The sequence below is a fragment of the Streptomyces sp. NPDC057280 genome, from assembly GCF_042668605.1.
Taxonomy (GTDB): domain Bacteria; phylum Actinomycetota; class Actinomycetes; order Streptomycetales; family Streptomycetaceae; genus Streptomyces.
The window spans coordinates 1-52,054 of sequence record NZ_JBHUYR010000010.1 but is presented as its reverse complement, the minus strand read 5'-3'; the positions used below and the strand labels follow the sequence as shown (position 1 = coordinate 52,054).

At 67.0% G+C, this 52,054-nt stretch carries 31 protein-coding genes and 2 pseudogenes; 20 read left to right on the top strand and 13 right to left on the bottom strand.

Going from position 1 to position 52,054, the window contains the following annotated elements; all coding sequences use genetic code 11:
* Positions 1-166 precede the first annotated feature (166 nt).
* Together ACFUO4_RS37780 and ACFUO4_RS37775 are read right to left on the bottom strand one after the other, a co-directional pair.
* Complete coding sequence (locus tag ACFUO4_RS37780) at positions 167-358, bottom strand: hypothetical protein (RefSeq protein ID WP_383493520.1); 192 nt, start codon at positions 356-358, stop codon at positions 167-169.
* 337 nt (positions 359-695) lie between these two features.
* Positions 696-3,233 (bottom strand): S8 family serine peptidase, encoded by a 2,538-nt coding sequence (locus ACFUO4_RS37775; protein WP_383493517.1) that lies wholly within the window; start codon positions 3,231-3,233, stop codon positions 696-698.
* 267 nt (positions 3,234-3,500) lie between these two features.
* Here ACFUO4_RS37775 and ACFUO4_RS37770 point away from each other — a divergent pair, with 267 nt between their 5' ends.
* Together ACFUO4_RS37770 and ACFUO4_RS37765 are read left to right on the top strand one after the other, a co-directional pair.
* Positions 3,501-4,211 carry a BTAD domain-containing putative transcriptional regulator gene (locus tag ACFUO4_RS37770; RefSeq protein WP_383493515.1) on the top strand — a complete coding sequence of 237 codons (711 nt, stop codon included), beginning with the start codon at positions 3,501-3,503 and terminating at the stop codon, positions 4,209-4,211.
* Between the two features lie 19 nt (positions 4,212-4,230).
* Positions 4,231-4,704: a DUF6292 family protein gene (locus ACFUO4_RS37765; RefSeq protein WP_383493512.1), complete on the top strand. Its 474-nt coding sequence runs from the start codon at positions 4,231-4,233 to the stop codon at positions 4,702-4,704.
* A gap of 1,006 nt (positions 4,705-5,710) precedes the next feature.
* Here the strand turns inward: ACFUO4_RS37765 and ACFUO4_RS37760 are convergent.
* From ACFUO4_RS37760 to ACFUO4_RS37730, 7 genes and pseudogenes are all read right to left on the bottom strand, one after another.
* Positions 5,711-6,310 (bottom strand): hypothetical protein, encoded by a 600-nt coding sequence (locus ACFUO4_RS37760; RefSeq protein ID WP_383493509.1) that lies wholly within the window; start codon positions 6,308-6,310, stop codon positions 5,711-5,713.
* Positions 6,311-6,557: 247 nt separating this feature from the next.
* Entirely contained in the window at positions 6,558-6,959 is a 402-nt protein-coding gene (locus ACFUO4_RS37755; RefSeq protein ID WP_383493506.1) for a signal peptidase I, read from the bottom strand.
* A 302-nt stretch (positions 6,960-7,261) separates the two neighbouring features.
* Positions 7,262-10,006: an FG-GAP repeat domain-containing protein gene (locus ACFUO4_RS37750; protein ID WP_383493504.1), complete on the bottom strand. Its 2,745-nt coding sequence runs from the start codon at positions 10,004-10,006 to the stop codon at positions 7,262-7,264.
* A gap of 248 nt (positions 10,007-10,254) precedes the next feature.
* Positions 10,255-10,476 (bottom strand): annotated as a pseudogene (locus tag ACFUO4_RS37745) (GNAT family N-acetyltransferase); the annotation flags it as partial.
* Positions 10,477-10,715: 239 nt separating this feature from the next.
* Entirely contained in the window at positions 10,716-11,957 is a 1,242-nt protein-coding gene (locus tag ACFUO4_RS37740) for a hypothetical protein (RefSeq protein ID WP_383493501.1), read from the bottom strand.
* Between the two features lie 288 nt (positions 11,958-12,245).
* Complete coding sequence (locus ACFUO4_RS37735) at positions 12,246-12,950, bottom strand: beta-ketoacyl-ACP reductase (RefSeq protein ID WP_383493498.1); 705 nt, start codon at positions 12,948-12,950, stop codon at positions 12,246-12,248.
* 40 nt (positions 12,951-12,990) lie between these two features.
* Entirely contained in the window at positions 12,991-13,707 is a 717-nt protein-coding gene (locus ACFUO4_RS37730) for a helix-turn-helix domain-containing protein (RefSeq protein WP_383493956.1), read from the bottom strand.
* A gap of 254 nt (positions 13,708-13,961) precedes the next feature.
* On the opposite strand from ACFUO4_RS37730, the gene ACFUO4_RS37725 reads away from it, so the two are divergent.
* From ACFUO4_RS37725 to ACFUO4_RS37690, 8 genes are all read left to right on the top strand, one after another.
* Positions 13,962-14,834, top strand: a complete 873-nt coding sequence (locus ACFUO4_RS37725) for a helix-turn-helix transcriptional regulator (RefSeq protein WP_383493495.1) — start codon at positions 13,962-13,964, stop codon at positions 14,832-14,834.
* Positions 14,835-14,897: 63 nt separating this feature from the next.
* The gene (locus ACFUO4_RS37720; RefSeq protein ID WP_383493493.1) at positions 14,898-15,884 is read left to right on the top strand and encodes an MBL fold metallo-hydrolase; all 987 of its coding nucleotides are present in this window, start codon (positions 14,898-14,900) and stop codon (positions 15,882-15,884) included.
* Positions 15,885-16,521: 637 nt separating this feature from the next.
* Entirely contained in the window at positions 16,522-17,397 is an 876-nt protein-coding gene (locus tag ACFUO4_RS37715) for a hypothetical protein (RefSeq protein WP_383493490.1), read from the top strand.
* A gap of 16 nt (positions 17,398-17,413) precedes the next feature.
* A complete protein-coding gene (locus ACFUO4_RS37710; protein ID WP_383493487.1) occupies positions 17,414-17,902 on the top strand; it encodes a hypothetical protein in 489 nt (162 codons plus the stop codon).
* Positions 17,903-18,371: 469 nt separating this feature from the next.
* Positions 18,372-22,280, top strand: a complete 3,909-nt coding sequence (locus tag ACFUO4_RS37705) for an SGNH/GDSL hydrolase family protein (RefSeq protein ID WP_383493484.1) — start codon at positions 18,372-18,374, stop codon at positions 22,278-22,280.
* A gap of 8 nt (positions 22,281-22,288) precedes the next feature.
* Positions 22,289-22,771: a hypothetical protein gene (locus tag ACFUO4_RS37700; protein WP_383493482.1), complete on the top strand. Its 483-nt coding sequence runs from the start codon at positions 22,289-22,291 to the stop codon at positions 22,769-22,771.
* A gap of 594 nt (positions 22,772-23,365) precedes the next feature.
* Positions 23,366-24,862 carry a NucA/NucB deoxyribonuclease domain-containing protein gene (locus ACFUO4_RS37695; protein ID WP_383493479.1) on the top strand — a complete coding sequence of 499 codons (1,497 nt, stop codon included), beginning with the start codon at positions 23,366-23,368 and terminating at the stop codon, positions 24,860-24,862.
* A gap of 30 nt (positions 24,863-24,892) precedes the next feature.
* Positions 24,893-25,495: a hypothetical protein gene (locus ACFUO4_RS37690; RefSeq protein WP_383493476.1), complete on the top strand. Its 603-nt coding sequence runs from the start codon at positions 24,893-24,895 to the stop codon at positions 25,493-25,495.
* A 335-nt stretch (positions 25,496-25,830) separates the two neighbouring features.
* On the opposite strand, the gene ACFUO4_RS37685 is transcribed toward ACFUO4_RS37690, so the two are convergent.
* Entirely contained in the window at positions 25,831-26,514 is a 684-nt protein-coding gene (locus tag ACFUO4_RS37685; RefSeq protein WP_383493473.1) for an HNH endonuclease family protein, read from the bottom strand.
* A 607-nt stretch (positions 26,515-27,121) separates the two neighbouring features.
* On the opposite strand from ACFUO4_RS37685, the gene fxsT (ACFUO4_RS37680) reads away from it, so the two are divergent.
* The 4 genes from fxsT (ACFUO4_RS37680) to fxsT (ACFUO4_RS37665) all read left to right on the top strand — a co-directional run bounded on the left by fxsT (ACFUO4_RS37680) (position 27,122) and on the right by fxsT (ACFUO4_RS37665) (position 35,702).
* Positions 27,122-29,827 carry an FxSxx-COOH system tetratricopeptide repeat protein gene (fxsT, locus tag ACFUO4_RS37680; protein WP_383493470.1) on the top strand — a complete coding sequence of 902 codons (2,706 nt, stop codon included), beginning with the start codon at positions 27,122-27,124 and terminating at the stop codon, positions 29,825-29,827.
* Between the two features lie 1,570 nt (positions 29,828-31,397).
* Complete coding sequence (locus tag ACFUO4_RS37675) at positions 31,398-32,132, top strand: Crp/Fnr family transcriptional regulator (protein WP_383493467.1); 735 nt, start codon at positions 31,398-31,400, stop codon at positions 32,130-32,132.
* 150 nt (positions 32,133-32,282) lie between these two features.
* Positions 32,283-32,798, top strand: a complete 516-nt coding sequence (locus tag ACFUO4_RS37670) for a hypothetical protein (RefSeq protein ID WP_383493464.1) — start codon at positions 32,283-32,285, stop codon at positions 32,796-32,798.
* 201 nt (positions 32,799-32,999) lie between these two features.
* The gene (gene fxsT / locus ACFUO4_RS37665; protein WP_383493461.1) at positions 33,000-35,702 is read left to right on the top strand and encodes an FxSxx-COOH system tetratricopeptide repeat protein; all 2,703 of its coding nucleotides are present in this window, start codon (positions 33,000-33,002) and stop codon (positions 35,700-35,702) included.
* Between the two features lie 40 nt (positions 35,703-35,742).
* Here fxsT (ACFUO4_RS37665) and ACFUO4_RS37660 read toward each other — a convergent pair whose 3' ends face one another.
* Positions 35,743-36,045: a helicase associated domain-containing protein gene (locus tag ACFUO4_RS37660; RefSeq protein WP_377862251.1), complete on the bottom strand. Its 303-nt coding sequence runs from the start codon at positions 36,043-36,045 to the stop codon at positions 35,743-35,745.
* A 270-nt stretch (positions 36,046-36,315) separates the two neighbouring features.
* Between ACFUO4_RS37660 and ACFUO4_RS37655 the strand changes: the two genes are divergently transcribed.
* From ACFUO4_RS37655 to ACFUO4_RS37645, 3 genes are all read left to right on the top strand, one after another.
* The gene (locus tag ACFUO4_RS37655) at positions 36,316-36,735 is read left to right on the top strand and encodes an integrase (RefSeq protein ID WP_383493458.1); all 420 of its coding nucleotides are present in this window, start codon (positions 36,316-36,318) and stop codon (positions 36,733-36,735) included.
* Positions 36,736-37,235: 500 nt separating this feature from the next.
* Positions 37,236-44,318: an RHS repeat-associated core domain-containing protein gene (locus tag ACFUO4_RS37650; protein WP_383493455.1), complete on the top strand. Its 7,083-nt coding sequence runs from the start codon at positions 37,236-37,238 to the stop codon at positions 44,316-44,318.
* Between the two features lie 53 nt (positions 44,319-44,371).
* Positions 44,372-44,791: a hypothetical protein gene (locus ACFUO4_RS37645; RefSeq protein ID WP_383493452.1), complete on the top strand. Its 420-nt coding sequence runs from the start codon at positions 44,372-44,374 to the stop codon at positions 44,789-44,791.
* Positions 44,792-44,820: 29 nt separating this feature from the next.
* Here ACFUO4_RS37645 and ACFUO4_RS37640 read toward each other — a convergent pair whose 3' ends face one another.
* Positions 44,821-44,985, bottom strand: a complete 165-nt coding sequence (locus ACFUO4_RS37640; protein ID WP_383493449.1) for a helicase associated domain-containing protein — start codon at positions 44,983-44,985, stop codon at positions 44,821-44,823.
* A 368-nt stretch (positions 44,986-45,353) separates the two neighbouring features.
* Between ACFUO4_RS37640 and ACFUO4_RS37635 the strand changes: the two genes are divergently transcribed.
* Both ACFUO4_RS37635 and fxsT (ACFUO4_RS37630) read left to right on the top strand, forming a co-directional pair.
* On the top strand, positions 45,354-45,803 hold the full coding sequence (locus ACFUO4_RS37635) for a hypothetical protein (protein WP_383493446.1): 450 nt from the start codon (positions 45,354-45,356) through the stop codon (positions 45,801-45,803).
* A gap of 307 nt (positions 45,804-46,110) precedes the next feature.
* Positions 46,111-48,675: an FxSxx-COOH system tetratricopeptide repeat protein gene (fxsT, locus tag ACFUO4_RS37630; RefSeq protein WP_383493443.1), complete on the top strand. Its 2,565-nt coding sequence runs from the start codon at positions 46,111-46,113 to the stop codon at positions 48,673-48,675.
* A gap of 39 nt (positions 48,676-48,714) precedes the next feature.
* On the opposite strand, the gene ACFUO4_RS37625 is transcribed toward fxsT (ACFUO4_RS37630), so the two are convergent.
* On the bottom strand, positions 48,715-51,201 hold the full coding sequence (locus tag ACFUO4_RS37625) for a Helicase associated domain protein (RefSeq protein ID WP_383493440.1): 2,487 nt from the start codon (positions 51,199-51,201) through the stop codon (positions 48,715-48,717).
* Between the two features lie 274 nt (positions 51,202-51,475).
* Here ACFUO4_RS37625 and ACFUO4_RS37620 point away from each other — a divergent pair.
* A pseudogene (locus tag ACFUO4_RS37620) lies at positions 51,476-51,805 on the top strand (ATP-binding protein); the annotation flags it as partial.
* Positions 51,806-52,054: the final 249 nt, after the last annotated feature.

Sequence of the window (52,054 nt, the reverse complement as noted above, 5' to 3'; positions counted from 1 at the left end):
CGACGGGCGGCGCCTGGCGCGGCATCGCGAGGATGACCGGCGTGTGCCTGTCCGCCTTCCATTCGTTGTACTCGGTCGTTTCGAACATCATCGTGCTCCTATGCTTGATGACCAGGCCGTCGGCTCGGCGGCCAGTTGCCTGTTCAGTGCAGGCCGTTAGGCGGGCTTAGAGGAGACCGCCCAGGCCGCGGAGGATCGTGCCGAAGATGGTGCTGGCTTCGACGCCGGAGGTTCCGTCGGTGTGCGTGGGCGCACTGCGGGTGCGGTCGACGGGCGGCGCCTGGCGCGGCATCGCGAGGATGACCGGCGTGTGCCTGTCCGCCTTCCATTCGTTGTACTCGGTCGTTTCGAACATCATCGTGTCCTCTCGTTTGACGCGGACTGTGTGGTCGCTCGCGACTCCGACACGGAGGCGACCTAGCAGCCTCCATCGGCCAGTTGCTTGTCACGCGTGCCTCCCGACGGATGGATCAGACGTAGACGCCCTGCTTGGCAAGGCACATCTGCCGAGCCATCCCGGTCATCTCCGTACAGCGCATTGCTGCTTGAACTCCGTACTGGGTGTTTTCCGCTGCTGGCGGCGGCCCTTCGTTCCGCCACACGGGCCGGGCCTGGACGGGAAGTGCCAGATGAGGATTTTTGTCTGCGTAGTTCATAGCTGACCTCTCTTCGTTCGCCCGTGTGCTGGCGAGCGCTCAGAACTCGCCGAGGAAGGTGTGAGGCGGCGCCAGGCTGACCGGTACCGTCGCGTTGACGTCGACCGTGAACAGGTAGGAAACCTTTGCCCGCCGGTCGTTCTCCGGGTCGATGAAGCTGACGATGACGTCCTGGCAGTCCGAGTCCATGCGCTGGTACGGGCTCTTCTTGACCGTGATGGTGTCCAGCGTGTAGAGGTGGTCGTCCTTTACCCCGGGGGTGTACTTGGCTGACAACAGCCCATCCTTGATCTGGTTCCCGAGCTGGAACGCGTTGGTGCCGGCGTAGTTCAAAGCCCGGTCGGCGGAGCTTTGGCCAAGGTTGCGGAACTGGTAGTAGATCTTGTCGAGGAACGCCCGCAGCGTCCGCTCGAGCTCCATCCGGTCCGTCGCGATTTCTGCAGGCCCATCAGTGGGCAGGATCTCGTCCATCACGGCGTTGATCAGCGCGGTCTCGTTCCAGGTAGCGAGGCCACGACCATCGACTCTCACCTTGGGAACTTTCTGTCCGGAATAGAGCCGGACGGTCTCGCCCGTCAGTACTCCGGGCACCGACACCTGCGAGATGTAGTCCCTGGGCGCGTGCTCCTTCGCCCCGACGATGGCCCCGTGCTTTGCATTGCGGGCGTCCGATATTCCGTGTGGCTGCCCCTCCGCGTCAGGCGGCGCTAGAGGTACGTCGCGGATCTGTCCCCAGATAGCGTCCCGGAAGATCTTGTACACCCTGGAGACTGGCGGGTATGACTGGCCCTGGAGCGAGTGATCCAGGAGAAGCTGCGCGAGCTTCTCCTGATCTTGCGCGGCCTGGTGTGCCAATGCCTTCGCTTGCTCCAAGTCGACAGTGGGGCCACCCCAGTCCATCCCTGCCGGCAACTCGGCTTCCAGTGCATAGACCGGAGTCCGGCCGATCTCGAGCGTCCATGTCAGCTTGTCCGACGCCCACGGATTCGCTGCCAGGTAGTTGCGCAACTGCAGCGGGTCGTACGGGTTCGGGTCCCTGTAGACCGGCCTCCCGTCCGGTCCCGGATCCGGCTCGAGGTGCGGCGGCATCTGCTGGCGGAAACTGTCGCGGGTTGCCTCGGTACGGAAGTCGAACCCGATGTTGCCGATGGCGTAGACCAAAGGACGCTGGGTTCCCCCGTCCCCGAATCCGCAAGCTGGGCGGACACCGGCTCCCTGGCCTGCTACACCGCCGACGGGGGACGGACCGGGCGGAAGGACCGTGCCGAGCCCTGCCCCTGCCGACCCACCCACCGGCGCGGGCGTACCTTCCGCGTATGTGACGTCACTGCCGGGGCCGGCCTGCCCGGCCGCCGATGCCTGTGGGCCCTGTGCTTGAGCACAGGTGTCGGCACCTCCGCAACCGCAGGCGCACGCTGGCAGGACACCCGCCGCGGGGTCCTCGGCGCTGGGCGGGGCGGCGGCAGCCCCCGGGTCGGGGTCGGGCTGCGGTGTACTCATTGCGGCGCTTGCCCCTTCACTCACCGCGGCGGTCTCCTGCGGAGCGCCTGCGTTCGGCTGGATGGCTTCCATGGCCTCGGCTCCCTCGTCTGTGTCGTCCTTGGTGTACGCCTGCGGATTCAGCGCCTTCGGTGTGTCCCCCGGCTGGTTGGAAGCCCGGTCCTGCCGGCGCTGCACGGCCGTCTGCATGGTGCCGCCGCCCGTGATGAGTTGATGGGCTCGGGCAGCGTCCAACCTGCCGACGAGATGCCGACGGCAGTGCGGGGCATCCTCTGGATAGCAGCGGGGGGCGGTCGCGCTGGTCAGGATCGCCTGGCCCGCGGCCTTGGGATCCGGGTGGCGCTTCAGTCGAAGCTGAGCCGCCACCAGCAGCGCGGCGACACCGGAGACAATCGGTGTGGCGAAACTGCTGCCCGTCAGCGTCCTCACTCCGCCGCCGACGGCGGCACCCTCGATGTCCTGGCCCGGGGCGATCACACCATTGCGGCGGTATGCCGCACCCCAGTTGTTAAATGCCATCGGTTGGCCATTGACGTCCGAGGCGCCGACGGCCAGTACGGACGGGGCGGCGGCGGGGGCGTGGAGGCAGTCACACCCGTCGTTGCCGACGGCGGCCACCACCAGCACCCCGCGGTCGTCGCACATCCGAAGGGCGCGCTCCAGCATGCTGACCAGTTGCCCATCTGGGGCGCGCTCGCCGCCGCTGATGTTGATGATGTGGGCGCCTGCCTCGACGGCCTGCTCGATCGCCCGCGCGAGATCCAGCTGCGGCACGCGGCTACCTTCGGCATCCGGGAACACCGGAAGGATCAGTCCGCGGCACCGAGGCGCCACACCCATCACAGTGCGATCGGACTGGCCAAAGATCAGGCTGGCGACATGGGTTCCGTGCAACGACATCAGTCCTTGCCCAGCTGGCTCCTGCACCAGCGTGTCCAGCCGGGTGAGGTCGGCACCCTCGAAGCAGGGGTGAGACAGGTCCACGGGCCCGTCGAGCACAGCAATGCACACGGCGGGGTCGCCAAGAAGCTCATGCTGCGGGAGCTGAAGCCCCTGAAGCACTGAACGGGCGTCCATCCGATTCCCCTAACGCTTCCTGACCGGCACGGGCGGCACGTCTTCAAAAGCGTCTGGCGGGGTCGTTCCATCAGCGTCGTGCCGAGTGGCGGTAGCACGTTCTGGAAACGTTGCTGATCCGTTTCCATGCCGTTGCCGTAGTAGATAGACGGCCGTTCACTCGCACGGGTGGAGAAAACTTGCAACGACGGCAATCTCTAATGCATGTGAGATGTCAAAGGCATATACCGGATGCGCGGAACACACGCTGGCTGCACAGTGGTTGGTGTGTCTTGTGATCGTGCGTTCCTCGACCTGCTGGGCTTCTTTGAGTTCGGCTGCACCAGGAGGGTCGCGCTGCCCATGGGAGCGCAGCGTCTGCTGGCCTTTCTCGCGTTGCAGAGCGATGGGGCTCACCGGGCCACGACAGCCGAGCAGTTGTGGCCTGATTGCACCAGCTGTCGGGCGGCTGCGAACCTGCGATCGGCCCTATGCCAGGCCAGGCGAGTGGGGTCGGTGACAGTCATCGAATGCATTGGCCAGCGTTTGCGGCTCTCCGAGTTGATCAACGTTGATCTCCATAGGGTGACAGAGTCTGCGCGGCAGATCATCGCTGCGCAGAATCCTGTGACCGCCCTAGGCAACGGGCTGATCGAGGACCTGAGCAAAGAGCTATTGCCAGGTTGGTCGGAAGGCTGGCTGATGTTGGAACGCGAGCGATGGAACCAACTGCGCATACACGCACTGGAGAGCCTGGCTCAGCAGTACCAAACAGCTGAGCAGTACCTTTCTGCTCTCCAAACCGCGCTCGCTGTAATCGCCATCGACCCGTTCCGCGAGACAGCTCATCGCATCCTTATCGAGGTACACGTCGCTGAAGGAAACTTCGCCAGCGCCCTCAAGTGCTACCGGGACTACCAGGCTTTCCTGCAGCAGGAACTCGATGCCGTGCCCTCGCCTCAGATGAGGCAGCTGGTACAGGAGCTGAAGTCCGCTTAACGGCGGCCTGACCACCTACATGTGGCTGACCTGGGACGCCAGCCGCACCAGCGGCCGCAGCAGTGGCATCCGCCTGCACTGGCAGGAACGCCGCGGCTGGTTCTACGCCCTCACCGGCCTCAACACTCGCGACGTCCTCTTCTACGCGCCCCTCGCGCCGCTGCGCACTGTCGTTCCCGACCCGGAGCACGTCGCGGACGTCGCCGACCAGCTGGTCCGCTACCGGCAGATTCCCGATGTGGAGTACCGCACGGAATGGGAGCGGGGGGAGGAACTCCGGGCCGCTGCCCGCGACTTCCGCCGCGCCGTGCTTGGCCTGCCGCCGCTCGCAGCCCTCGAGGCGGCAACCGAGCCAGGCAGGAGACCGAACGCGGTGAAGGAGCAGGGCATGCGGCTGACGATCGACACCCTCACCGACGCCTATGAGCAGGCGCTTGCCGTCGTGGAGGCCGCCTACGGGCGCAACCCGATGCCCCGCATGGCCGTTCACTGAGCGATCTTGGGCAAGCGCTGAGGCCGGCCCGGGAGAACGCGAGCGGCGACGGCCCCGGGGAGGGCGGGGCGTGGCCCGGCCGTGTGAGTACCGGCTTCTTCTACTCTCTCCTCACAGGTCGACACTCTGAAGCCCACCTGAACTGTGCGCTGGCGAAAGGAAGGAGGGCCCGTCGTCGAGCTGACGGGCCCTCCTGCTGCACCGGGATACCGGTGAGCGCCTCCTACATGGGGGTTTGACCGCAGCAGGCGACGGTGTGGGTCTGGTCGGCGCTGGTGAGGGGTGCTGCCGCGAGTACGGCCGCCAGCGCGACGAACAAGCCGATTACTGCTTTACGCATTGCATCTCCTTGTCGGACTTCGGCTGGCGGCAGAGATGGACGCGTCCGCGAGCTGACGGGCCCTCATGCTGCACCGAGGTACCGGTGAGCGCCTCCTACTTGGGGGTGTGACCGCAGCAGGCGACGGTGTGGGTCTGGTCGGCGCTGGTGAGGGGTGCTGCCGCGAGTACGGCCGCCAGTGCCACGAACAAGCCGATTACTGCTTTGCGCATCGCATCTCCTTGTCGGTTTCGTTCGGTACTTCCGCTGGCGATAGCTCTGAGGAAGCAGGGCGCGTCCGCGAGCTGACGGGCCCTCATGCTGCAACCGGTGAGCGCCTCCTACTTGGGGGTTTGACCGCAGCAGGCGACGGTGTGGGTCTGGTCGGCGCTGGTGAGGGGTGCTGCCGCGAGTACGGCCGCCAGTGCCACGAACAAGCCGATTACTGCTTTACGCATCGGATCTCCTCGTCGGTCGCGTTCAGCACTTCCGCCAGCGACAGCTGGCGGAAGTGCTGGCATGGCCGTTTGCCGCTGCAGGCGCGCACGTGGTGGTGTCGGAAGGCGGTGTGCCCTACGTCGTCGACCCTAGGGAGGGGGCGATAGATGCGACAAGCGAATGTCTGGCATGGCTGCCATCCGGAAACCGCATGAGACAAGGCTGCCGCGCCTCCGGAACCCGCGCTGGTTACGCGCCTCCGAGAGGGGTGATAGCGGCCGGCGGGGTGAGGGCGGCGCGCTGGCGCAGGGCGTGGGTCAGGGAGGCCAGGGGACGGCGGCGGTGATGGTCGGCTTCCGGGGCCTTGGCGAGTTTTTGTAGGAGGCGGGCGCGGCCGTCCTCGACGGTGCGGTCCTCGGTAAGGACCTTGCTGAACGTCTTCATCATCGCGTCGGGCCCGGTGGAGGCGCCGGTAGAGGCAGGGGCGGGTGCCGGCAGGGCGCCGTGCTCGCTGGGGGAGAGACCGGGAGAAGTCTCGGGTTGCAGGAGGGGGGTGTTGTGGGCGTCGTTGAGGAGCTGGTCGAAGTGGTCGGTGTCGCCGCCGAGGATCTGGACGAAGGTGTGCAGGACAGGGCGGGGCGGTAGGACGTTCGTCTCGAGGATGGAGGCGACGTTGCCGACGGTGAGGACCCAGCGGCTGGCGACGGCGATGTCGGCGGGGCTGGGGCGGCCGGCGCGCAGGTGGAGGGTGTGGATGGCGGCGCGCAGGCGTTCGGTGCCGGTCAGGGGGGTGTCCGGGCTGCTGGCGGGTTCCGTGGTCCGGTCGCGGAGCTTCTCCGACTCCCACACAGTGCGCAGGACTTCGGGGTCGGCGCCGCAGGCCTGGGCGAACTTGCGGGTCAGGTCCCAGGTGGGGACGCGGTGCGTTGCCTGGCCGGCCGCTTGGTGTCATTCGGCGCGGTCACCGGCGTCGTGCTCTCGGCCGCAAACAGGTTTCCGGTGCGGAGACCATGTGACCTGCACCTGTAGGACGGAGGTGGTTGTGAGAGACGTGCTCTGCAGGGACGATCGTTCGGCTGAGGCCCTGCAGAGCCTTTCAGATGAGGCCCGGGGACACTGCAGCGGAATCATCCTCATGGGTCACCTTGTAGCCAGGGACGGAGGGCCAGCGAACTGTCAACACCACGGATTCCTCCTCGGCGAACCAGGAGTGATCGACGCCTTGGCCCCAAACGACGTAGTCCCCCTGCCGAGCCAGGAGAACACTGCGCCCGGGTAGCTCCACGCGGAAGCGCCCGCTGATCAGGACCAGCAGGGCGGTGCGCTCTTCGCCAGTCACCCACTGAGCCCGCTCATCGCCCCGCGGATGGACACCCCATTTGATCTCCACGTCCTCACTGTGGCGAGGATCGGAGGCGTCCTTGAAATGTCCCAGCAGCCATCCCCGATCCAAAGCAGCGTCACTGCCCGCATTACCCACATACACGCTATCCGTCATGGCTCCGGAACGTAGCAGTCAGCCGCATCAGCACTCGCAGGAGCAGCCACGGCCACGTTTACAACCGGTCCTAGGCCTCGGCGAACGGGACCAGGTGGTCATGGGGATCGCTGCGGATAGGTTCCTTCGGCGTCCTGCGGCCAGGCGCATCCACGGACACGCCGCCAGTGCAGAGCCGCAGAGGACTGCCGCCGCGTCGGCATCCCGGTCAGGGCCCAGTCGCGGCCTGGACGGCGCCGCGGATGGCCCTGTCCACGGACCGGTCGCCCACCAGTTCCACGACGTGGCCGGGAAGTGCCCTTCTAGAAGAGGCCCTTGTAGCCCTGCCAGCCGGTGGCGACCTTCACGCGCGCTCCGAAGGATCCCCTGCCGTCACCGTTGTTGCGCCAGAGAACGCCGGCGCTGTCCCGGGAGACCAGGTCGGCCTTCCCGTCGCCCGTGATGTCCCCGACGCCGACGATCACGTTGTAGGAGCCTCCCCAGTCGGAGAAGACCTTCGTGCGGGCGCCGAACGTGCCGGTGCCGGTGCCGTAGTACCGGTACAGGTTGTTCGCCTTGTCCTGGGCGAGGAGGTCGCTGATGCCGTCGCCGTTCAGGTCTCCGGCCCCGACGATCTTCTTGTAGGTCTTCCAGTTGTCGTAGAGCTTGACCCGCGCCGACAGCGTGCCGGTGCTGGTGCCCTTGTAGAGGTACACCGTCCCGGTCGAGGAGTTCCGCGCGATCAGGTCGGGGCGGCCGTCCTTGGTGACGTCACCGGGCGCGGTCAGCACGTCGTACTGGTTCCAGCCGGACGTGCCCAGCGAGGTGTACGGCGTCGAGGGCTTCAGTGCGGCACCGCATTCCGGCTTGTAGGCCCGCAGGGCACCACTGCTCAGCCGGATGAGGACGTCGTTGCACCGGTCCCCGCTGAGGTCGCCGAACGGCACCGCCTTGAGAGAGGTCGGCCAGCCGCTGCCGCTCACCTTGTCGGAGAACGCACCCTTGCCGGTGCCCTGCTGGAAGGTCAGCGCGCCGGAGGCGTTGAGGGTGAGGAGGTCGCCGATGCCGTCCCGGCCCGCATGATCGCGCCGCACGGGAGCGGCGAGAGCCCCACCCGGCAACAGGTGGATGCGCTCGCCGCTGTCGACGAAAGCCACGCGGCCACTGTCAGGATCCAGGGTCCAGCGCACGCGTCGGTCCGAGGTGCTGCCCTCGGGCATCAGGTTCTTCGTCGCGGGCAGATCCGCCAGATCGACGTTCACCGCCTGCCCGGAACGGACGTCGGTGCGCACCAGCTTGCCGCGCTCGTTGTCATGGCGGACCACAAACCCGTCAGCCATCAGCGCGTCCCCCACGGGCACGGCCACCGACCGGCCGCGGGAGCGGTCGAACACGCCGGCCTTCTGCTGCGCGGCGCACGCCCAATAGACGAACCGGCCATTGGCCTGCAGATCGTTTGGCACGCATGCCGATCCGACGTTGACGTCGACCGCAGCGGCCGTCGAGCCGAGACGGCTCATCGACAGGTGCCCGGCGGTGGACGTCGTGGTCCACACCTGTCCGTCCCACAGGGTGGCCGCCACGGCCTTGCGCGTCGCCACGACCTTGGACTGCGTCCAATCGACGAGGAAATGCTTGTGGTTCGGCCCGCCGGAGAGCAGCGCGTACCGGCCCTGCGCGGCGCTCACCTCGCCGTAGAAGCCCTCAACTACCAGCGTCTGGACCTCACCGGCGGACGTACGACGGTGTATCAACTGGGAGTTGTCCACGTCGTTGTAGACGACGGATCCGTCGCCGGTGCCGAACAGCCGCACACAACTGTTCACGAAGATGCACGCCTTGACCCCTCCGCCAGCCTGGCGGACCGGCCCCACCTGGGGGACCGTATCGGCCGACACCGTGCGCGTATTGAACATGAGGTCCCATGCTGGGGACGAGGTCTGGTCGGTCCAGGCAAGGGTGCCGCCCACCAGTGAGAGTCCGTCGACGGGCGCCGGCACCGGCGGCAGGTCCATCAGTTCCTCGGTGGCGATCTGCCCGTCCGGCGCCTCGATGATGCGGTGCATGCCCCAGTGGGCCTTGTCCGGACCGCCCACCACGATGGCCGATCCGTCCGCCGAGTTGTGCACCCAGCCGTCCATCTGCGGCAGCAGCATGCGCCATTCACCCGCATCGGTCAGGGGCCGGGTGAGCACGGCACGCGTCTCGTCGCCGTAGGTGGCCACCACCACATCGTCACCGACGACCGTGAAGTCGGTCTTCCCCATAGTGCCCTGGGACGGAACGGTGATCACCGGTCCGTCCAGCGCGTCGCGGCGCAGCAGCCGCGCACCGGCTCCCGGGTACCACCAGCCGACATAGCCCTCGTTCAGGACGGGCAGCCGGGCAGAGTTCGCGTTGTAGGGGGCGAACAGCTTGGTCCATGACCCGTCGCGGACGTCGACGAGCACGAGTTGGTCAAGGAAGACCTGGGGGTCTTCGGTCGGCACTCGGTAGCGCAGCAGCAGCGAGCGGTCATCCCTTCCGCTCAATGCGAGGAGCTTCGCGTCGGCCGGCCAGCCGGTCACCTTCGTGTCCTCAGTGCCACCCCCGGCCGCCTGCTTCAGCAGGTGCAGTTCACGGACGTTGCTCGAGCCGCCCAGGTAGGCGACCACGGCACCTTCGCCAGCCGTCCCCGCATAGGTTAGACCGGTGGGGACGGTCACCGAGCCCCGGTCCTCGCCGGAGCCCATCGTGCGGAAGTGGACGACCCGACGGCCCTCGGCGTCGGTCGACAGGGTGTAGGTAGTGTCCGACTGGGCGAGAGAATTGGGCTGCTGGGTACCGGCGAACTCGGTCACCTGCCGGGTCTGGCGTGTCGCATAGTCGGTCCAGAGCCAGCCGCTGGAGCCCTCCGGGCTCGACAGCACACCTGTGTCGCCGAAGCCGATGAACACCGGGTTGCGCGGGGTGCTGCGGTCTGCGGCGGGAAGCACGACCTCGCCCGCCCCAACGACCTGGTCAGCCCCGACATCCGTCATCCCGGTCGGCACGGCGCCCGGAGCAGCCGCGGTCAGGACAACGGTCACAGCCAGGACGCCACCCCCTCTGCCCAACAGACAGCGTCGCACGACCTTGCTGACCTTCACGGAACCCCCCGGCCCCTCGCCCCTGCCAGACCGTGCCCCGGGAGACCCCGACAGCCTGTAAATGAAATGTGCATGCCCTGAGCGGGTGACGGGAGCCTATCAGCGCACACCAGTGGGGCTGCCGGGATAAACAGGGCGGCGGAAAAGAGCCGTCCCGCAGAACAAGGCCGCAGGCTGACACGCTCGGGTCAGCCTTTCAGGTGAAGCTCCTGCCGGTTCAAGCGGATGCTGAGCTGGCTGCCCAGCTCGCGAAACCCCAGCGCCCGCGCGCCGTTACGGGAAGCCATCGGACGGGCGCGCCACTGCGGGAGCAGACCGTCGGCGAGTGCCTGCGCCACCGCCGCAGAAGCGACCTTCCGCGCCAGCCCGCGGTCTCTTTCCCCCGGCGCGGTGAGCACGCACAGAGGGGCAGCTGCTGCAGACCAGGCGAGGCCCGGGCTGCGTGCCGAGGCTCAATCAGCTTCCCGGTCGAGGCCTCCGACCTCCTCGCCGGCACCCTGCGATCGCGACCAGCCGCTGGCCCTGACGGCCTGCGCCGCCGCGAGGACGGCACTCAGCGCGGTATTCACCTCTGAAGGCGTCGTGGTTGGGTTCATAGGCGCCGTGGCCTGATGTGTGCCGTGTGTTCGTGGCTTGGAGCGGGACGGCCTCACCAGAGGGCTCGTTCCCTGGCGTCGCAAACAGCCTCCCACTCGGCGAAGGTCTCGCACTGCTCGGCGGTGCGCGCACGGCGGGCCCGGTCCGCCTCCGCGAATGAGGCGAGAATCTGGTCGCGGATGACGAATCCGGGAGGATCGGGCTCACGCTCGACGGGTGGCGGACGTCGTGTGAGGCGGGCGCGAACCTTGTCGATTGCGGCCAGGAACGCAGCGTTGGGTGGTACCCCGCAGGGTGTGTGCTTGCTGCCGATTTCAGCAGGGGGCTCGTCGCGGCTGACGGTCTCGTTCCAGCGGGCCATGATCAAACTGGCGGGGGAAGCCGGCCGCCGGGGCACGTGCCATGCTGAGAGGTCGGCGGCGAGGTCGGCGGGGGAGAGGCCGACGGCGATCCAGGGCCGCAGAGCAAAGGCGAGGCGGCGCAGCCCCTCGCCCTGGGTCCAGGTCACCCGGCGGCGTACCCAGGCGGCGACCGAGATGGCGCGGGCGGCTTGGTCGGGGCTGGCCTGGTAGGGCTCGGGTACGCCGTGTTGGCGTGGCGTCCGCGGCCGTGTGCTGCCGGTCAGGCGGGTGTTGTTCTTCTCCCCTCTCATCTCAGCTGTAGGAGGTAGGTGGTTGCTCTTACAGGAAGGGGTGTCACCGTGGCGGGCGGGTCGCGCTCGTCGACGGGCGTCGGCGATGGCCATCTGGCGTCCGTGGTCGGTGAATCCGATGTGCCGGGCGTGGTAGCCGTGGCCGCGCACACGGTGGCCGAACGCGTCGTCCCAGGCGCGCGGGACGACGGCGGCGTAGATGGTGGCAGTGCCAGCCCACTCGCCGCTTCCGGCGGGACGGCTATTGCTCCGGCTTCCGTGGACAGCCCACACGAGGGGGCCGAGCTCGCGCAGGACGGCGATATGCCGATCCAAGGTGCGCCGACTGATACTTAGGCGAGGCCACATCGTGTCGCGGCAGTAGGCGACGTGCCCGTCGGCGTTCAGACGTGCAGCGAGATCCCGCGCTACGCGCAGCGTGGTGGGGCTGGCCTTGGGGTGCAGGCCCTGTGCGATGGCCCAGGTCGCTGCGCGCAGGAAGTCGCCGCGCCGGGTGCGTCGGGACGCGGTGGTGTTGATCTCCTGGTCCGCGTGATCGCGGACCAGAAGTAATCGGCTCTTGTGGGATGTTCGGTCTTCTCCGTGCCGTGGGCTCGGAGAAGCGGCGATTGCTTGGACCGGCGCACGGGCATGCTGCATCATGGGCAGAGCACGCCCTCCTTTCGGGCATGCACGAACCCCTCTTCGGTGGGGTCGGGTTCTTCGGGAACCAAGTGATCCGCCCTGGCACGGGCGGTGTCGCCCGGTCTTGGGACCGGGTTCTTCACCAGGCGGGCTGGACACTCGCCTGGTGGTGGCAGAGGTGCGGCAGGCGGGCCAAGGTGCTGGACACACCTAGGGCTTGCTGCCGCGGGGCAGCCCCCGCGGGGGACTGCCCCGCTGTCAGATCATGCGCTCATCGGGCTCCAAGGTGGCGGACGGTCGCGAAGGTCAGTGGCCCATGCCGGCGCCGCCGTCGACGGGTACGACGGCTCCAGTGATGTAGGCGGCCTGCTCGGAGGCAAGGAAGGCGACGGTCGCGGCAACCTCCTCGGGGCGGGCGAGGCGGCCGAGGGGAATCTGGCTCTTGAGGCTCTCGAGCTGCTCTTCGCTCAGCTGCTGACTCATGGTCGTCTGGGTGAGGCCGGGGGCCACCACGTTGAAGGTGATGCCTCGGGAGCCGAGCTCGCGGGCCATGGATCGGGCGAACCCGATGAGGCCTGCCTTGGAGGCGGCGTAGTTGGCCTGGCCGATCTCACCGCGAAGGGCCACAGCGGAGGAGATAAAGACGACGCGGCCCTTCTTGGCGCGCAGCATGCCGCGCGAGGCGCGCTTGGTGACGCGGAAGGCGCCGACGAGGTTGGTGTCCAGGACGGCAGAGAAGTCGCTCTCGCTCATGCGCACCAGGAGCTGGTCGTTGGTGATGCCGGCGTTCGCAATGAGAACCTCCACCGGGCCGTGCTCTTCCTCGACTTGCTTGAACGCGGCATCGACCTGGGCGGTGTCGGTGATGTCGCAACGGACGGCGAGGAGGTCTTCGGGGGGTTCGCCCGAGCGGTAGGTGATGGCGACGCGGTCGCCGTCAGCGGCGAGGTGGCGGGCGATGGCGAGACCTATGCCGCGGTTGCCGCCGGTGATCAGGACTGAACGGGACACGGGGTGCCTTTCCCTGGTGCGTTGCGGATGTTGGAGTCGATCAGCTTGCTTGGTGTGCTCTGGTGCGTGTGAGCTGTCCGCTCAGAGTCGCGGCCGTGTTCATCACTGCTGTTACGTACCGGGCGCGGGTAGCAGCCCGCTGCATCGGCGCGTCATGGGCCAGCAGCGCAACGGATCCAGCGACGGTCGAGCCGTACCAGAGGGGCGCTGCGATGAAGGTCCGGCCCGGCAGAGGGGATGGACCGATAGCGTGGCCTTCCTCGCGGATATGCGTCGTGGCAGCTGTTTTGCCGCCGACAGTTCCGAGGCAAGCGAGAATCGCCAGGCCAGCCGCATCGGCTTGTAAGGGCGCTGATTCGAGAGATTGCAATGCGCTCTGAGGTGATACGAGGACCTCGTCAATGTGTGGACCGTATGCCCGTTCCGCGCAGATTCTCAGCGGAGCACCGATGAAATGAGGCCGGTACACAAAGGCAACCTGCCCAGTCCTCGACTGTAAGGTAACGATCTCGGCCCTCACGACAGCTGAGGGTGGATCAGCTCGGAAGCTCGAGGCGGGTGTCGACGAGGAGGGACTGTGCAGCGCGTTCGTCAGCGCGTAACGAGCACGCGGACCACGCTGCTCGACAGCACCCTCTCTCAACAACGCTTGCAGATACCGGTGAACGGTCGGCGCAGGAAGGCTCGCGGACTCGGCGATGGAGGCCAGGGGATGTTCACCTGGGCCGAGATTGATCAGCGCTCTGATCACCGCCATGGTGCGTGCCACGGCGCCGCCCGTACGGTCGGACGGGGCGGCAACTGGAGGCACCAACGCGAACTCCCCCTCGCGATCGTCGAGGACCCTCGCGTCTCCCACAACGCGGATTCGATCCGGGGAGCGATTCTTCCCGTCCATGATCCCGCTCACCAGGCCCTGAATTTTCCGGTCCTCGATTTTCAGGAGCGAGCACTTCCTGTATATCGCACGGGCGTCACGGGGATGGCGGCACGGGGAAGGTCTGGACAGTGATGAATCAGAAGGTTCCGTTGCAGGAGCTGCTGCAATGGAAGCGGGGCGAGATAGACCCGGTCGAGCTCGGCTGGCCCAAGCGCACGGGGCGGGGCCGGCGCTCCCGCGGACTATCCCAAGCCCAGGTCGCTCAAGCCCTGTTCGTCACAGAGAAGACCTACGCCGAGTTCGAGCGCGGCAACAACCCGCAGCCGACCACCGAGTTTCTGGACAACGTGGCCAAGGTGTTGAGGATGAAAGAGCGTGAACGGACCGCGCTCTACGTCTACGCGGTCGGCTACGAGCCCCCCTTCCCTCTGGACCCCATGGCCGGAACGAACGTGGCCCCCGCCTGGCAGGAAGCCGTGAACGGAGTCTCCGGCCAGCCCTGCTACATCAACGATGTCGCCTGGAACGTGCTGGCAGCCAACGACGACTTCAAGCTCATGTTCCCCCAACCCGAGGGCAGACCTCCCGAGCTGCCCGAACGCAACATGATCCGTTGGATGCTCCTGCGAGAGGACGCGCGTGAGCACCATCTGGTCGACTGGGACACCCGCTGGGCGCCGCAAGTCGCAGCACAGTTACGCACGGCAGTTGCGGCACACCCGGACAATGCAGACCTCCAGACACTCGACAAGGAGGTCCACGACGATCCGGTTGCAGGACCGATCTACCGCGACCACAGCCTTGCCTACATTCACCCCGACGGCGACGCTCGGCCGATGCGGCACGCCGGGTACATGCCCCCTCGCGGCACCGAGGACCACCGCACCCGTTGTTGCGATCGGCACGCGCCGTCCCAGCTGGGCACTGTCACGATGTGTGCCGCCCAGCCCTTCGGCAGTCCGGGCGCCCGGTTCTTCCTCTTGCCCTTCGTCCCGCATCTCTGACTCCATGTCAGCAGACGCTCTGGCGGCTAGGTTTCCCCGGACCAGCTTCGGCACCCACAATGCATGCCTATGGCAGCAACTGAACTGAGACGAATCGCGGCCGGTGTCTGGGCCTGGCAGCCCAGCTACGAGGCGACCTGGGGCATGGCCAACTGTGGTCTCATCGCCTCAGCGGACCAAGCCCTCATCATTGATACGCCCTACACGCCAGCCTTGACCGACGCCTTCCTCACCTCGGTCCGCTCGGCTGTCGGCCCGGACGTCGCCTTAGACCACGTTGCAGTCACCCACGCCAATGGCGACCACACCTGGGGACTTCAGCTGCTCCCCGGGGCGACCGTACACGCCACCCATGCCACGCTCGACCATCAGTGCCTGGAGCCAAAACCAGAACAGGTGCAGGCGCTCATCCATGACACTGACCCCGGCCAGCCGTTGGGCTGGTACTTCCGGGAGCACTTCGGCAAGTTCGACTTCGCCGGCATACAGGTGCTCCCGCCGACCACGACGTTCTCGGGACGCCACGACCTGACCGTTGGCAACACCCCCGTGGAGCTGCACGAGGTCGGACCCGCCCACACCGTCGGTGACCTCATCGTCCACCTGCCCGAACAGCGGGTGGTCTTTGCCGGCGACATTGTCTTCGCCGGAGATCACCCCTCGCACTGGGCCGGCCCGCTCGAGCGTGTCGCCGCCGCCTGTGCACAGATCCTGGATCTCGACCCCGAGTGGATCGTCCCGGGCCACGGGCCCCTCATGACACCCGATGACCTGCACGACTACGTCACCTACCTCGACGACCTCGCCGACCAGGCCTATGTGATGCATGGTCAGGGTCGCAGCGCCATCGAGGCCGCACGAATCCTGATCAAGGAGGACCGCTACCCCGGCCTCGGTCTTCCCGAACGCCTCGCCATCACCCTCAGCACGGAATACCGCCACCTCAACCATGACGCCGCCGCCCCGAACCTGGTGGACCTGATGAACCACGCGGCCCGCATCGCCTGGGACCTCGCGAGCGGCCCGTTCGAGCACACGGCCGGCCCCTGACAGCCGTGCCCGGACGAGTTCCAACGGGTGAAACAGGAACGCCTCACCGTTCCTGCCACTGAAATAGCAGGTCCCTACAGGGGTGTACGTCTTGCCCCGCCCCCACAGGAGGAGTGAACTACCGGCGTCGGCGCACCGTCACTCCACCGCGGTGCGCCGTCCAAGCACCGAGGGCCCTCCCCCGCCCGTTGACGTGCGCGGTCGAGCAGCACGCGTTGCTGAAATCGATTCAGGATGCCGCCGCCGCCCCCTGGCGGCGGCATCGGGTCGTAGCCGAGCCACACCAGGGAGAGCCCATGCCCATCGCCCTCGCCGTGTCATCCGTCCTGACTGTCGTCGCTTCTTTGGCGGGCGACGACTGGAAATGAGCCGTTCCACTTATCGACTACCTATTCGCTCTTCACACGGGTGCGCAGGTGGCCGTTCCCATCCGTACCTTTCGACCAATGGAGCAATATCCCGCCAACTGCCCGGCGATACCTGTGAATTGTGATGGCAGTGTGTTTACAGTGTTCCGCCTCCCGATCACTTGCGCTTGGCCGGGGGTGTCTGCAACTGCGCAGCGGAGGGGCAGTAATTACACGGTGTGCCCTTATCCCGCTGCCACCGAGGAGACGAAACAGAAGGGACCCCCAGCGTGAGGCGCACCACGATTCTTGCCATAGGAACGGTCACCGTCGGTCTTGCGGTCGGCGCCGCGGTCATGGCGAACAGCACCGATTCACCGCCACGGGCGACGGTCGTCGAAGCGGCCCCGGCAGGGGATGCGAAGGCGCAGGTCGGAGACCCCGATGACCCGGCAACGTGGGTCCTGCCCATCCAGATGTACATGCCCACTTCCCGGCAGGCCCTTACCGTGACCTCCTCTCGCGAGGAGTTGATGGACACCTGCATGAGTGAGGCCGGCTTCCCCGAGTGGAAGCCGTCACCGGACCTCCCCTTCCTGGGCGGGGACAACGACATGGATGCCCGCTACGGCATCAACGACCTGGATCAGGCGGCGAAATCCGGCTACCACCCGGACCCGGACGCGCAGAAGGCGTACGACGACGCCATCGACGCCGACGTCGCGGGCAGCGCGACTATCGACCAGCAAGCGCTCCTGACGTGCGTTCAGAAGATCAACCACATGGTGCCACAGGTTAATACGCCGGAGCTGATCGACCGGATCGGCGGAGAATCCTGGAAGGAAGCTCAGGAGACACCCGAGGTAAAAGCCGCGTTTGCGCACTGGTCGGCATGCATGAAGGGCAAGGGCTACACCTACGCGAAGCCGATGGACGCCAACGACGACTCGAAATGGTCCACCTCGGAGGCCGGGGAGGCGAGTGCCAAGGAAAAGGCCGTAGCCGTCGCCGATGTGGAATGCCGTGACAAGTACGCCGTAGAGAAAGCGTGGTTCGACGCCGAGGCGGCGATCCAGCAGCGGGACATCAAGGAGCACGCCGCGGACCTGGACCAGCTGAAAACTGCCATGCAGGAAGCCGTTGACCGGGCCGATCAGGCCCGGTAGAGCGAAGGGAAGAATCGTGAGACGCGCGCTGGCAAAATCGATCACCGCGATAGGAATCTCCTTAGCGACCTTTCTGACTGTCGCAACGGGCCCGGCCCAGGCCAACGATTTCGACAACATGTTCGACCCGCGGGCTTGCGAGGACCAATATCACTCCGGCAAGTTCGCGTTCCACATCTTCTACAACTCGAACCTAGGCGGGTCGTACCGCAACCTCGGATACGCCGTCTACGATTTTGGCGCCGTGACGGCAGGCGGTAGCGACTCGTCCTACCAGCCTCTGAAATTCTGCCTCTTCGGAGCCTCCAATCCGTGGCCTGGCTCACTTCAGAGCATCAAGAACAATGCCGCCTCGGCCAGGAACGATCACGAAACGTACCTCGCACGCGTCTACTACAACCACGGCTACAAAGGCGTGTACGACCAGCTCAACCCCCTCGAGTCCCGGGCGAAGTTCCGGAATGTCTACAACGAGAATGCGTCCTTCAAGTGGGTCAGCCCCTGACGGGGCGCAGACCTCCGTTCTCCCACAGCGCTGACACCCCCTGCTCTTGTGGCGGCCCGCGCCCCGGACATCTCACCGGATGTGCCTCGACTTGCTCAGCCGGGTGCCGACCTCGATCTTCGAACGGCTCGAGGTCTCACGAGAGTTCTGGCACACCCATCAAGCGCTGCCCGATGCCGGGCGCGACATCCGGTGCATGCCCGGGAAGATCAGGCCGCACCGGCGCCCCGGATGGCACACGTCAGCAGGCGCTGGCCATCCCGCTCTCAGAGCCCTGGCGACTCCGCCACCCTGCCTGGGGCACGGCCGGCGTATCCGGGCTGCCGAGGTGCTCTGCCGCTGAGCCGATGCCGCCTGCACGGCGAAGCAGCGGCGTTCGTCCGATCAACTGCTCTTCCGGACCTTGGAGAACCTAATGAGACGAAGAAGCCGGCACAGACACGGATGGGTCGGCGCGGCGGTGTGCGCCGTGCTCACCGGCGGACTCCTGCAGGCTGCTGTGCCTGCCACCGCGGCACCCGAGACCAGCCGCGTAACCAAGCAGGCCACGCCGCCGCCTTCGGGCCAGGTAGAGAATCCGGGCAAGAAGCTCGGCAAGAACTGGAAGGCCTCGCCGGACCGGGCCGTCGCCTCCGCGGCCGACACCAACGGCCTGCACATCGTCACCGCAGACAGCGCCGACGCGTACGTGTGGAAAACCGCCGCCGTCCTCGCCGAACCGGGCATGCCGGCGGACACCTGGATAGGCAACGAGTGTGTGATGGACCGCTCGCACGCCGCAGTTGTCTACGCCCCCCGCACCTTCACCAACCATCAGGACCTGATGCTGGGCGGCGCATTCACTGCCATCGTCGATCTGGAGTCGGGGCAGGTAACGAAACTGCCGTTCACAGCGTCCTTGGCCTACTTCGACCCCTCCTGCAACCCGGACACCCAAACGGCCACTTTCACGTCCTTCCGGGACAACAAGAGCCGGCTCGTCACCGTCAGTACATCTGGTGACATCGTGGCCGACACGGTCGCCGCCGGGCAGATTACCTCCGCCGTCCCGGTCGCCGACGGAACGGTGGCCGCCCGAGGCCCCCGCCTGGTGCACATCAGCCCGACGGGAAAGGTCAAAAGGCTGGCCACCACGGATCATGTGCCCTACGACATCCGGGTCACGAGCAAGGACCAAATCGCCTTCCTCGACCGTGAGGACGACGAGACTGCACACGCCAAGCTGTGGTCGCGGGTTCAGAGACACCCCTCTGTGTTCGCCTCGGGCAAACTCAGCGACATCGCGCTGCAGCAAGGGGGCACCGGGCGGGTCTTCCTCACCGGTCATCCCACAGGCGCGCCAGACACCGCGGGAACCGGCGTAAGGCGCCTGGACGCGCCGGCCGACGCCGCGATCTCCAGCCACGGCCAGCTGGCTGTCGACCCGATCGTCTCACCCGGCGTCCGCGCCGGTCTGGAACACATCAAAGGCGCCGGGAAGGGCTTCACAGCCTCCGAGCCCGCGCCGCAGGACGTCAGCGCACCGCCAGGCGAACAGGAGCCGCTGACGCTGACGGCCACGGCGACGGCGACCGGAAAGACGTTCACCCAGTCAGTGAAGGAGCAGGACAGCGGATCAGGCAGTGGTGCCCTCTCTCCCGCTCTCGACGGGAGCGACAGCGGCGGGGCGCACACTCAGCTCACGCGCACCGCCGCGGCCGCCAGTGTCTCTACCAACCCTGTCGACACCGACCGCTGGTGCTCCGTCCCCCGCAACGACGTGGACAGCATGGCGCTCCAGCCGACGCCGAACCAGGTCGAATGGGCCGTGGACATGGCCATCCGCGGTGAGCTGAAGGCAAGCCGGATCACCCAGGGCGGCTGGCGTGCCCAGATCGGACTCGGCACGATCGACCCACAGGGGCTCTTCCCCAAGCCGAAGCTCAATGATGACCCGAACGCCCGCATCCCGGCCCAGGTCATGCTGGGTGTGCTCGCTCAGGAGTCCAACCTGTGGCAAGCCGAGTCAGGCGCGATACCGGGCCAGATGGGCAACCCCCTCGCCGCTGTGGCCGGCTTCTACGGCCACAAGGGGAGCACGTCCGACGAGTACTGGAAGATCAACTGGGACAAGTCTGACTGCGGTTACGGTGTCGGCCAGGTCACCGACGGCATGCGTATGGCCGGACATGCAAAGCCCAACGAGACCTTGCACAGCCCGAACGTGCAACGGGCCATTGCCCTTGACTACACGGTGAACATCGCCGCGTCCATGTACATCCTCGCGAACAAGTGGAAAGAGGTCCACACCGCGGGGCAGACCATCACCATCAACAACGACGACCCGTCCAAGCCGGAGAACTGGTTCGCAGCCCTGTGGAACTACAACCTCGGCTTCAACCCGAACAAAGGTGACGGCAAGCCGTGGGGACTCGGCTGGTACAACAACCCGGCCAACCCGATCTACCCGGCCTCCCGGCTGGCCTTCATGGACACCTCACTCGACCCGGACGCCAACCATGACGCGGCACACCCGCAGGACTGGCCGTACGAAGAGAAGGTGATGGGCTGGGCCGCCTGGTCCATCGACGCCGGCTACTCCTACGCGACGTCGGGGCGGCAGGACTGGCCCGGAGAAAGTGGCTTCTCCTCAGCCGGCTTCCGCCCAGCCTGGTGGATTAGCGAGGGTCAACGCAGCAACATCAAGCCGTCGTTGGACAAGTTCTGCAATTCCACCAACCAGTGCAACGCCGACAACCCGCCCGACTGCCCGGACGAAGACTGCTACAAGCAGTACTGGTGGCGTGGGTCGAACGTGACCTGGAAATCCAACTGCCCCAATGACTGCGGCAACGAGAACATCAAGTACCAGACGCTCGTCAACGAGCCCGGACGCGGCTACCGGCTCCAGTACGGCTCATCCACCTGCTCCACCACCGGGCTCCCCTCCGGCGCCCTGGTCGTCGAGGCGATCGCGGCAGGCAAGCCCACCTGGAGCACCGATTCCGGCTGCGCCACAGTGGCCTCAAAGGGCAGCTTCCAGTTCTCCTTCTACTCCGACGCTGCCAACAATTACGAAGCAAAGGGAGATCTACACCAGATCGGCGGGGGCTACGGCGGGCACTTCTGGTACACCCACACCCGTGACAGCGCTCATCTCGGCGGCGTTGGCGGCCGGATGACCATCGACGGCACCTGGACCCTCGGACAGAGCGTGGGATGGGCCCGCGTCTTCGCCCACCAGCCGGACACTGGGGCGCACACTCAGCAGGCCCACTACGTGATCAAGGGGGTTTCGGGTGGCGATCGCGACCGCTACATCAACACCCACTACAGCAAGAACACATGGGTCAATCTCGGCGTCTACCACTTCACCGGCACCCCCCGCGTGCAACTGACCAACGACGCCGCCGACGGCATCGCTGACGAGGACATCGCCTGGGATGCCGTCGCCTTCCAACCACTGTCCGGGAAACCGCAGCACATGATCGTCGCTATGGGCGACTCCTACACCTCCGGTGAGGGCAGTGGATCGTACTCTCCCGAGTCCGACAGGGACCATGGCAAGAGCAGCTGGAACGCGTGCCGGCGCAGCCCCAACGCGTGGCCCCGCAAAGTGACTCTCATGGGCCAGACAGCGACCATCGGCGCGCTCGCCGACCGCTACGACCCGGCGCTGGACTTCCAGTTCACCGCCTGCTCCGGAGCCAAGACCGCCCAGATGACCGAGGGCGACCCAGGCGCTTGGGGCCGGGACGGAAACTTCCACGAGAAGACCCAGATCGACTCCGGAGCGCTCAGCGAGGACACGACGCTGGTCATGCTGACCATCGGCGGGAACGACGCACGCTTCGACAACAAGATCCAGACATGCGTTATGCAAGGGTGCCCGTCGGACGCCTCGATGAAGGCTGACATCGACATCGCCGTGAGCGATACTCGGACGGTGCTGGAGCAGATCCACCGACACGCCCCGAACGCGACGATTTCACTGATGGGTTATCCGCTTCTCTTCAGCCGCACAGAGCAGTGCCCCACACTGGTGAGCGCCACCCAGCGCGTCACCCTCAACAACATGGCCCTGTACTTCGAGGACAAGCAGCGCGACCTGGCCGCCTCCATGAGCGCGGAACACGTGCTGTACCGGTCCCCGCAGTCGGCATTCGATGGGAAACGCATCTGCGATTCACCGGAAGGGATCAACGGAATCGTGGCCGGCCCGAACGGTGACGGTGACTTCCACCACGGCGACGACGTCACCCAACTCTGCTGGTGGTTCGCAGGCACGACGTGCCTCAGCCGTGAGAGCTACCACCCGAACCAGACCGGTACCAGTACCTACGCCCAGGCATTCATGACCCCCGGCCCTAACCCGATCCTGAGAACAAAGGACCAGTGAGCACAAGAATGTCCGATCACGGCACTGTGACGCGCAAGGACCGCGTCACAGTGCCGTCCCCGGGATGCCTCATCGCCATCACGGCCCCCATCCTCGTGGTGCTGATCGTCGCCTCCGTCCTCATGCTCATGTACTCCCGCCAAGAGAGTGCCAATGACCGCAATGAGAAGGAGGCCCAGCGCAAGACGGTTAGCCAGGCGCAGTCATACGCGCACGACGTTGCGGCCAAGTCCAAAGATGCCTATCCCGGACAGGAGGCTGCGACCACCATCGCCGAACAGCACGACGGCAGACTCATCTCCTACACCCCGTCGGGCAGCTCGCTGGCCACCACTGTCCGCTTCTTCGCAGAATACAAAGACACCAGCATGTTCGGCGTCTCGTACTCCCGGGCTCACCGCTGCTATTCCATCCAGTTCCGCAAGAACGCCAATGGAGATCTGCAGGAAACGACAACCCCGCTCGAGATCGAGAAGTGTGTAGATTCCTGATCCGTCCCCGCTGACTGGACTGCACTGTCCGAGTCCGGCGCCGCATGGAGGCCGTCACCGCGGGCGTCGCGCCGCACGGTGTGGCGCCGGCGCATCCTGCAGGCAGTCCTCGGGCAGATCCCGGCGCCAGGCCCTGCGCCGGCGCCACACCCAGGCGGCCCTGATGATGCAGCATGGAGCCGGTCCAGCCTTGGCTCTCACCCAGACGAAGGTGCAGACCGCTATCAGGACGTAGGGGCCATGGCTGGCGGGAAGTACCTTTCTGATCCAGGCAGAAGGCGTCACTGACGCCGGCGTCGATCTTCCAGTCGCCAGCATCCTTTCAGCACCGCACGCGGTCGAACACAGTGACCGTGTGGAACAGCGCAACGCGACGCTGCAACGCACTGCCAGCCGGAGCAGCTTGCTCGACGCCCCGGTACGGGCCCATGTCCCTGGTGAGGGGCCCGTCGAGACGGGCTCGAGGCCAGGATCCTCATCGGCGATGTGTCGGTTGCCTGTGATTTGATCAGGTCGACCCGGCGCGGACATGCCACATAAGGCTGGCTTCGCGCTGCTTTGACCAAACAGGGGAACGACAACTTGAGATCGAGAATGTTGCTGGCAGCCAGCGCGGTGACGGTAGGGCTGTTGTGCACTCACCTGGGCGTCGCACAGGCGGCAGACGAACCGGGCACGAACGGGGACACCTCGCTGACCACGAGCGTGACTCCCAACGACCCATTTGATGCACCGTCATCGTGGTCGGAAGCCACCGACGGTGACCCGGATGCCGAGACGTCAGCAGAAGAACTCGCGCTGGGCGCGGACAGTATGGCGGGGGACCCGACGGCTGGCCCGGGAGACGCGGAAGACGGTGAGCGCGTCGGATTGGTTGCTGAGCGGGCGGCCACCTGCGATGCGCAGGTGAAGGAGACCGCCACAACTCCTGGCGCGCAATACACGGCCTGCACCTTGCCGCTCGAGCCGGCCGACGAGCTTACCGCTGACGAGCAGGCTGCCCTGGCGGGCCTGGACGCCTCTGCCGACACCCCGGCCACTGAGTCGAACACCCTGGCCGGCGTCCCGGACGTCGGCCAGACCGCACCGCAAAGCGCTGCGCGCACCGATGCGGATGAGGCGGCCGCCTCGCCCGCGGCGGCCGACGAACCAGACCCGGTGACCGCGGCCGCCAGGCCCAGAGCGTGGCAGGAACCCCAGTGGTGCATCGACAAAGGGGTGGACAGCACCTGGTACATCGAGCGCATGCGCGGCTGTGGCATATGGCGCTCTGAAGTCGTCGCTGTCGACGTCCGCACCGGTGAGAGGGTCGGCGGTATCAAGTACCTGGTCATCGGATACTCCTTCTCCGCCCGGGACTCCAAGACCTGGGCCTACCAGGTCAGGCTGCTGGAGTCACAGCGATGGGGCCGGGCAGTGACCGGTACCAAGGCGTATGGAAGCGCCTCGTGCGTCAACAAGTGCAAAGTCGTCGACAAGAGCTTCCCGTCGCAGACCATCTCCAAGCACTCCGAGCCCTACGGGCAGTTCTTCATGAGCACCACCATCGATACCTCCGCCGCCAAGCAGCGGGGCACCGGCCGCAGCAAGGCGTCCTGGAGGTTCACCAACCCGCAGTGGGCGGGCCCGTCCGACGCAATGAAGCTTGCTACCGTCGACGTTCGTTGCGACAACGCCCTGCCCGGCGCCCCGCGCCAGGTTGGCTGCGTGAATCTGAAGGCCGTGCCAGTGATCCGCTACAGCCTGAACGGACCGTGGCCCGACATCGCCAAGCACATCAAGGACGCTCAGGCCCAGGGCCTGCCGGGCAAATACGGCACGACGCATTACCTGACCCGGCTCACCGACCGCGCGAAAATCAGAGAGAACCGGAACAAGGCATGCCCGACGAGCCTGGAGCGGCCACCGGGTAAGTCCTGCGACGAGTACCCCTTCGCCAGCACCTGGCAGGGCGCCCGGTACGGCGGCGGCGACTTCAGTCGCCGCATGGTCAACGCCCAGCAGAACGAAAAGGCGGGCAAGGCCCTCAAGGGGTTCTACACCTACGCCCGTGTACTTGAAGGCGACCGGTTCCTGGTATGGATCGCCTAGAGCAGCCCGAGGAGAGCAGGCGAGGCCACCATGGATGAACAAGCCCCTACCGACAGCGACCTGGTGGCCGTGGAGTACCACCGCTTCCAGATCACGGATCCGGACGGTCCGGTAGCCGACGACGTGGACGCGAGTGTCACCGGTCTGGTGTCTGCCTCGGGCGGCATGATCGAGGTGAGCACGGGGATCCATACCGGAGACGTCCGCGTCACGGTCGAGTCGCATCTGCAGCGGCCCGATCCTGGCACGGGCTGGGAGGAGATCGCTGAGATTTCCTGCACCTCCTCGTCCGGGGAACTGCTCGTGACGTCGTTCATGGACGAGCCGGCGGATCTGCCGTCACTGGCCGTCCAAGGCGCCGGTACGTATCGGTTGCGTGTCCATGCCCGCGGCCGGGACCGTGCCGTCGACCACACCGTGATGGACGACGTCGTGGAGTTCTATCTGATCCAAAGCTGGCCCGCTGCACACCAGGACGCTGTGCTGGTGAAGGCGGCGGACGGCTACGGAGCCCAGGTACGAGCACGGCGGGCCAGTGACACCGTCGTCATTGACCACGAGGACTCGCTCACCACCCGGAGTGGCCGGGAACGCGACATCCTGCGCCGGGCCGAACGCGGCGAGTACTTCTGACCCGTGATCACCCACCGTTCCGGTCGGCGCGGCACACCCGTTCCGACCGGAACGCCGGGCTTCCGCTGAAGCCTGCGGACCAGTAACTCCGCAACGGCATGGCGGCCGGGGCCGCTCACCGGCCACGCAGTAAGTTCCGTTTGGTCGCTGTACTCAGGAGACGAACCCGGCGAAGGACTGCGTCCAGGGCGGCATGACCCTTGAGGTCACCTCACCGGACGCCAGCCGTGGCACCTCCGGCGACATCTTCGACATCACCGCCTGCTCCGCTCGGGGTCTTGCCGATAGGTGAAAAGAAGCAGGGCCCTGGCATCGTGGGCCCGGTCGGGTGGTGGTCAGCGGGCGCGGGTGACCTCGATGGGCGCGTGGGGGCAGGCGTCGAGGATCTCGGAGATCGCCGTCTGTTCCGCGGTGTCGATGGCAAGGTTCCAGCGGGTTTTGATGGCTACCCAGTCGGTGACGTAGGTGCAGCGGTAGCCGGCGGCCGGGGGCTGCCAGGTGGCGGGGTCCTGATCGCTCTTGCTGCGGTTGCTGGCGGCAGACACCGCGATCAGGGCGCGGGAATCGTCGAGGTCGTTGGCGTAGGCCTGGCGTTCGCCGGAGCTCCATGCGGAGGCACCGGAGTCCCAGGCTTCGGCGAGCGGGACGAGGTGGTCGATGTCGAGGGCACGGGCGGCAGTGAAGTAGGTGTCGTCGTAGGGCGAGTACCACGAGCCGCCGCTCAGCGCGCAGTTCGCGCTCTGCTCGGGGGCGACGACGGCTTCCTCGAGGAGCACTTCCGCGCGGGTGCTGCAACCGTCGCGGTCGGCATCGATCCAGTGGCGGAACTTGGTGCGCTCATAACCGGTGCGGTCTTCGTCCTGAACAGTGAGGGCGGCCAGCGCGTCGCGGACGGGTACGGCGATGGTGTCGCCGGGAGCAGCGTGCGCGACGTAGGCGGCGTGCGCGGTGCTGGGGGTGAGCAGGGCGGTGAGAGTGCAGACGACGGCTGCCGCGGTGGCGGTGCGGGCAAGACGCACGGGGTGAGGTTCCTCTCGAGGATCACCAACAGGTCAGGGGGTCTTCGTAGCGGCAGCGGGGCAGTTCACGTGCGGGCTTCGATTCGTGGCTCACCCGCCCGGGCGGGTAAGTCGCATCATCGACCCGCGCACATCGGCACGTTGCCCCGCTGGCGCTGGCCGGCCCCGGGTGCGCGATGGCACGCGAGGAAGGAGCCGGTTCGCCGCGCGCTGCGGGCGCTTCGGTGCGAGACTGGCTGTGTGCCCGTCAGGCTCCCCCGTCTTGGCGGGCACAGCCGCGCTCCGGCCCGGGCGCGCGGGCCGTTTTCAATGGCACGAGACCCCGGCCGTTGCCATGACAAGGGCGGCCGGGGTCTTGTGGTGCACTTCGTTGACCAGCCGGTTCAACGAGCACTCGACGGCTGACGTCACGCTGTGGGCGCCGAGGCGGAGCGCGGTTCGAAGCCGGGCCGGCCAGCGCAGTGGGCCCGCGCCGACGGCGTGCGACGCGGACCCACCTGGACCCTACCTTGCTGCCGTGGACGGATGCTGGTGAACACCGTGCCCGTCAAGGACCCCTGCTCCTACGCTGGTTGGTGGTTTACGGCGGCATCGTTCGGGGGCTTGGATGGCTGGCACGGGGGCGCCTGACGGCACGTCGGGCGGGGTGTGGTTCATCAGTTATGCGGGTGCGGATCGTGCGTGGGCGGAGTGGATCGCCTGGCAGCTCGTCGATGCCGGTCTGCAGGTGGAGTTGGACTGCTGGGACTGGGGCGCCGGCGACAACTTCGTCCTGAAGATGAACGCCGCCCTCGAGCGGGGCCGCTTCCTGGCGGTGTTCTCGCCGGCCTACTTCGAGCCGGAGCGCTTCACCACGCCGGAGTGGACTGCGATGGTGGCGATGCGGGAGAAGATCACCCCCGTCCGCGTGTCCGACGTCGAAGCTCCGCCGATCTTGCGCGCGGTGATCTCCCGGGATCTGTTCGGCATCGAGCAGGCCGACGCGCGCAGGGTGTTGCTGGAAGCGGTCAACGGTCCATCCCGGCCCCAGGCCGAGCCGCCCTTCCCTGGCTCCGGCCCCGGCGGGGTGTTGCGGCAGTTGGGTGGCAGTGGTCCGCGGCTGCCCGGGAGCCTGCCGCGCGTGTGGAATGTTCCGGCCCGCAACGCGTCCTTCACCGGCCGCGACACCCTCCTCGTTCAGCTGCGCCAGGCCCTGGCGGCGGACAGCCGGGTGGCGGTGCAGGCGTTGCACGGCCGGGGCGGGGTGGGCAAGACCCAGTTGGCGATCGAGTACGCGTACCGGTTCGCGGGTGAGTACGAGCTGGCGTGGTGGGTCGCCGCGGAGGATGCTGCCCTAATCCCCGACCAGCTCGCCGCCCTCGCCGCCCGGATCGGGGCCGCACCGGCCGGCACGCCCGCGACCGAAGCCGTGCAGCTGCTCCTGGAGGAGTTGCGGTCGCGGTCGCGGTGGCTGCTGGTCTTCGACAACGCCGAAGACCCCGAAGCCCTGTCCAGCTTCCTGCCCGGCGGCACCGGACATGTGCTGATCACCTCCCGCAACCCCAACTGGCAGACGTGGGCCACCCCTCTGAGCGTCGACGTCTTCTCCCGCAGCGAATCCCGCGATCTGCTGGGCAGCCACCATCACGTCCTGGACGATGCGGATGCCGACGAACTTGCCCGGGCGCTGGACGATCTCCCCCTGGCGCTCGCGCAGGCCGGCTCACTCCTCAGAGGCGGCCTGTCGGCCATGGACCTGAAGGGCGAGCTGGCCGCGAATGCTGCGGCGGTGCTGGCGGAGGGGCGCCCGGCCGATTATCCGGTGTCGCTGGCCGCGCAGGTCCGCCTGACCGCTGGCCGCCTGGCGGCCGAGCACCCGGACGCACTGCTCTTGCTGGCGGCGCTGGCCCTGCTGGCCCCAGAACCCTTCCCCGTCACCGTCTGCGCCGGCCGTCTGCCAGACCAGGTCTCCGCGCCGCTGGCCAAGGCCCTGGAGTCTCGTCTGGCGGCGGGTCCAATGTTGCAGGCTATTGGCCGGCACAGTCTGGCCCGGGTGCAGGACGGCAGCGTGCAGCTGCACCGGCTGACCCAGACCGTGCTCGCCGACCAGCTCACCGCCGACCAGCACCAGCAGGCCGCCCGGGATGTTGAAGCACTCCTTTCCGCAGCCCATCCCGGCAACGTGACGCAGCCCGCGACGTGGCCCCGGTGGCGGCAAATGCTGCCTCACCTCCTCGCCGTCGACCCCGCCTCGATCACCACCGAGAAGGGGCGGGACGTGGTGCGCGACGCCTGCTGGTACCTGATGGACCGCGGCCAGGTCCGCCCCGCCCGGGAAATTTTGGAGGAGCTATACGACACCTGGTCCCGGCAGCTGGGCCCGGACCACGAAGACACTCTGCGGACCGCCACTTACCTTGCCCGCGCTTACAACGGCCCCCAGGACTATGAGCGGGCCCGCGCGTTGGACGCGGACACTCTCGAGCGGCGCCGTCGGCTCCTGGGAGAAGAACACCCCGACACCCTGCGCACGGCTTCCAATCTGGCGGTCCGTCTGGCGGCGGTGGGGCGGTTGGAGGAGGCGCTGGTATTGGGTGAGAAGACGCTGAGGCGGCAGCGTCGGGTGTTGGGTGAGGAACATCCCGACACCCTGCTTACGGCGTCGAACTTGGCCATCTGGCTGGGGGATGCGGGTCGGGTGGAGGAGGCTCTGACTCTGGAGGAGAGCACGCTGGCGCGTTGGCGTCAGGTGTTGGGTGAAGAGCATCCCGAAACCCTGCGCACGGCGTCCAATCTGGCGATCCGTCTGGCACATGTGGGTCGGGTGGGGGAGGCGCTGACCTTGGGTGAGGAGACGCTGGCGCGGCAGCGTCGGGTGTTGGGTGAGGAACATCCCGACACCCTGCGCACGGCGTACAACCTGGCGGTTCGTCTGCCAGATGTGGGGCGGGTGGAGGAGGCGCTGGCGTTGGTGGAGGAGACGCTGGCGGTGCAGCGGCGGGTGCTGGGCGAGGAGCATTTCCACACCCTGATCATGGCGTCCAACCTGGCGATCCGTCTGGGGGATATGGGTCAGGCGGAGGAGGCAGTGGGTCGGGTTGAGGAGGCGCTGGATCGGCAGCGGCGGGTGCTGGGCCAGGAGCATCCCGACACCCTGATCATGGCGTCCAATCTGGCGATCCGTCTGGCACATGTGGGTCGGGTGGAGGAGGCGCTGGCATTGGGCGAGGAGACGCTTGCCCGGCAGCGGCGGCTGTTGGGTGAGGAGCATCCCGACACCGTGAGGTCCGTTGAGGTGCTGCACTGGGTGAGGCAGCAGAAAGCTTCAGAGTGAGCACTTCAGGGCAGGCCCTTGTACGGCCTACAGGAACGGCTTGAACTGGGGCGTGTCCATGCCCTAGTTGTGCTGTTCGGGCCGCCGAGGGAAGGCGTTGGTCGGCAACGGTGACTCGGGCGTGCTCGCTGCGGGTGTTGGAGCAGGACCTCCTGCATTGTGCAGTTCCGGAAGGCGCTGGAGGCGGCGGGTGCGCTGGTGTGGCTCCGGGCGGTCGCAAGGTGAGGCGTGGGGCGCGCGGGTCCAGGTGGGGTGTGCGCGGGTCGCTGTGGGCGGCGCAGAATGTGATGCATGTTACTCTACGTGCCGGTTCGGTCATTTTCTGTACATCCTGATCGGTATCGTGCAGCGGTCATCCTCAACTCGTCGGTGCTGTAACAAAACTGACAGAGTGAAAGGCCTGCGGCACGTGTACGAGCGCCGCGTCGCGCGCCGGGGGTGCGGGGTGAAGCGGGGGAGGCTCGTGGCATTGTGCACTAGTCGACATTCGGGATTTACTGAGGTGCCGGGCTTCGATTCCCGTTCGATATCCCGGATCTATGCAGTGGCATTGCATTCGGGGCGAGGTTTGCGTTCTTTGCATCCGAAGTAGAGCCTCCGGCGGAAGCATATTCCGGCCCTGTCGTGCGAGGTGGTTCCGGTCCCAGGTTGACCAACCGGTTTGCGGTCAGGGTCCGTCGCGGGCGTAAAGCTATGTTGACCGGGTCTGTTGATTCTTGAACGATGATTATCGTCTGATCGCGCTCTCAAGGGCCCGTGGGGTGGGGAGCGTGCCGTTCCGGTGGGCGCAAAGCGGGCAAAACGCGGGGCGCGTGGCGTGCCGTCTTGACGTGGCCCGCGCTCCCCGCCGCGCCCCGCAAACCCCTACGAGCGGGGGGTTTCGAGCGGCTATCGGGTGGTAAACCGTCATGGGCGGCCGTAGGGGAGTGACCTTAACAGCAGCCGTGGTGTTTACTGGGCACCGGTCTGATCCTGGTGGGTCCGGACCCTTTCCGGGAGGTCTTTGGGGGTGGTGCCCCGGAGGCCTCCCGTTCTTTTCCCGGCGTTTACATGCGAGCCGTCTGCCGCTCACCTGGGAAAAAACCTTCGGCCTCCTCGCAGGCCTATCCGGAAATAAATGCGGCATATTCAGGATATTCATCCTCGGGTCATTGCTTGAAAGTCTGGATTCTGGCGCGTAACAAAGCCCTACCGGTAGGGGTTTCCGGCGTGATCAAAGTTTGCCAAGTAACTAGTGAAAAAGGCGGCTAGCTTGGGACTCGCGGCGGGCTGTAGCGTATTCCCGCCGAACGTCATCTCCAGGCCTTGCCCGGCTCACCACCAGGCGCGTTCCACCTCCCGGAGAGGGCGCCGGACCCACCACCTGGGACCCCGCATTCGTGCGGGGTCCCAGGCAGATCTACCGAACGAGGACCAGTCCCATGAGCACCGCCATCGTTGCCGGCGCCCGGATGTCCCGCCTGTGCGGACACCGCGCCCCCGCGCCCGTGACAGACCGTCACCACGACACGCCGCGGGGCGCGCGCCCCGCCCTGTACGCTCCCGCCCGCGCGTCGAAGGGGGTGTGAGCATGCCTCCCGCTCTCGACATCGCCCGCACCACCGACCTCTACCAAGGCCACGAGGACAAGCCCCACGGCAGCTTCATCCAGCGCCTGCCCGCGGAGGTCTGGCATCGTCTGCTCCAGACCGGCCTGCACAGCCGCACCTTCGAGCGCGACGACGTCCTGCCGATGGGACCGCAGGCCCCGTACGTCTACATCCTGTGGGAGGGCGTGGTCCGCCAGGACCGCTACCCGCTGGGCCGCGGGGACAACGTCCCTTCCATCACGCGTTTCCGCGGCCCGGGCCAGCTGGTCGGTGAAGCCGCCCTCCTCTCCCAGGCCGCCTCGGTCGCCACCCGCTGTTTGACCCGCACGGTCGCGATCCCCTGCGCCGCCCGCTACTTCGCTGCTCTGATCGAGCGCCGCCTGCCCCAGGCCCGCCATGCCCTGCTGTGCAGCCTGGAAGAGCGCAACCGCAGCGACGAGGCCGTCTACGCCATGGCGATCCGCCCGCCCCTGGAACGCGTCTCCCGGCTCCTGGCCCACCTGGCCGACACCGCCGGCGTCCCCGACCCCGACACCGCCGGGCACATCGTCATCACCGGCCCCGGGCAGAAAGACATCGCAGCCGCCCTTCAACTGGCCGTCTCCACCACCGAGAACGCGCTGCGCACCCTGCGCCACCACGGTGTGATCGAGGCCCGCTACCGGCAGTTTGTCGTCCGCGACGTCGACGCGCTGCGCCACTTCGTCGGGGCCTGACACCACCCCCGACAGCGCTTTTCCCGCGCGGGCCCGCCACACCACGGTGTCGGCCCGCCCGGACCCATCATCCTTCCCCCGACGTCGCACACTCCGTGCACCCCTGTACGGGATCGGCGTCTCCCCATTCATGGAACGGACCTCCGACAGATGATGACCACCATGCTGGCGATCGGCACGGGCGCCGGCACCCTCGCGGTGTCGACCGTCTCCGCGCTCACCGCCGGCATCCTGGGCACTTACAGCCTGCTGCACCACCAGCAGGTCTTCGCGTGGATGCGCAGCATCCGCCGCACCGACCAGACGAACGCCGAACTCGACAAGGTCGACCAGTGGCTGGCCGACCTGTACAAGGCGCAGTGCCGCCTCGCCCACAAGCCCTGCCGCAGCGAGGACTTCGAGGACGTCACCCAGATGGGCACCATGCTCCGCGGCGTCGCCGACCACACCCCCGCGATCGCCCCCGAGCTGGCCCGAGTCCTCGAGCGCATCGAGGAGTACGTCGACACCGCGCTGCCCGAGCCCGCACCCGCCGCGGTGAAGATCCCCGTCCTGGAGCACCGCACGCAGCTGGTGAAGGCGATGAAGCAGGAGAGCGCCCGCGACGAGCTAGCCCGGGCCGTCGTGGCCGCCCAGCAGAAGATCACCCAGCTCAAGCGCGGCTGAGCATCCCGCCCTTCCACCCGGCCACCCCCGCAGCGGCACCGGATCCGTCGCCACGGCCAGCCACGCTGGTCTCGGATCCGGTGCCGTGGGGGTGAAATCTGCAGCAGCGAGCGCCCTGCGGCCTGCCGAAGACCGGGGCCCGGCAGGAGTGTCGGCCTCTACGCTTGCACCAGTACGAACGCGTGGTTTCGGGGGGACACGATGGGCGCGATAGAGGCACCTGGCAGCGCGTCTGACGGGGTGTGGTTCATTAGCCATGCGGGTGCCGACAGAGCCTGGGCGGAGTGGATCGCCTGGCAGCTCCTCGACGCCGGCCACGAAGTCGAGCTGGACTGCTGGGACTGGGGCACGGGCGACAACTTCATCCTAAAGATGAACACGGCCCTGGAGCACGGTCGGATGCTGGCCCTGTTCTCCCCGGCCTACTTCGAGCCGGAGCGGTTCACGACCCCGGAGTGGACCGCGATGCTGGCCCGGCAGAAACAGATCACCCCGGTCCGGATCGCGAAGACCCCCACACCCGCGATCCTGAGCCCGTTCATCGTCACTGATCTGTTCGGTCTGGATGAGCAGACTGCCCGTGATGCCCTTCTGCGTGCGGTGAATGGTCCGTCTCGTCCTGGGCGGGCGCCGGGTCGGCCGCCGGGGATGCTGTCGCGGATTGGTGGTACGGGGCCGCGTCTTCCTGGGTCTTTGCCGCGGGTGCGGAACCTTCCGGCACGCAACGCGGCGTTCACCGGCCGCGACAGCATGCTGGTGCACTTGCGGGAGGCTTTGGCGTCCGGGCAGCGGGTGGCGGTGCAGGCTCTGCACGGCCGGGGCGGGGTCGGCAAGACCCAGCTTGCCCTCGAATACGCCTACCGGTTCGCCGGCGAGTACGAGTTCGCCTGGTGGATCGCCTCGGAAGACCCGACCCTGATCCCCGACCAACTCGCCCAGCTTGCCGTCCGGGCCGCCGTCGCGCCCGCAGGCACACCACCGGCCGCCGCGGTCGAGATGCTGCTGGCGGAGCTGGGAGGGATGTCACGTTGGCTGCTGGTCTTCGATAACGCCGAAGACCCCGACGCTCTTGCTCCGTTCCTGCCCGGTGGGCCCGGGCATGTGCTGATCACATCCCGCAACCCCCTGTGGACCGCCTACGCGGTTCCCGTCGACGTCGACACCCTCTCCCGCACCGAGTCCATGGCCCTGCTGCGCGCCCGGGGCGCGCACCTCACCGACGCCGACGCGGACGACATTGCCGCCACCCTGGACGATCTCCCGCTCGCCCTCGCCCAGGCCGCAGCCCTCCTGGTACGGGGCCTGTCGGCGGTGGGCCTGAAGGAGGAGCTGGCGGCGAACCTGGTCGAGGTGATGGCGCACAACCCTCCGCCTGGCTACCCGACCGGCTTGGCCGCGCAGGTCCGCCTCACCCGCTCGCGCCTCAAGACCGAGCATGCCGGGGCGGCCGCGGTGGTGGATGCGCTGGCTCTGCTGGCGCCCGAACCCTTTCCCCTGGCCACCTGCGCCGGCCATCTCCCCGGGGGGACCTCCGCTCTCCTGGCGGAGACGATGGGTTCGCGGCTGGCAGCGGGGAGCGCAGTGGAGGCCATCGCCCGGCACGGTCTGGCCCGTGTCCAGGACGGCACGCTCCAACTGCACCGCCTCACCCAGGACATGCTCGCGGGGCAGATGACCGTCCAGGAGCACGGCCTAGCGGTGGCTGATGCGGAAGCCCTCCTGGCCGCGGCCAACCCCGGCGACCCGGCGGATCCGCGGTGGTGGCCGGCCTGGCAGTTCCTGCTCCCGCACGCCCTGGCCCTCGACCCTACCCAGCTCACCACCAGCCGGGGACGGAGGGCGGTGAGGCAGGCCTGCTGGTATCTGATGGACCGTGGTCAAGCCCGCTTGGCCCGGGAACGCCTGCAACGGCTGCATGACGCCTGCCTGCAGCAGCTGGGTCCCGACCACGACGACACCCTGGACGCCGCTCAATACCTGGCTCGCGCCTATGACGACACCCAGGACCATGAGCGCGCCCGCGCCCTGGACGAAGACAGCCTTAACCGCCACCAGCGCCTCCACGGCGACGCTCACCCCAACACCCTGGACAGCGCCCACAACCTCGCCATCCGGCTGTGGGCGCTGGGGCGACATGAGGAAGCCCTCGCCATGGACGAGAAGACCCTGGAGACACTGCGCCGAGTGTCAGGTGAGGAGCATCCGGACACGCTGCAAACGGCGTCCAGCCTTGCCCTCGATCTGGCGGAGGTGGGTCGGGTGGAGGAGGCGGTGGTGTTGGGGGAGGAGACGCTTGCGGCGCAGCGGCGGGTGCTGGGACCCGAGCATCCGGACACGCTGCTCACAGCGTCCAACCTGGCGATTCGGTTGACGGAGGTGGGTCGGGTGGAGGAGGCGGTGGTGTTGGGGGAGGAGACGCTTGCCGTGCAGGGCCGGGTGCTGGGGGTGGAGCATCCGGAGACGCTGATCACGGCGTTCAACCTGGCCTTCGACCTGGCGGAGGTGGGTCGGGTGGAGGAGGCGGTCGTATTGGGGGAGGAGACGCTTGCGGCGCGGCGTCGGGTGTTGGGGGTGGAGCATCCGGAGACGCTGCGTACGGCGTCCGGCCTGGCGATCCGGCTGGCGGATGTGGGTCGGGTGGGGGAGGCGGTGGCTCTGGGGGAGGAGACGCTGGAGCGTCGGCGGCGGGTGCTGGGTGCGGAGCATCCGGACACGCTGTCCACGGCGGCCAACCTGGCCGTCGACCTGGCGGATGTGGGGCGGGTTCAGGAGGCGCGTGTGCTGGGGGAGGAGACGCTGGAGCGTCGGCGTCGGGTGCTGGGTGAGGATCATGTCGAGACCCGCCGTACTGCTAGATGGCTGGCGGAGTTGGGTGAGGAGGAAGAGCCTCGGTCGGGTGAGTGAATTCGGTACCCGCCTTTTCTCTCCTGCCCACCTCAGCTGTCTACCAGCGCATCCCCAAGTCGGTCAGTGCAGCACGTCGTTCGGGGCTGAGCCCGGCGGCGCGCCTTCGTGCGTTGGAGATGAACGACCCGAGTCCGAGCAGCTCGCCGTCGACGTCCTCGCGGTGCTGGCGAGGTACCCGCAGATGACCCTCACGGGCGTGGAACTGGCGAGCAGCGGCCAGGTTCCGCTCCCACAGCTCATCCTGCGACCGCCGTACCGGCCGGAGCTCCGCCCCCCCCGGTCCGGATCCACACCAAGACTCTCCAGCAAGTACTGCTGCGCCGGAGTCAGCTTGTCCCACCCGGCCGCCTGCCCAGCGATCCACACCCCCAGATCTTCACCCTGCACCACCAGCTCGCCCGCCTTGCCGGGCAGTGTGCCCCCGGCCTGGACGTGCCGGAGCAGTGTAGGAAAGGGCGCATGTTCGCGGATTGATAGCAGGCTCTGTTTGCTGTGCTGGGCTGGAGTGTTGGGGTTCACCCGGTCGGTTGAGTCTTATTTGGATGCTTCACGATTCGTGACGGCGTGGCGGTATCCAGGAAGGGGACAACGCAGTCTGGACGGGGGAGGGGTGGGTGCGGTGGTAGGGGTGGTGCGGTTCTTGCCCGGTCCGGATGTTGATCCGGTTACGGGAGGGCTGCGTCCTTTGGAGGGGGAGCTGGTCGATCGGTTCGTGCTGGCGGGGATGGGCGCGGGGTTCTTGGACGGTTCGGTGGCGGATGACCGTGCGACGCTGACGCAGTTCGCGATCTTCCTGCGTCGCGGGTTGTGGGCGGTGCAGCCGACCGACGTGGACGCGTGGCTGGCCAGCCTGCGCCGGCAGGGACTGTCCCGGGCCACGGTGTACGGGCGGGCGAACACTCTGGCCCGCTTCTACACCCTGGTCGTTCGCCAGGACGCAACGATCGCCACCTTCATGTCCCTCAATCCCGTTCAGCCGCCGGCCATCCCCCAGGACATCCTGGGTGCACAAGTGAAGAAGCTCGCCTGACCTGCTGCGAGCAGGAAAGACAACGGGGGCTGAGCCCCGGTCGCGGCCCAGCCCTGTGCCCCCAGGCAGCGGCGTGGCGATGCGCCGGGCGCTTCGGGTGCGTCAGGTCCCGGATGTCGTCTGATGGGATCGGGCCGCGAGGTGCGGGCGTCGTCAGGTCCGATTGCAAGGGGGCGTAGGACGGGCGGCGTTTTCGCCTGAAACCTCCCGGCGGGTTGTCGCTGTGAGCCTGTGACCTGGGGTTGTGTGGTTGTGATAAGGGTCACCGGCGGGGGGTGGAACCGTCCGTTTGGTCCTCTGTTCACAGGATGTTCAAGGCAGTTACTGTCTCGCTTCACTGATCAACTTTCGTCTCGGGGCGGCGTCAGCGTGCTGGGGAGCACGGCCGTCCCGATTCCGGTGGTCGGGTGTTTCTCATTGGTCTGCGGCTTGCGCACGCGTGTGCAAGGTCGCGTGGGGCGGGGGTTCGAGTGGCTGCTCGGCGTGCGCGTTGGTTGTCCGTGACGATTGCGGGCGCCGTGATGGCGGGCCTGTTGTCGACCGGGACGGTGCTGTCCCCACCGTCGGCGGCCGCGGACTCGGGGAGCTCCACGCCCCTGGTGCCGTCGCAGTCGTTGGGAGCGGTACCAGCGCAGGAGGCCGAGGAGGCCGGTAAGGCGCTGCCGGAGCCGAGTTGGCCGGCGGCGGCGCAGGCGACGGTGGATCTGTCGCAGGCCGAGCCGGGGGAGCCGGGCACCGTCACACCGGAGCCCTCTGCCTCCGCCTCTGCCACGCCCAGCCAGGACGCCGCTACCGAGGTCGCCGACGTCGTCGAGGTCGCGCCGCTGCCAGCAGACGAGCAAGCCACCACCCAGCTTGCCAAATCCCGGCTGGCCACGGAGGAGACACCGTCCGCCACCGCGGAGCCCAGCGCGTCGCAGAGCGCCGATGCGGCGGCCGCGCCCGCCAGCGGTGACCCCAGCACCGATCCGTCGTCGCCGCCCTCACCGTCAGCGTCGGAAGGTGCCGGCGAGCCTGCCGGGGATGCGGTGTCGCCGGATCAGGTGGATGTGCGGGTGTTGGACCGTGACGACATCGCTCCGGCCGGCGGTGTCGGTCTGGGCGTACAGGTCACCCGCACCGACGGCGTGCCCGCGGCGGGCCAGGTGCAGATCGCCATCGACTACTCGGGCTTCAAGTACGCCTACGGCGGTGACTTTGCCTCCCGGCTGCGCCTGGTGAAGGTCCCGGACTGCGCACTGCAGACGCCGGAGGCGGAAGGCTGCACGGACCGGGAGTTCGTCCCCGTCGACAACGACACCGCCACGGGCACGTTGACCGCGACGGTGACGGCCGAGCCGGACAGTGACGGCCTGTCCACGCAGCTGGGCACCGCCTCCGGCTCCACGTTCCTGCTGAACACGGGCTCCTCGTCGGACAAGGGCGACTACCGCGCCTCCACCCTCTCCCCGACCGGCTCGTGGGAGGTGGCCACCGGGTCGGGAGCCTTCACTTACAACCTTCCCGTCAGCCTGCCGAAGCCGGCGATGGGGGAGGCGCCATCGTTGGCGCTGTCCTACAACTCGCAGTCGGTGGACGGCCGTACCTCGGCCACGAACAACCAGGCGTCCTGGGTCGGCATGGGCTGGGACCTGAGCGTCGGCTTCATCGAGCGCCAGTACCGCAACTGCAGCCAGGACGGCCTGTCCACGATCGGAGACCTGTGCTGGGACTCGCCCAACAGCACCGATGAGCCGGACGGCGCGGTCTATGTCATCAACCTCAACGGCGTGTCCTCGACGCTGGTGCAGGACAACACCGGCACCGGTTCCTACCACTTGCAGGACGATCCGGGCTGGCGGGTGCAGCATCTGGACGGCGGTCACGGTGCGGACGACGAGTACTGGGTGATCTCCACCCCGGACGGCAAGCACTACTACTTCGGCTGGGGCCGCTCGGAGCGCACCGGCGCCGCCACGAGCTCTGTGTACACGGTGCCGGTCGTCGGCAACGATGCGGGGGAGCCCTGCCACGCCCAGTTCCCCGAGCCGTGCACGCAGGCCTGGCGGTGGAGCCTGGACCGCACGGTGGACGCCAACGAGGTCGAGTCGGCCTACTTCTACGACAAGGAGAGCAACTACTACCGCTCGGTCGCCAACACCGACAAGGCCCGCTCCTACACCGCGGGCGGCTACCTGAGCGCGATCGAGTACGGCTGGCCGACCCAGATCAGCGGGTCCAAGCCGACCGGCCGGGTCGAGCTGACGCATGTGGGCCGGTGCGTGGAACGCATGTCGGACGCCGATCCGCTGCGCAGCGAGCCGGGCGCCTGCCCCTCGATCGCCTCCACGCCGACCTCGTACCCGGACGTGCCGGTCGACCTGATGTGTGACGGCACCTCGGCCGACTACTACTGCGCGGGCAAAACCTACTACCCGACGTTCTTCAGCAAGGACATGCTGTGGGACATCAAGACGTTCGTGCTGAAGACGGACATGAGCGGCTGGGATCTGGTGCAGCAGTACCAGACCAAGCACGGGCTGCCCAACCCTGACGGCTCGATCGGGAAGACGCTGTGGCTGGACTACGTCCAGCGCAAGACGTACGGCACCGGCACGGACATCGTGCTGCCGGTGATCAACTTCAACGGCGTCGACCTGGACAACAAGGTCGGCTCCACTGAACTCAACTTCCGCCGTGTGAACGAGATCCATGGCGATCTGGGTGCTACCACGACCGTCGACTACGGCTCGCCCAACCCGTGCAGCATCGACGCCTTGCCGAGCGAGGCCTCCAACACCAAGGACTGCTTCAGGCAGAAGTGGACTGCGGAGGGCGCGACCGAGGCGAAGACCGGATGGTTCAAGAAGTTCCTGGTCATGTCGGTGACCGTCGACCCGACGGTCACCGACAGCCAGGACGGCGCGCCGAAGATGACCACCAGCTACGACTACCAGGGCGGCGCCGGCTGGCGCTTTGGCAATGACCCTCTGACCAAGGACGCCGACGAGTCCTGGACGGACTGGCGTGGCTACCAGAAGGTCGAGGTCACCTCCGGCACCGGCACGGTGAAGCACTCCACGTTCCACTGGCTCTACCGTGGCCTGGACGGCGACCGCACCGCCAAGGACACCTCCACCACCCGCGCAGTCAAGGTCTACGACGGCGAAGGCACCGCCTACACCGACTCGCCCTGGCTGCAGGGCAAGACCATCGAAACTTCCCAGCGCGACGACACCGGCAGCTCCCAGGAGCGGGTCTTCCACCACTACTGGGACCACGTCACCTCCACCTACAAGGGCCTGCCCGACGCTCGCTTCGTCCGCGAGGACGAGACCACCACCCTGAGCAAGATCTCCACCGGCTGGCGCACCCACGTCGTCCAGAACGAATACGACGCCGCCGAACCGGCTTCCGGCACCTACGGCCTGCCGTTGCGCACCGACGACCAGGGCGAGGCAGGTGTCTCCGACAACCAGTGCACGACCTTCGGCCGCGCCTACAACACCGACTACTACGACGGCAGCAAAATCCAGCGCTGGATGGTCCTGACCGACGAGACCCGCCACTACGACACCGGCGGCAGCGGCTGCGACGGCCGTGCCGGGGCCAACCAGGACGGCTACGCGGTCATCCTCTACGACAACGCCGCCGACGTGGCCGGCAACAAGCCGGTCGACGGAAACCCCACCGAGACCCGCAACCACGCCAGCGCCGGCACGACCGACTTCCTCAAGGCGCGGTTCGGCTACGACGACGCTGGCCGCTCGACCTGGGCCGAGGATGCGGACCACAATCGCACCACCACCACCTACAACCCGGCCAACACCTGGCCCGTCGACGGCGTCACCACCACCACACCCAAGCCCAGCAGCGATGTCACCGACTTGCGGCCGGCGTTGAGCAGCACGGTGTGGACCTCCCGCTTCTGGGGTGTGCCGTATCAGAGCAGGAACCCCAACGGGAAGATCAGCAAGGTCACCCTGGATGCCGCTGGCCGCCCGATCGAGGTGTGGAGGCCGACAGAGACCGGCGGTACTTCACCCTCGCTGAAGTACAGCTACAGCATTCCCACCGTCACCAGTAATGGCGTCCCGGACTCGGTCGACGGATTCCCGCGTGTGGCCAGCCACACCCTGCAGTCCGGCACCACCTACCTGACGGCTTACGCCTATTCCGACGGTCTGGGCCGCGCCCGGGAGGTGCAAGCTCCGATTCCGGACGGCGTGGACTCTTCCGGGGCGGAGGTGCCCAACCGGCAGGTTGCGGTCACCCGCTATGACACCTCCGGCAACGTCACCGGCACCTCGGCCGTCTTTCGCAATCAGGGCACCGCGGGCTCTGGCGGACCAGTCAGCCCCAAGGTCGAGGACCTACCGTCCTACACTGACCTGACTCTGGACTGGGCTGGTCGCACCACGTATTCGAAGATCATCACGGGCGGCGGCAGCGGCGTTGGGCTCTATGCCTGGTCAAGCACGACCTATCACGGTGACTACGCCACCGTCTCGCAGCCGGAGCGCGGCGACGTAGACACCTACACCAACGTGTTCGGGCAGACGTCGAAAGTCGTCGAGCACAATGGCACCTCCACCTTTGCGACCCAGTACGGCTACACGGCCGAGGGCAGCCTGGAGAACATCACCGACTCCCGCGGCAATACCACCACTTACACCTACGACTGGGCGGGCCAGCGCACTGAGACGAAGGATCCGGACGCAGGCAAATCCACCACGCAGTACGACGCCAACGGCCGGATCAGCAAGATCAGCCGTGATTTCGACGACACCACCGGCTGGGCAAAGACCGTCCTCACCTACGGCTACGACAATCTGGGCCGCAAGATCTCGCTGACCAGCGGCGGCAACGTGGTCGCTTCCTGGGGCTGGGACGGTGTCACCGGCGGCAAGGGCCAGATCACCGCGACGGCCAGCCGGGACATCAGCGGCAAGAGCTTTACGACAAAGACCAACAGCTTTGACGACCGCGGCCGCCCGCTGAGCACCACCGTCACCATCCCTGTCGCCGTCACGGGCCTGGGTGGGGACTACACCACCAGCTACACCTACGACGCGGCCGATCACATCACCTCTATCACCTACCCCAAGGCTGGAGGCCTCGACGCGGAGACCGTCACCTCCAGCTACAACGCCTACGGCCAGCCCCGCAGCCTCACCTCCGACTGGCAAAGCTACGTCCGTACGACCGTCTACGACGCCTACGGCCGCCTCAGTGACCGCTACTACGGTTCCGCCGTCGCCACCAGCACCAGCGCCACGGTCCAGCGCTCCTACGACTACCGCGATGACAATGGCACCCGCTGGCTCAACAGCATCTCCACCACCACCAACTCCGGCCCACTAGGCGCCGTCAAGGGTGAAGCGCAAAAGGACACCTACAGCTACGACTTCGCCGGCAAACTGACCGGACTGCGGGAATCAGCCAGCGGCCAGACCGCTCAATCCCAGTGCTTCACATACGACGATCAGGCCCGCCTCACCAGCGCATTCACACACGGGGACACCTGTCTCGGCCAGAAAAAGTCAGACTTCACCGGGCAGGACCCCTACCAGACGGCGTACACCTACGACCGCCTGGGCAACCTGCAGTCCGTTACAGACACAAACAAGGCCGGCACGGCCACCACCCGCGACTACCTCTACCCCGGCTACGACGACTCCGGCACATGGACCACCGCCAACGCCGAACAACCGCACGGCGTGCGCAAGATCAACACGATCACCTCCGGCACCACGACCGCGACCGAGAGCTTCTTCTACGACAACGCCGGCCAGATGGACACGCGTGTCGAGAGCGGCAAGACCACCGACTACGACTGGACCAAGACCGGCCAGCTCGCCACGGTCAAGACCACCACCTCCAGCGGCAGCGAACAGACCAGTTACAGCTACGACACTGATGGAGGTCTCCTACTCCGCACCACCCCCCAGGAGACCGTCGCTTCGATCGGCGGCATGGAACTGCGCACCACCGACGGAACCACGGTCACCGCAACCCGCTACTACACCAGCGGGACCACCACCGTGGCGATGCGCACAACGCAGGGTGCGACCGACGCCCGCGGGAAACTCACCTATCTGCTGGCTGACACCCAGGCCTCCACCCAACTCGCCGTCGACGCCACCACCGGAGTCGCCACCCGCCGCCGCTACACCCCCTTCGGCGACGAACGCAGCGGCACCCTGCCCACCGGCACCAACAACGGTTTCCTCGGTAAGGCCGAAGACACCAGCACCGGCCTGTCCCTCCTCGGCGCCCGCGCCTACGATCCCCGCCTTGGCCGCTTCCTCAGTACCGACCCGCTCAGCCTGCCGTACGACCCGCAGAATTTGTCCGCCTACAGCTATGGCGGTAATGACCCCGTCAACAAGTCCGATCCGACCGGACTGTGCAACGACCCAGACTGCCCGACACGCCCAGGGCCGGGTAAGGAAAATACGACGCCGGGTCATGAACCGGGCAAGTCCAAGGACTCTGCGAACACTACCTACGAAAAGAATCACGAATCGTACGGGGAACCAGAGGACGACATGACAGCGGCCGAGCAATATCGGTGTCATGGGCTTCCCTGTGAAATGGAAGAACGTCCGGTCCGTTGGTGCCAGCATCATTGGATTACATGCGAGCTTTCGGCCAGTGGGCCAGCCTTCGCACAGAGCATGAAGCAGCTGTGGCAGTTCGAGAAGGAACTGCTCGGTATTTCAGGCGGGGAAGACTGCCTTGACGGCGACGCAATCGCCTGTATCGATGTCGGCGCAGAGCTCATCATGGCGTCGAAGTTCAAGCTGGCGCGCAGTGTCCTGGGCGATGCATATCTAGAGGTCTTCGCTGACGTCTGCAAGGTTTTGAACAGCTTTACGCCGGAGACTGGGATTCTCATGGCGGACGGCACGAAGAAGCCCATCAAGGACATCAAGGTCGGCGACAAGGTAATCGCCACCAATCCTGAAACCGGCAAGACAGAAGCCCGCACCGTTCTCGCCACCATTATCACTGAGGAAGATAAGGACTTCACGGACGTAGCGGTGAGAACGAGTGATGGTACCGGTGAGATCACCGCGACTGACCATCACCCTTTCTGGTCACCTTCAGAGCACGCATGGGTCAACACAGTCGACCTCAAGAAGAACATGACCCTGCGCACGAACTCCGGCGCGGTCGTCACCGTCGATGCAACTCGCTCGTTCCACCTCAGGCAGGAAACGCGCAACCTTACCGTCGATGGCCTCCATACGTACTACGCACTGGCCGGGAACACGCCGGTCCTGGTTCACAACTCCACCCCCACTCCTCCGCCCGGTGTCGTGTATCTTCGTACCGATCTGATCACCGGCAAGGAGTATGTCGGGCAGGCGAAGAGCTGGGAGCGATATCTGAAAAGGCAGGGTGAGCATGCTAAAGCACATCCCGCCTCCACCTATACATTTGAAGTACTTGGCCGGGCGACGCCAGGTACCGACCTAGACGTTCTTGAGGAGAGCTGGATGCGCGCCGGAGGCGGAAAGTACATCCTGGAAAACAAGCGTGTTCAGATGAGTGATGCTCGCTACAAGGCGGCTGGAGGTACCGTCCCATGCCCGTGAGATTTCGACAGAATGATGTATTTCTCATTCCCGTGACGGATGGGGTGCCAGCTATGGGGCACATCATCCTGAAAATGCGGGCAGGGAATATTCTCACTACAGTATATTCGGGTCGATCGGAATCCATCGAAAGTTTTGATCCGGAATGGCTTTCATCGTCGCGGCCAGATTTCACTGTCGAGACGATGGACCTATTCATCAAGAATGGGACGTGGCGAGTACTGGGGAACTGGGAGCCTCCCATTGAGCCGCACATTCCAGTATATAAGACTCAATTCGAATTTAATGGGCCCTTCTTCGAGCAGTATATCGACGGAAGTATTGGTGGTCAGTTGACTGATGATGATGCAAGCCGTCTAAGGAAGCAGAAATCATACTCGCCGGCCCTGGTGGAAAAGGCTGTACGGGCGCTTCAAGGTCTTGAGCCTTGGCTGCCCATCTTTGACGAGATGCGATCTGACGACGCCGTGTGAGTCTCCTGCAGTCCGGCGCGCACACGCAGTCAGGCGGCGTTCTCACGCGCCTTCTTGGCCCCCGCCCGCTGGTTCTTGAGCCACGTCCCGAGGGCGTAGCCGTCCCAGACCACGGAGTTGCCCGGCAGCAGGTGCCCGTGCACGTTCGCGTAGTCGCGGGCGACGGCGATGTGCCGAAGCACGATAGTTGTCACCAACGGCATCCGCTGACCAGCGACTTCGATCGGGCTAAGCACCTTGGTTGTCACCGAATCGGCACGCTACCTGCGACCAGCCCAGCGCGGTGGGTGTCACCGGCTCCGGCGCCGCGCCGGCCGCCTGAGCCGAAGTGCTGAGGGGCAGCCGGCTTGCGTCGTCGGGATGCTTCAGGTTGCAGCCCGCCTGCCAACGTGACATCTATCCTGCTTCGGCTCAGGTCTCGCACCCATGGGCGAGATCGCACCGCCTTCACCGGCGCATGGCGAGGGCGCTGAGAGGCTCGTCAATCCGCTCGCCCTTGCCTGCGTCGGTCGGTTGAGGAATCTGGTTGCGGTGGATCAGGGGGATGCGGTGATACTCCGACATGAGTAGAGACGCCGAGGTCATCGTGCTCGCTCGCTGGTCGAGCGAGGTGATGGAACCGCTGACCCAGGAGGACCCGCAGCGCACATGGCGAGGTCGCTTCGTTCCGATAGCGGGGCACTGGGGCTACGAGTTCGGGTGGGCCCTGGAGTTGGAGAAAGTGCGTGCCCGCAAGGGTCTGCTCAGGCACCTGGAGTCGCTGCCGTGGCCGTATCCGCATACGGTGCAAATTCTGCTTCGCGACCAGGACGACGACTGTTTCGGGCTATGGATGTTCCACGAGGGCCGACTGGTGGAAATCCCCATTGCGCGCACGGAGCGTTTCCACCAGCCGGCGCCGCCCAATGAGGACTTCGAACCCGACCCGGGCATGCTGCTCCGCACTGACCAAGACACAGCCCTGCCCGAGCAGACCCCCGAAGCACGCCGCGACATCCGCCCCCCTTGGTAGGTCGAGTTCGACAGCTCATCTCGGGACGTCAGGGCTGTCGACGCGCGCGTCTCAGCACTGCGCCACCACTACCCAGGTGCTGACAAGCGTCACAATGACCGCGGGCCCAGCTGATCTCCCACTTCAGTCACCAGCCGGGATCCACGTCCTCCCGTGCCTCCATGCGGAACGGCGGCATCTCTCACTGAAATCCGCCCTTTCCTGGACTGGGGCGGGTGAAGTCCGGGTCCGGGTGAGTGGGTGCGTTCTACGCTGGGTGGTTCAGCGCGTTGCGGGGTTCGGGGGCGTGATGGGTGGCGGTGCGGGGGTGTCTGACGGCACGTCGGACGGGGTGTGGTTCGTCAGTCATGCGGGTGCGGACAGGGCATGGGCGGAGTGGGTCGCCTGGCAGCTCCTGGACGCCGGGCACGAAGTTGAGTTGGACTGCTGGGACTGGGGCGCCGGAGAGAATTTCATCCTGAAGATGAACGCGGCCTTGGAACAGGGGCGGATGCTGGCCCTGTTCTCTCCTGCCTACTTCGAGCCGGAGCGGTTCACCACCCCGGAGTGGACCGCGATGCTGGCCCGGCAGAAGCAGATCACCCCGGTCAGGATCGCGAAGACCCCCACGCCCGCGATCCTGAGTTCGTTCATCGTCACTGATCTGTTCGGTCTGGATGACCAGGCAGCGCGTGAGGCGCTGTTGCGTGCGGTGAATGGTCCGTCTCGTCCTGGGCGGGCGCCGGGGCGGCCGCCGGGGATGCTGTCGAGGATTGGTGGTACGGGGCCGCGTCTGCCGGGTTCCTTGCCGCGGGTGCGCAACCTTCCGGCACGCAACGCGACGTTCACCGGCCGCGACAGCATGCTGGTGCAGCTGCGGGAAGCGCTCGCGTCCGGGCAACGGGTTGCGGTACAGGCCCTGCACGGCCGGGGCGGGGTCGGCAAGACCCAGCTCGCCCTGGAGTACGCCTACCGCTTCGCCGGCGAGTACGAGTTCGCCTGGTGGATCACCTCGGAAGACCCCGCCCTGATCCCCGACCAGCTCGCCGCGCTCGCCGCCCGTACCGGGATCGCGCCCGCGGGTACAGCACCGGCCGAGGCGGTGGAGCTGTTGCTGGCGGAGCTGGGAGGGATGTCCCGCTGGCTGCTGGTGTTCGACAACGCCGAAGACCCTGCCGCTCTCGCCCGGTTCCTGCCTGGTGGTCCTGGGCATGTGCTGATCACCTCCCGCACCCCCCTGTGGACCAGCTATGCCGTTCCCGTCGATGTCGACACCCTTTCCCGGTCTGAGTCGGTGGCGCTGCTGCGCGCGCAGGGCGCGGTCCTCACCGATGTGGATGCCGACGCCATTGCTGCCGCCCTGGGTGACCTTCCGCTCGCGCTCACGCAGGCTGCTGCGCTTCTGGTGCGGGGGTTGTCGGCGGCGGACTTGAAGGAGGAGCTGGCGGCGAACCTGGTGGAGGTGATGAAGCGCAACCCTCCGCCCGGCTATCCGGCCGGTCTGGCCGCGCAGGTTCACCTGAACCGCACCAGCCTGAAGGCCGAGCATCCCGGGGCGGGAGCGGTGGTGGATGCGCTGGCGCTGCTGGCCCCCGAACCCTTCCCCCTGACTTCGTGCGCCGGCCGGCTTCCCGAGCAGGCGTCCGCGCTTCTTGGGGAGGCGGTGGGGTCGCGGTTGGCGGCGGTGGACGCGGTGGAGGCCATCGCACGCCACGGTCTGGCCCGGATCCAGGACGGCACCGTGCAACTGCACCGCCTCACCCAGGACCTGCTCACCGGCCAGATGACTCGCTCCGATCGTGATCAGGCGGGGGTGGATGCCGAAGCTCTCCTTACCGCGGCCTACCCCGGCGACCCGAGGGAGCCGCGGTGGTGGCCGGCCTGGCAGGTCCTGCTCCCGCACGCCCTGGCCCTCGACCCCGCACAGCTCACCACCAGCCAGGGACGGGATGTGGTGGGACAGGCGTGCTGGTATCTGATGGATCGCCGGCAGCCCCGCCCCGCCCGGGAACGCCTGCAACGCCTCTACGACGCCTGCCTGCAGCAGCTGGGCCCCGACCACGACGACACCCTGCGGGCCACCCACAATCTGGCGCGCGCCTACTACGACACCCGGGACCACGAACGTGCTCGCGCCCTGTACGAAGACACCCTTAATCGCAGGCAGCGCCTCTACGGCGACGAGGATCCCCGCACCCTGGCCAGCGCCGTCAACCTGGCCGTGGAGCTGCAGGCGCTGGGGCGGTACGAGGAAGCCCTCGCCCTGGAGGAGAAGACGCTTGCGGTGCAGCGTCGGGTGCTGGGAGCAGAGCATCCGGCCACGCTGCTGACGGCGTCCAACCTGGCCAACCGTCTGGCGGCGGTGGGTCGGGTGGGGGAGGCGGTGGTGTTGGGGGAGGAGACACTTGCGGCGATGCGTCGGGTGCTGGGAGCAGACCACCCGGAAACACTGCGCACGGCGTCCAACCTGGCGATCCGTCTGGGGGATGTGGGTCGGGTGGGGGAGGCGGTGGTGTTGGGGGAGGAGACGTTGGCAGCGCGGCGTCGGGTGCTGGGAGCAGACCACCCGGAAACACTGCGCACGGCGTCCAACCTGACTGCCGATCTGGCGCAGGTGGGGCGAGCGGATCAGGCCGTGGCGTCGGGGGAGGAGACGCTTGCGGTGCAGCGTCGGGTGTTGGGAGCAGAGCATCCGGACACGCTGCGCACGGCGAACAACCTGGCGGTGTTTTTGCGGGATGCGGGGCGGGTGGGGGAGGCGCGCGTACTGGGGGAGGAGACGTTGGCGGTGCAGCGTCGGGTGCTGGGTGCGGAGCATGTCGAGACGCGCCGTACGGCCCGGTGGCTGGCGAAGCTGGGTGAGGAGCAGGAAGAACCTCGGTCGGGAGAGTGAACCCGGTCCCCGCCTTCCCTCTCTGCCCGCCTCAGCCGTCTACCAGCGCATCCCGAGATCGTTGAGGGCGTCGCGTCGTTCGGGGCTGAGCTTGGCAGCGCGCCGGCGGGCGTTGGAGATGAACGACCCGAGTCCGAGCAGTTCGCCGTCGACGTTTTCGCGGTGTTGGCGGGGTACGCGCAGGTGTCCTTCGCGGGCGTGGAACTGGCGGGCGGCGGTCATGTTCCGCTCCCACAGCTCGTCCTGTGACCGCCGCACCGGCCGTACCTCGGGTCCTGCGGTGTCGGGGGCCACCCCGAGGCTCTCCAACAGGTATTGCTGCGCCGGGGCCAGCTTGTCCCACCCGGCGACCTGCCCGGCGATCCACACCGCCAGATCCTCGCCCTGCACCACCAGCTCACCCGGCTCGCCGGGCAGCGCGCCTCCAGCCTGGGCGTGGAGAAGAAGCAACCGCAGGCAGCGTGCCCAGCTGATCTCCCACTCCGGGGCCCACCCGGGATCGATCTCCTCCAGCGCCTCCATACGGGCCTGTGACAGCTCCCCGGCATACGAGACGCCGGTCTCCCCGTTCGCGCGGCGTGCGGCGTTCTCACGCGCCTTCTTGGCGCCTGCTCGCTGGTTCTTCAGCCACGTCCCGAGGGCGTAGCCGTCCCAGACCGCGGAGTTGCCGGGCAGCAGGTGCCCGTGGACGTTGGCGTAGTCGCGGGCGACGGCGAGGCCGGCCTCCCACGCGGAGGCGTGCACGGACCAGACCATGCCCAAGTTCGTCAGTTCTGTGACCCGCTTGGCGTCCATGGTCCCGGCCGCGTAGTAGCGGCGTTGATCCGCCACCCAGACCCCCAGCGGATGGTTCGCACTGCCATCCCAGTCCTCAGGGCAGACGAACGTGTACGGCACGCGCAACTCGGTGCTCCCCATCTCGCGCAGCCACCGCGTGGCGGCCTCGATGCCGCGCAGCCAGTACGCGCGCTCGGGGTCGATGACCCGCAGCCGGACGAACTGGGTGAGGGCGGCCGGGTCCCGTTCTTCAGTGAACCGCAGCACTTCCGCCGCCGCGGCCCCCACCGGAGGAACCAGGTCCTGCTCCTGGCCGTCCTCCCCGTCAGCGTCCTGCATTAGGCCCTCGCCGTCGACATCCTCAGACCGCCAACTGCTGTTGCGCAGGCGGGGATCGGCGAGGGCCTCGATGGTGTCAGAGTCGTGCGCCCGGAGGGCTCCAAGCACCTTCGACAGGGTGTCATAGGCGTTGGAAGTGAGCAGTTCATTCGGGTCTTCGTCCGGTCCGAGGAATACCGGAACGATCAACGTCGCCAGTTTCCCGCGTTCCGGATGCAGCCGCAGCGCACGCCCTACCATCTGCACGATATCAACCATCGAACCGCGCGCATCCGCAAATAGGACTGCATCACACTCGGCGGTATCGACGCCTTCACCCAAAACGCGAACTGAAGAAAGGACCCGCAATTCCGCCCTAACATCCCGGCCCTCAAAAGCTTCGCCTCCGAGGAAATCCGAGGCGAATTCGTCCAGTACCTGGCGGCGGTGTCCGGGGGTGTGGTCGCCGTAGAGCCAGTCGGCCCAGACCTGGTGGGCGGGCGGGTAGGTGTCGGGGTCGTCCTCGGCGAGCCGGCCCGCGGTGACCGGTACCGCGGCCGCCATCGCCTCCGCCTCACCCACCCGGCTGTGGAACGACAGCACCCGCCGAAACCGCTCCTCAACGGCAGCGCGCATCAAACCGATCTGCACGGCCGCCAGTCGGGCCCCGCGCACGGCGTCCGATCCGGTGTCCTCGCTCGTCATCGCCGCGTACAGATCCGGATCGCGGATGTCCAGACACAGCACCTGATAGGGGGCAACAATCCCCCGCCCCACTGCCTCTGACAGCGTCAGCTTGTACGCCACCGGCCCAAATACTGGCGACCCGTCATCCATCGAGGCGACCAGCCGGGGCCGCTCACCCTCCGCCTCCCACACACGCGGCGTGGCCGTCATGTACAGCCGCCGCTCGGCAGGAAGCTGCGCTTGGTCGTGCACGGCCGCCCACGGCTTCATCCCGTCACCGCTGGTCCGGTGGGCTTCGTCCACCACCATCAGGCTCCACACCCCCAGCCCGGCCGCGTGCGCACGCTGCAAGATGCGCAGGCCCACCGACGCGTAGGTCGCGAAGACCGTCACGGTCTCCAGCCCCTCCAGCCACGCCACCAGCTCGTCAGGATCGGTCGTGCACGGCAGGCCCTGGCTTTCCTCAGCCCGCAGCGAGCAGACGCCGATCATCGCGCCCGTGCGGCCCGCCCGACGCCAGGCGCCGGCCATCTGCGTCAGCAGATCCAGCGTCGGCACCACCACCAGCACCCGGCGAGCAGAAAGACGACGCGCGGACTCCGCACCAATCAGGCTCTTTCCGGAGCCGGTTGCGGCGATTACCTGCGTGCGCAGGCCCTCGGGCGGCATATGGCCACCGGCCGGAGTTCCAAGAATGCGAACGACGTTATCGACGGCCTCAGCCTGGTGCGGACGCAGTTCCATCTGAGCCACAATGCCTCGCATTCTCGTGTGTATTCAGAGGGAATCCGGTCTCAACCCAGATTCCATCCGACTTCCAAAATGAAGCCCCTCTCACGTGGGCAGTCAACGCGATTGGGTACCCTGTCATCATCCCAGACTCGATCCGATCATGAGAGTGACACACTAGATCTCTCCGAAAGTGACCGGAAGTGGCCGGTTATGATCGCGACTGTGGCCGACTATCGTGGGTACCGGTCTAGGTCGGTGAAGATGCTCATGGCGCAAGGCGGGCTGCATGATGCAGGCGGAAGAGGGTGAGGGGCGAGAGGCCCTCACCGGTGAGCTGATCTCGGTGTCGGCGACGTTCGAGGACACTGCAGAGATTGCCGAGGCACGTGACCTGGCTCGTTCTTTCCTGAATGATGTTCAGGCGCTGCACGGGCTTCCGGTGTCGGACCGCGTGATGGGCGTGGTGCAGCTTGTGGTGAGTGAGCTGGTCACGAATGCCCGCAAGTACGCCCCGGGCCCGTGCCTGCTGACCTTGGAAGTCGCGGGCGGGGCTGTGGAGGTGACGGTGTGGGACAGCGAGCCGGTCCTGCCGGTCGCCAAGGCTGCGGATCCGGGCGGCGATGTCGCCGGCCGCCTGGGCTGACCGAAACCCGCCCCCGCTCCTTGCTGCTGCCACTGACGCGCCCGGAGGGGGCGTCAGGTTCCGCGGGGGACTGCGGAGCAGGCCGCCACGGAACGAATCTGACCGGAGGTCAGATTCCCCGGATCACGGAGTGATCCGGCAGGCGGAACGGAGTTCCGCCCCTTCCGCGCGCAGCGCGGAAACCGCCGCGTAGCGGCGGCGCGTCGTGTCTGCGGAGCAGAC

What these genes read in the sequence shown, in the direction of transcription:
- ACFUO4_RS37780 (WP_383493520.1), bottom strand. Translation starts at nt 358, where the DNA reads ATGATGTTCGAAACGACCGAGTACAACGAATGGAAGGCGGACAGGCAC.
- ACFUO4_RS37775 (WP_383493517.1), bottom strand. Translation starts at nt 3,233, where the DNA reads ATGGACGCCCGTTCAGTGCTTCAGGGGCTTCAGCTCCCGCAGCATGAG.
- ACFUO4_RS37765 (WP_383493512.1), top strand. Translation starts at nt 4,231, where the DNA reads ATGTGGCTGACCTGGGACGCCAGCCGCACCAGCGGCCGCAGCAGTGGC.
- ACFUO4_RS37755 (WP_383493506.1), bottom strand. Translation starts at nt 6,959, where the DNA reads ATGACGGATAGCGTGTATGTGGGTAATGCGGGCAGTGACGCTGCTTTG.
- ACFUO4_RS37740 (WP_383493501.1), bottom strand. Translation starts at nt 11,957, where the DNA reads ATGATGCAGCATGCCCGTGCGCCGGTCCAAGCAATCGCCGCTTCTCCG.
- ACFUO4_RS37730 (WP_383493956.1), bottom strand. Translation starts at nt 13,707, where the DNA reads ATGGCGGTGATCAGAGCGCTGATCAATCTCGGCCCAGGTGAACATCCC.
- ACFUO4_RS37725 (WP_383493495.1), top strand. Translation starts at nt 13,962, where the DNA reads ATGAATCAGAAGGTTCCGTTGCAGGAGCTGCTGCAATGGAAGCGGGGC.
- ACFUO4_RS37720 (WP_383493493.1), top strand. Translation starts at nt 14,898, where the DNA reads ATGCCTATGGCAGCAACTGAACTGAGACGAATCGCGGCCGGTGTCTGG.
- ACFUO4_RS37700 (WP_383493482.1), top strand. Translation starts at nt 22,289, where the DNA reads ATGTCCGATCACGGCACTGTGACGCGCAAGGACCGCGTCACAGTGCCG.
- ACFUO4_RS37695 (WP_383493479.1), top strand. Translation starts at nt 23,366, where the DNA reads ATGTTGCTGGCAGCCAGCGCGGTGACGGTAGGGCTGTTGTGCACTCAC.
- ACFUO4_RS37690 (WP_383493476.1), top strand. Translation starts at nt 24,893, where the DNA reads ATGGATGAACAAGCCCCTACCGACAGCGACCTGGTGGCCGTGGAGTAC.
- fxsT (WP_383493470.1), top strand. Translation starts at nt 27,122, where the DNA reads ATGGCTGGCACGGGGGCGCCTGACGGCACGTCGGGCGGGGTGTGGTTC.
- ACFUO4_RS37675 (WP_383493467.1), top strand. Translation starts at nt 31,398, where the DNA reads ATGCCTCCCGCTCTCGACATCGCCCGCACCACCGACCTCTACCAAGGC.
- ACFUO4_RS37670 (WP_383493464.1), top strand. Translation starts at nt 32,283, where the DNA reads ATGATGACCACCATGCTGGCGATCGGCACGGGCGCCGGCACCCTCGCG.
- fxsT (WP_383493461.1), top strand. Translation starts at nt 33,000, where the DNA reads ATGGGCGCGATAGAGGCACCTGGCAGCGCGTCTGACGGGGTGTGGTTC.
- ACFUO4_RS37645 (WP_383493452.1), top strand. Translation starts at nt 44,372, where the DNA reads ATGGGGCACATCATCCTGAAAATGCGGGCAGGGAATATTCTCACTACA.
- ACFUO4_RS37635 (WP_383493446.1), top strand. Translation starts at nt 45,354, where the DNA reads ATGAGTAGAGACGCCGAGGTCATCGTGCTCGCTCGCTGGTCGAGCGAG.
- ACFUO4_RS37625 (WP_383493440.1), bottom strand. Translation starts at nt 51,201, where the DNA reads ATGGAACTGCGTCCGCACCAGGCTGAGGCCGTCGATAACGTCGTTCGC.